Origin of the sequence: Bradyrhizobium sp. WSM3983, assembly GCF_000473045.1 — a bacterium.
Classification (GTDB): Bacteria; Pseudomonadota; Alphaproteobacteria; order Rhizobiales; family Xanthobacteraceae; genus Bradyrhizobium.
The window spans coordinates 286,115-328,034 of sequence record NZ_AXAY01000008.1 but is presented as its reverse complement, the minus strand read 5'-3'; the positions used below and the strand labels follow the sequence as shown (position 1 = coordinate 328,034).

42 protein-coding genes, 2 tRNA genes and 1 pseudogene (1 of these 45 only partly in view) are annotated in these 41,920 nt (G+C 63.6%); 25 read left to right on the top strand and 20 right to left on the bottom strand.

Annotated features, from left to right (window positions below; translation table 11 throughout):
• Window positions 1-168: 168 nt before the first annotated feature.
• From YUA_RS0116000 to YUA_RS0115990, 3 genes are all read right to left on the bottom strand, one after another.
• On the bottom strand, window positions 169-966 hold the full coding sequence (locus YUA_RS0116000; RefSeq protein WP_027531625.1) for an acyl-CoA thioesterase domain-containing protein: 798 nt from the start codon (window positions 964-966) through the stop codon (window positions 169-171).
• A 173-nt stretch (window positions 967-1,139) separates the two neighbouring features.
• Window positions 1,140-2,315, bottom strand: coding sequence for a tRNA epoxyqueuosine(34) reductase QueG (gene queG, locus YUA_RS0115995; RefSeq protein WP_027531624.1), 1,176 nt, complete (start codon window positions 2,313-2,315; stop codon window positions 1,140-1,142).
• Window positions 2,264-2,956: a glutathione S-transferase family protein gene (locus YUA_RS0115990; RefSeq protein ID WP_027531623.1), complete on the bottom strand. Its 693-nt coding sequence runs from the start codon at window positions 2,954-2,956 to the stop codon at window positions 2,264-2,266. The genes queG and YUA_RS0115990 overlap by 52 nt, the downstream gene beginning before the upstream one ends.
• Before the next feature lie 169 nt (window positions 2,957-3,125).
• On the opposite strand from YUA_RS0115990, the gene YUA_RS0115985 reads away from it, so the two are divergent.
• From YUA_RS0115985 to YUA_RS0115975, 3 genes are all read left to right on the top strand, one after another.
• Window positions 3,126-3,932, top strand: a complete 807-nt coding sequence (locus YUA_RS0115985) for an undecaprenyl-diphosphate phosphatase (RefSeq protein ID WP_027531622.1) — start codon at window positions 3,126-3,128, stop codon at window positions 3,930-3,932.
• 289 nt (window positions 3,933-4,221) lie between these two features.
• A complete protein-coding gene (locus YUA_RS0115980; protein ID WP_027531621.1) occupies window positions 4,222-5,553 on the top strand; it encodes an FAD-binding oxidoreductase in 1,332 nt (443 codons plus the stop codon).
• A gap of 3 nt (window positions 5,554-5,556) precedes the next feature.
• Window positions 5,557-6,297, top strand: coding sequence for an SDR family oxidoreductase (locus tag YUA_RS0115975; protein WP_027531620.1), 741 nt, complete (start codon window positions 5,557-5,559; stop codon window positions 6,295-6,297).
• 184 nt (window positions 6,298-6,481) lie between these two features.
• Here YUA_RS0115975 and YUA_RS0115970 read toward each other — a convergent pair whose 3' ends face one another.
• A complete protein-coding gene (locus YUA_RS0115970) occupies window positions 6,482-7,447 on the bottom strand; it encodes a complex I NDUFA9 subunit family protein (RefSeq protein WP_027531619.1) in 966 nt (321 codons plus the stop codon).
• Between the two features lie 152 nt (window positions 7,448-7,599).
• Here YUA_RS0115970 and YUA_RS0115965 point away from each other — a divergent pair.
• Window positions 7,600-7,686 (top strand) — tRNA-Leu (locus YUA_RS0115965).
• 118 nt (window positions 7,687-7,804) lie between these two features.
• Here the strand turns inward: YUA_RS0115965 and YUA_RS0115960 are convergent.
• A complete protein-coding gene (locus YUA_RS0115960; RefSeq protein ID WP_027531618.1) occupies window positions 7,805-9,076 on the bottom strand; it encodes an MFS transporter in 1,272 nt (423 codons plus the stop codon).
• Window positions 9,077-9,353: 277 nt separating this feature from the next.
• Here YUA_RS0115960 and YUA_RS0115955 point away from each other — a divergent pair, with 277 nt between their 5' ends.
• The 9 genes from YUA_RS0115955 (at window position 9,354) to ptsN (ending at window position 19,067) form a co-directional block, all read left to right on the top strand.
• Complete coding sequence (locus tag YUA_RS0115955; RefSeq protein ID WP_027531617.1) at window positions 9,354-10,679, top strand: UbiA family prenyltransferase; 1,326 nt, start codon at window positions 9,354-9,356, stop codon at window positions 10,677-10,679.
• Window positions 10,679-12,409 (top strand): DUF6798 domain-containing protein, encoded by a 1,731-nt coding sequence (locus YUA_RS44045; protein WP_051383192.1) that lies wholly within the window; start codon window positions 10,679-10,681, stop codon window positions 12,407-12,409. The genes YUA_RS0115955 and YUA_RS44045 overlap by 1 nt, the downstream gene beginning before the upstream one ends.
• A 122-nt stretch (window positions 12,410-12,531) precedes the next feature.
• Window positions 12,532-13,146, top strand: coding sequence for a ribonuclease D (locus YUA_RS0115945; RefSeq protein WP_027531616.1), 615 nt, complete (start codon window positions 12,532-12,534; stop codon window positions 13,144-13,146).
• 168 nt (window positions 13,147-13,314) lie between these two features.
• The gene (gene lptC / locus YUA_RS0115940) at window positions 13,315-14,040 is read left to right on the top strand and encodes an LPS export ABC transporter periplasmic protein LptC (RefSeq protein ID WP_027531615.1); all 726 of its coding nucleotides are present in this window, start codon (window positions 13,315-13,317) and stop codon (window positions 14,038-14,040) included.
• A 5-nt stretch (window positions 14,041-14,045) separates the two neighbouring features.
• Window positions 14,046-14,759: an LptA/OstA family protein gene (locus YUA_RS0115935; RefSeq protein WP_035971056.1), complete on the top strand. Its 714-nt coding sequence runs from the start codon at window positions 14,046-14,048 to the stop codon at window positions 14,757-14,759.
• A 234-nt stretch (window positions 14,760-14,993) separates the two neighbouring features.
• Window positions 14,994-15,995: an LPS export ABC transporter ATP-binding protein gene (lptB, locus tag YUA_RS0115930; RefSeq protein WP_027531613.1), complete on the top strand. Its 1,002-nt coding sequence runs from the start codon at window positions 14,994-14,996 to the stop codon at window positions 15,993-15,995.
• Between the two features lie 90 nt (window positions 15,996-16,085).
• On the top strand, window positions 16,086-17,714 hold the full coding sequence (gene rpoN / locus YUA_RS0115925) for an RNA polymerase factor sigma-54 (RefSeq protein ID WP_027531612.1): 1,629 nt from the start codon (window positions 16,086-16,088) through the stop codon (window positions 17,712-17,714).
• 82 nt (window positions 17,715-17,796) lie between these two features.
• Complete coding sequence (hpf, locus tag YUA_RS0115920) at window positions 17,797-18,396, top strand: ribosome hibernation-promoting factor, HPF/YfiA family (protein WP_027531611.1); 600 nt, start codon at window positions 17,797-17,799, stop codon at window positions 18,394-18,396.
• 209 nt (window positions 18,397-18,605) lie between these two features.
• Window positions 18,606-19,067, top strand: a complete 462-nt coding sequence (gene ptsN / locus YUA_RS0115915) for a PTS IIA-like nitrogen regulatory protein PtsN (RefSeq protein WP_027531610.1) — start codon at window positions 18,606-18,608, stop codon at window positions 19,065-19,067.
• A 458-nt stretch (window positions 19,068-19,525) separates the two neighbouring features.
• Here ptsN and YUA_RS44040 read toward each other — a convergent pair.
• The 12 genes and pseudogenes from YUA_RS44040 to YUA_RS0115850 form a co-directional block, all read right to left on the bottom strand.
• A pseudogene (locus tag YUA_RS44040) lies at window positions 19,526-19,921 on the bottom strand (heme-binding protein); the annotation flags it as partial.
• A gap of 126 nt (window positions 19,922-20,047) precedes the next feature.
• Window positions 20,048-20,542, bottom strand: a complete 495-nt coding sequence (locus YUA_RS0115900) for a type II toxin-antitoxin system VapC family toxin (protein ID WP_027531609.1) — start codon at window positions 20,540-20,542, stop codon at window positions 20,048-20,050.
• Window positions 20,539-20,832, bottom strand: coding sequence for a type II toxin-antitoxin system Phd/YefM family antitoxin (locus YUA_RS44035; RefSeq protein WP_035971054.1), 294 nt, complete (start codon window positions 20,830-20,832; stop codon window positions 20,539-20,541). Before YUA_RS44035 ends, YUA_RS0115900 begins: the two co-directional genes overlap by 4 nt.
• 125 nt (window positions 20,833-20,957) lie before the next feature.
• Complete coding sequence (locus YUA_RS0115890) at window positions 20,958-21,230, bottom strand: DUF1150 domain-containing protein (protein ID WP_027531608.1); 273 nt, start codon at window positions 21,228-21,230, stop codon at window positions 20,958-20,960.
• Window positions 21,231-21,281: 51 nt separating this feature from the next.
• A complete protein-coding gene (locus tag YUA_RS0115885; RefSeq protein WP_027531607.1) occupies window positions 21,282-21,707 on the bottom strand; it encodes an Hsp20 family protein in 426 nt (141 codons plus the stop codon).
• A gap of 549 nt (window positions 21,708-22,256) precedes the next feature.
• Window positions 22,257-23,303, bottom strand: coding sequence for a hypothetical protein (locus YUA_RS0115880; protein ID WP_156947133.1), 1,047 nt, complete (start codon window positions 23,301-23,303; stop codon window positions 22,257-22,259).
• A 196-nt stretch (window positions 23,304-23,499) separates the two neighbouring features.
• On the bottom strand, window positions 23,500-24,585 hold the full coding sequence (locus YUA_RS0115875; RefSeq protein ID WP_027531605.1) for a sn-glycerol-3-phosphate import ATP-binding protein UgpC: 1,086 nt from the start codon (window positions 24,583-24,585) through the stop codon (window positions 23,500-23,502).
• A gap of 6 nt (window positions 24,586-24,591) precedes the next feature.
• Window positions 24,592-25,440 carry a sn-glycerol-3-phosphate ABC transporter permease UgpE gene (gene ugpE, locus YUA_RS0115870; protein ID WP_027531604.1) on the bottom strand — a complete coding sequence of 283 codons (849 nt, stop codon included), beginning with the start codon at window positions 25,438-25,440 and terminating at the stop codon, window positions 24,592-24,594.
• Window positions 25,440-26,321, bottom strand: coding sequence for a sn-glycerol-3-phosphate ABC transporter permease UgpA (ugpA, locus tag YUA_RS0115865; RefSeq protein ID WP_027531603.1), 882 nt, complete (start codon window positions 26,319-26,321; stop codon window positions 25,440-25,442). Before ugpA ends, ugpE begins: the two co-directional genes overlap by 1 nt.
• 54 nt (window positions 26,322-26,375) lie before the next feature.
• The gene (gene ugpB / locus YUA_RS0115860) at window positions 26,376-27,692 is read right to left on the bottom strand and encodes a sn-glycerol-3-phosphate ABC transporter substrate-binding protein UgpB (protein WP_027531602.1); all 1,317 of its coding nucleotides are present in this window, start codon (window positions 27,690-27,692) and stop codon (window positions 26,376-26,378) included.
• A gap of 360 nt (window positions 27,693-28,052) precedes the next feature.
• Window positions 28,053-29,255, bottom strand: coding sequence for a CaiB/BaiF CoA-transferase family protein (locus tag YUA_RS0115855; RefSeq protein ID WP_027531601.1), 1,203 nt, complete (start codon window positions 29,253-29,255; stop codon window positions 28,053-28,055).
• A 175-nt stretch (window positions 29,256-29,430) separates the two neighbouring features.
• The gene (locus YUA_RS0115850; protein ID WP_027531600.1) at window positions 29,431-29,856 is read right to left on the bottom strand and encodes an organic hydroperoxide resistance protein; all 426 of its coding nucleotides are present in this window, start codon (window positions 29,854-29,856) and stop codon (window positions 29,431-29,433) included.
• Window positions 29,857-30,012: 156 nt separating this feature from the next.
• Between YUA_RS0115850 and YUA_RS0115845 the strand changes: the two genes are divergently transcribed.
• Window positions 30,013-30,471, top strand: coding sequence for a MarR family winged helix-turn-helix transcriptional regulator (locus YUA_RS0115845; RefSeq protein WP_027531599.1), 459 nt, complete (start codon window positions 30,013-30,015; stop codon window positions 30,469-30,471).
• Between the two features lie 115 nt (window positions 30,472-30,586).
• On the opposite strand, the gene YUA_RS0115840 is transcribed toward YUA_RS0115845, so the two are convergent.
• Both YUA_RS0115840 and YUA_RS0115835 read right to left on the bottom strand, forming a co-directional pair.
• Window positions 30,587-30,662 (bottom strand) — tRNA-Ala (locus YUA_RS0115840).
• 66 nt (window positions 30,663-30,728) lie between these two features.
• Window positions 30,729-31,139, bottom strand: a complete 411-nt coding sequence (locus tag YUA_RS0115835) for a TIGR02300 family protein (RefSeq protein ID WP_027531598.1) — start codon at window positions 31,137-31,139, stop codon at window positions 30,729-30,731.
• 111 nt (window positions 31,140-31,250) lie between these two features.
• On the opposite strand from YUA_RS0115835, the gene aroA reads away from it, so the two are divergent.
• The 9 genes from aroA to trpB all read left to right on the top strand — a co-directional run bounded on the left by aroA (window position 31,251) and on the right by trpB (window position 39,792).
• Entirely contained in the window at window positions 31,251-32,636 is a 1,386-nt protein-coding gene (aroA, locus tag YUA_RS0115830; protein ID WP_156947132.1) for a 3-phosphoshikimate 1-carboxyvinyltransferase, read from the top strand.
• A gap of 56 nt (window positions 32,637-32,692) precedes the next feature.
• The gene (locus YUA_RS0115825) at window positions 32,693-33,100 is read left to right on the top strand and encodes a hypothetical protein (protein ID WP_027531596.1); all 408 of its coding nucleotides are present in this window, start codon (window positions 32,693-32,695) and stop codon (window positions 33,098-33,100) included.
• A gap of 5 nt (window positions 33,101-33,105) precedes the next feature.
• Window positions 33,106-33,744 carry a (d)CMP kinase gene (gene cmk / locus YUA_RS0115820; protein ID WP_027531595.1) on the top strand — a complete coding sequence of 213 codons (639 nt, stop codon included), beginning with the start codon at window positions 33,106-33,108 and terminating at the stop codon, window positions 33,742-33,744.
• A gap of 267 nt (window positions 33,745-34,011) precedes the next feature.
• Window positions 34,012-35,718 (top strand): 30S ribosomal protein S1, encoded by a 1,707-nt coding sequence (rpsA, locus tag YUA_RS0115815; RefSeq protein ID WP_027531594.1) that lies wholly within the window; start codon window positions 34,012-34,014, stop codon window positions 35,716-35,718.
• A gap of 184 nt (window positions 35,719-35,902) precedes the next feature.
• The gene (gene sppA / locus YUA_RS0115810; RefSeq protein ID WP_027531593.1) at window positions 35,903-36,883 is read left to right on the top strand and encodes a signal peptide peptidase SppA; all 981 of its coding nucleotides are present in this window, start codon (window positions 35,903-35,905) and stop codon (window positions 36,881-36,883) included.
• A 182-nt stretch (window positions 36,884-37,065) separates the two neighbouring features.
• Window positions 37,066-37,371 carry an integration host factor subunit beta gene (locus YUA_RS0115805; protein WP_007598410.1) on the top strand — a complete coding sequence of 102 codons (306 nt, stop codon included), beginning with the start codon at window positions 37,066-37,068 and terminating at the stop codon, window positions 37,369-37,371.
• A gap of 76 nt (window positions 37,372-37,447) precedes the next feature.
• Window positions 37,448-37,840 (top strand): lipopolysaccharide assembly protein LapA domain-containing protein, encoded by a 393-nt coding sequence (locus YUA_RS0115800; RefSeq protein ID WP_027531592.1) that lies wholly within the window; start codon window positions 37,448-37,450, stop codon window positions 37,838-37,840.
• Between the two features lie 78 nt (window positions 37,841-37,918).
• Window positions 37,919-38,578, top strand: a complete 660-nt coding sequence (locus tag YUA_RS0115795) for a phosphoribosylanthranilate isomerase (RefSeq protein ID WP_027531591.1) — start codon at window positions 37,919-37,921, stop codon at window positions 38,576-38,578.
• The gene (gene trpB, locus YUA_RS0115790) at window positions 38,575-39,792 is read left to right on the top strand and encodes a tryptophan synthase subunit beta (protein WP_027531590.1); all 1,218 of its coding nucleotides are present in this window, start codon (window positions 38,575-38,577) and stop codon (window positions 39,790-39,792) included. The genes YUA_RS0115795 and trpB overlap by 4 nt, the downstream gene beginning before the upstream one ends.
• A gap of 79 nt (window positions 39,793-39,871) precedes the next feature.
• Here trpB and YUA_RS0115785 read toward each other — a convergent pair whose 3' ends face one another.
• The gene (locus tag YUA_RS0115785; RefSeq protein WP_027531589.1) at window positions 39,872-40,216 is read right to left on the bottom strand and encodes an endonuclease domain-containing protein; all 345 of its coding nucleotides are present in this window, start codon (window positions 40,214-40,216) and stop codon (window positions 39,872-39,874) included.
• Between the two features lie 72 nt (window positions 40,217-40,288).
• Here YUA_RS0115785 and trpA point away from each other — a divergent pair, with 72 nt between their 5' ends.
• Together trpA and accD are read left to right on the top strand one after the other, a co-directional pair.
• A complete protein-coding gene (trpA, locus tag YUA_RS0115780; protein WP_027531588.1) occupies window positions 40,289-41,125 on the top strand; it encodes a tryptophan synthase subunit alpha in 837 nt (278 codons plus the stop codon).
• A 110-nt stretch (window positions 41,126-41,235) separates the two neighbouring features.
• Window positions 41,236-41,920 carry the 5' portion of an acetyl-CoA carboxylase, carboxyltransferase subunit beta gene (accD, locus tag YUA_RS0115775; RefSeq protein WP_027531587.1) on the top strand. Its footprint extends 257 nt past the window's final position, so only the first 685 of its 942 coding nucleotides appear in the window; it begins with the start codon at window positions 41,236-41,238; the stop codon falls past the right edge of the window.

Here is a 41,920-nt window from a genome sequence, read left to right as displayed (position 1 = left end):
TTGAAACTGCTGCCGCATACTCCGCCCTCATCTGAGGAGCCCGCCCAAAGCGGGCGTCTCGAAGGATGGCCGCAGGGACAAGTTTTCATATGCGATTGCCCTGCCTGGAGGGGGTCCCTTGTGGGGGAGGGAGCGCAGCGGCGCAAGCCGCATGTCTGTAATTTCCAATTACGGCGGCGGTAGCTTCGCCATCGGCTTGCGCTGTGCCAATGCCGCAACCGTCGCGGTGCCGATCGGGCCCTGCTCGTCGTAGAGCCAGCATTCGCCGATCGCCACGCCGTCGGTGGCCTGATGGTTCACCACATCGAACCCGATCCAGTTCGTCACCGGCAGGCGGTGCAGATAGATCGTCACGTCGCTGTTGATGTAGCCGAGCCCCTTGTCGCCGGCGTTGGCGAACGGGCTGACGAAGTCGGCGCCAACGGCGACATGGACGAACGGCGTCATCGGTACGCCGGCAACGAGCTCGCGCACCTCGCTCATCCAGAGTTTTCTCGGACCGAGCGAGCCCATATGGCCGACGATCGGCCGCGTCGTCCATTTGCCGTTCATGCCGAGCCTGGGATCGGTGGGCTTTGGAATGTCATCCGGCTTCGGCACGTCCCAGTTCGGCGGCGACCAGACATTGCCGTCGGGATTTTGCGTCCGCCGCAGCAGCTGGCAGGAAGCGCGCGCCATGCTGACGCCGCCGGCGACGAACTCCGCCTCGATCACTCGGATGCGCAGTCCGTCGCGCACCAGCCGCGTCGTCACTTCGATGGGCTTGTCGATGGTCGGCAGCCGAAACATGTCGACAGTCAACCGCGCCGGCACGAATTCAGGGCCGGAATGGCGCTCCTCGATGGCGAAGCCGAGCAGCCCGATGATGACGCGTCCGTGCAGCGATTTCGGATCCCAGGGGCCGTTGGCCACTTCCGTCGGATGGAAGGTGTCGCCGTCGCGGGTGAAGAAAGGCATGTTTGTCATGACGCGCGACCTTGAAGGAACGGGTGGGGAAATCAAGGGTGGCGCGCTCCCCACACTCCGCTGTCATCGCCCGACTTGATCGGGCGATCCAGTATTCCAGAGACGACAATGATAGAATCGAGAAGCCGCGGCGTACTGGATGCCCCGGTCAAGCCGGGGCATGACACCGAAAATTAGGAGGCGAGCTCCCACTCCTCACGTACGCTCTCGTCGGACTCTCTGTCCATCGCCGCGATCTTCATCGCGACAAATTCGTCCCGCGACATCAACTGCCCCAGCGCCCACACCGCAGCCCCGCGCACCATCGGGTTCGCATCATCCAGCAATCGCCGCGCTTCCTCCGCCAACGTCACATCGCCGGAGTTACCGATCGCGATCAGCACATTGCGCAAGAAGCGGTCGCGGCCGATGCGCTTCACCGGCGACTTTGTGAACAGCGCGCGAAACGCGACGTCGTCGAGCCGTGAAAGTTCAGCAAGCTCCGGCGCACGCAGTTCGCCGCGCGCGGCGAGCTTGGCTTCACGTCCCTCCTGCGCAAACTTGTTCCAGGGACACGCCGCAAGACAGTCATCGCAGCCATAGATGCGGTTGCCGATGGCCTTGCGAAATTCGTGCGGGATCGGTCCCTTGTTCTCGATGGTGAGATACGAGATGCAGCGCCGCGCATCGAGCTTGTACGGCGCGGGAAACGCTGATGTCGGGCAGATGTCGAGGCAGGCCTGGCACGAGCCGCAATGATCGATCTCGGCATGGTCGCGCGGCAGCTCCAACGTGGTGTAGATCGCGCCGAGAAACAGCCACGAGCCGAATTCGCGCGAGACCAGATTGGTGTGCTTGCCCTGCCAGCCGAGATGCGCAGCCTGCGCGAGCGGCTTCTCCATCACCGCCGCGGTGTCGACGAACACCTTCACTTCGCTCGGCGCGGTCGCGACCAGCCAGCGCGCCAGCGCCTTCAGCCGCTTCTTGATGAGGTCGTGATAGTCGTCGCCCTGCGCATAGACCGAGATCGCCGCGCGCGTGCGCTGCCGCAGGATCGCGAGCGGATCCTGGTCGGGGCCGTAATTGACGCCGAGCATGATGACGCTGCGCACGTCCTGCCACAGCCCGCGCGGATCGACGCGGCGCTCCGGCTGGTTCGCGAGCCAGTCCATGTCACCATGGCCGCCCGAGGCGATGAATTCGAGGAAATGTTTTCCAGCGTTCTCGATCGTGCCCGGCTCAGTGATGCCGATGCAGTCGAAGCCGAGCGCGCGCGCCTCGCGCGCCAGCGCCGTCTTCAGTTCAGTCGGATCGGAGTTCAGAAATCCAGGTCCACGTAGGTCCGCGACGCCGGCACGCCGGCCAGCCATTCGCTCAGCAGCGGACGGAACGACGGGCGGGATTTCACCCGCGCGTACCACGCCTTTGCTGCGTCGTCCTCGCTCCATGGCACGTCGCCCAGATAGTCGATCGCCGAAAGATGCGCCGCGGCGGCGAGATCCGCGTAAGTGGGCCGGTCGCCGGCAAGGAAGTTACGCGTCTGCGCCAGCCAGCCGATATAGGCGAGATGATAGCGCACATTGGCCTTGGCGGCGCGCATCACGTCGGGCGACGGCGGTCCGCCGCCATTCTCCTCGCTCATGAAGCGCTTGTAGATGCGCTCGGTGACGAGCGGGTGGGAGACCTCCTCGAAGAATTTTTCGTTGAACCAGGCCATCAGCCGGCGTACCTCGACGCGCTCGGCGATCGTCTCCGGCATCAGGCGCTTGGGGCCCATCTCGGCGCCATAGGCCTCGTCGAGATACTCCGCGATGATGGCCGCGCCCGGGATCGGCGGCTGTTCGTCGTCCACCAGCACCGGCGTCGTGCCGGCCGCATTGAGCAGCAGAAATGCCTCGCGCCGCTCCCAGCTGCGCTCCTCGGACAGCTTCAGTTCGAGCCCGTATTCGCCCGCGATCAGGCGGATGAAGCGCGAATGCGGACAGAACGGATGATGAAACAGCGTAAACATGAAGCCTTTGACTATTTGATGGTGATTAAGAATCCATCAATGTTTGTGCGGCGCCACACTAGTCCTTCAAAACCGCGAGGCAAGGCCGCGATAGCGCATTTTGCGATTGCGAGCGAGGGACGAATAGGCGAGAAGAACCCCGCTTTTCCAGCGGAAATGGACCGTAAATATGTCAGATACAATACGGGCAGTGATCCTCGGCATCATCGAGGGTGTGACCGAGTTCCTTCCCGTTTCCTCGACCGGCCACCTGCTGCTTGCGGAGCGCTTCTTCGGCCTCGGCGAGGGCGCCTTCTGGGATTCGTTTACGGTTCTGATCCAGCTTGGCGCGATCCTCGCGATCGTCGTGCTGTACTTCAGGAAGCTCTGGGACGTCGCAATCGGCATGTTCGCGGGCGATGCCTATGCGCGCCGCTTCGTGATCGGCGTGCTGGTGGCGTTCCTGCCTGCTGTCATCGTCGGCCTCGTTGCCGGCAAATACATCAAGAGCATGCTGTTCAATCCGTGGGTGGTCTGCTTCTCGCTGATCGTCGGCGGTGCCATCCTGTTGTGGGTCGATCGGCTCGATCTCAAGGCGCGCGAGCATGACGCCACCAGGTTTCCGCTGCTGATGTATCTCTATATCGGCATCGCGCAGTGCATCGCGATGATCCCGGGCGTGTCGCGCTCCGGTGCCAGCATCGTCGCCGCGATGTTCCTGGGCGCCGACAAGCGGGCGGCGGCGGAGTTCTCGTTCTTCCTCGCCATCCCCACCATGATCGGCGCGTTCGCCTACGACTTCTACAAGAGCCGCTCCGAGATGACGATGGACCACATGGGCATCGTCGCGATCGGCTTCGTGGTGTCGTTCATCACCGCGATCATCGTGGTGAAGGCGTTCCTCGGATACGTCACCCGCCACGGCTTCGTGCTGTTCGCCTGGTGGCGCGTCATCGTCGGCACGCTCGGCCTGATCGCGCTGGCGCTCGGCCATTAACCTGACGAATGTCTGACTGACGTCGGTGCTAACAGGTGCGCTCTGACTCACCTCTCCCGTAGGGAGAGGTCGGGTCGCATCGTCAGATGCGATCCGGGTGAGGGGTTCTGGTGTCACTGGGTGCCGCGGCCCCTCACCCGGATTGCTGCGCAATCCGACCTCTCCCCGCTGGGGAGAGGTGGACGCCGGCAGTAACTGCAGCAAACTCGCTGACGCGCCTCAACGCAATATCAGCTTTTGACCGGTAGGCAGTGTCCGGAGCGGGATGGCCCGCAGGCGGAGCTGAACGATGACCCTCGTCAGCGGCTGGGGGCGCTTCCCGGTCGTCGATAGCGAAATGCTGCGGCCGCGGTCGTTCGAGGCCGTGGGTGCGGCTGTCGCCGATGTGACCGGCTCCGTGGCCCGGGGCAACGGCCGCGCCTATGGCGATGCCGCCATCGGCGCCGTCAGGACCATCGCCATGACCGGGTTCGACCGGGTCAGGTCGTTCGATCCGGCGACCGGGCGCATCCGGCTCGAAGCCGGCGTGCTGCTGTCCGATCTCATCGACACTTTTGGCCCGCGCGGCTTCCTGCCCTTCGTGGTGCCGGGCACGCGGTTCGTCTCGGTCGGCGGTGCGATCGCTGCCGATGTGCACGGCAAGAACCATCATGGCGAGGGTGGTTTTGGTCGCTATGTCGACAGCATTCTGCTGCGCGCAGGTCAGGGCGAGACGATCGAAGTCTCGCGCGAGCAAAATTCCGATGCCTTCTTCGCGACCGTCGGCGGCATGGGCCTCACCGGAATCATCCTCGAAGCCACGATGCGGCTGCGCGCCGTCGAGACCGGCTGGATCCGCGAGCGGGTGATCTCCGCATCCGATCTCGACGCTGCGATGCGCGCGCTCGAGGCGAGCTATGCCGCGACCTATTCGGTGGCGTGGATCGATTGCGTGGCGCGCGGCAGCGACCTCGGCCGCTCGCTGATCTATCTCGGTGAGCACGCAAGAGCCGATGAGATTGCCGAAGGCGCCGATCGATTTCCAATCAGCAAGAAGCCCGGGCTCGCCGTGCCCATCGATCTGCCGTCGATGACGCTCAATCGCTTCAGCATTCGCGCCTTCAACGAGCTCTATTACCGCATGGGCGCAAGGCGCGCCGGCGGCGACCATGTGGTCTCGCTCTATCCGTATTTCTTCCCGCTCGACAGCATTGCCGACTGGAATCGCATCTACGGACGGCGCGGCTTCCTCCAGCATCAATGCGTGATCCCGGAGCCAGGCGCGCGCGGCGTGCTGGGCGACATCCTCGATCGTGTCTCGAAGCGCGGCGATGCCTCCTTCCTTGCGGTGCTGAAGAAGCTCGGCCATGGCGACGGCCTGCTGTCATTTCCGCTGCCCGGCTACACGCTGGCGCTGGATTTCCCGGTGAAGGGAGACATCCTGAATTTCCTCGACGAGATCGATCGTCTCGTCGTCGCCGCCGGCGGACGGCTCTATCTCGCCAAGGATGCGCGCCAGTCGCGCGCGACGTTCGAGGCCGGCTATCCCGCGCTGTCGCGCTTCAACGCGATCCGCAAATCGCTCGATCCCGCCGGAAATATTCGCTCGAAACTTTCACAACGCCTGTTCGATGAGGTTTAAGCCGTGACGTCACGCAAGACCGTATTGGTGCTCGGTGGCTCCTCCGATATCGGCCGCGCCGCGGCGCGCGCCTTTGCCAAGGCCGGATACGATGTCGGCCTCGCAGGCCGCGATGCCGCTGCCCTGGAGCCCGACGCGGCGGATCTGCGCGCGCGCTACGCGATCGAAGCAAGCACGTGGACATTCGATGTGCTCGACACCGCCTCCTTCGATGGCTTTGTCGCCGGCCTTCCCGTCTTGCCCGATGTCGTCGTCTCGATCGTCGGCCTGCTGGGCGTCCAGCAAAATGCCGAGAGTGATGTCGCGCATGCCACGACGATCATGCGTTCGAATTACGAGGGACCGTCGCTGATCCTCGGTCTGTTCGCGGAAGAGTTCTTGGCGCGCGGCAATGGCACGATTGTCGGTGTGTCGTCGGTGGCGGGCGATCGGGGCCGCGCCTCGAACTATGTCTACGGCTCGGCGAAGGCCGGCTTCTCCGCGTTCCTCTCAGGCCTGCGCGCCCGCGCCAGTCGCGGCGGCGTGCATGTCGTCACCGTGAAACCCGGTTTCGTCCGCACCAGGATGACGGAAGGCATGAAGCTGATCGGCCCGCTCACCGTCGACGCGCCTGTCGTCGGCGATGCGATTCTGAATGCTGTCGAGAAGAAGACCGACGTCGTCTATGTCAGTGGCAAATGGCGTCTCGTGATGCTCATCATCAAGACGCTGCCGGAGGCGGTGTTCAAGAAGCTGAAGTTCTAGGCTTTGTAGGAGTGGCGCTGTAGCAGCGCTGACGGTGGGCTCCCTCGCCCGCTTGCGGGAGAGGGTCGGGGAGAGGGTATCTCCGCAGAAAGACTCCCGACGAGGAGAAAACCCTCACCCGCCGCTACGCGGCGACCTCTCCCGCAAGCGGGAGAGGTTAAGAGAGACCGCCGTCGACGCGCGACTACGCGCTCTTGCGCTGGAACTGGCCGGCCGCGCGGAAACGCCAGAGATATTGCGGGGCGATCGTCTCCAGCGAATCCGCGGCGATGCCGAGACCTTCAAGCGTGAGCCCTGCGGCCTTGGCCGCATCCGACACGACATTGTCGCGCTCGAGCAGCGTGACCTGGTCCGGCGTCAGCTTCAGCGCGCCCGGCGCGAATTGCAGGAAGGCGGCCTTGAGCCGGGCGAGGCCGAACGACAGCGGCACCAGCGTCGGCTTGCGGTCGGCGATCTCCACGATGGTCTTGATGATCTCGCGCATGGTCAGCACTTCCGGCCCGCCGAGCTCATAGGTGGCGCCCGCCTTGGCCTTGCCGTCGACGGCATCCGCGATCCCTGTGGCGACGTCGCCGACATAGACCGGCTGCATCTTCGTCTCGCCGCCGATCAGCGGCAGCACCGGCGACAGCCGCGCCAGCGCCGCGAAGCGGTTGGTGAACTGATCCTCGGGGCCGAACATCACGGAGGGACGGAAGATCGTGGCCGACGGCACCGCCGCCATGACAGCCGCCTCGCCGGCCGCCTTGGCCCTGGCATAGTGCGAGGGCGATTCGGTATCGGCGCCGATCGCCGAGACATGGATGAGCCTTGCGCCGACGGCGGCCGCCGCCTTGGCGACGGTCTCGGCGCCCTTGGCCTGGACGGCGTCAAAGGTCTGCCCGCCGCCCTCAGTGAGGATGCCGACCAGATTGATCACGACATCCGAATCACGCACCGCCGCCTCGACCGAGGCCGGATAGCGCAGATTGGCCTGGATGGTGTGGACCTGCCCGACCTTGCCCGAGGGCTGGAGGTATCCGGCCAGTTCCGGCCGCCGCACCGCGACCCGGATCCGGTAATCCCGCCGGCACAGCGCGCGGACGACATTCCGGCCCAAAAACCCCGATCCGCCGAAAACCGTGACGAGAGTTTCCAGATTCGATGCCATGGGAGCCATTCTCGGGGTCCGTTCCTGCGGGAAGAGTGCGTGTTATCAGGCTTGTATCGGCCCGGTTTGCAATGCGCAATCGGCAAGCCGAACCATGAATTGACAACGGCGTCACCGAACCGTAGTAACCGCCTCCGTGCCCCAAGCGGCATGCCCAGGTGGTGGAATTGGTAGACGCGCTGGCTTCAGGTGCCAGTGGCTTAACGGCCGTGAAGGTTCGAGTCCTTTCCTGGGCACCATTTTGCGGGATTTGGTCCCCAAATCGGGCTGCTTCCAATCAGTGGAGATAGCCGGGCGGCGATCCAGCGATTGCCCGCCGCGACGGTCCCCGGTCGGACAAATCGAGCCCGCCCGCCCTCAGACCGCGCTCCTCCCCGCCCTCTCCGCTACCTCCTTCTGCACAAAATACATCGCGACCAGCGTGATGATCGTCGTGGTGACGACGACATAGCCGATCCGCTCGAAATGCAGCAGCGAACCGTCCGCTTGTTGCGAGATGATCGCAGCCGCAAGCACCGAGCCGAGGCCCCCGGAGAATTGCTGCAGCGAGGCGCTGACCGCGCTGAACGAGCCGCGCTGGCTCTGATCGGGGATCGCCGATATCAGCGCCTGCGACGGGATCATGCGCGAGAAGATGCCGACGAACAGCAGCACGTTGACGGTGATCGCGGTGGCGAGCGAGACGTGGCCGAGATGGGTGTAGATCAACACCATGACGACGGTCATGGCGCAGCCGAACACGAAGGTCGGATACTTGCCGAAGGCGTCGCTGGCGCGGCCGACCAGCGGTCCCGTGACGATGCTGAACAGGCCGGAGACCAGATAGATCGTCGGCAGGTGCACGATGTCGATGCCGATATTGTTCACGGTGAAGGCGCTGGAATACGGCATCAGCATGTAGCCGCCCGTCGCCAGCAATGTCGTGACCGCGAAGGCCAGCGTGTAGCGCGGCTCTCCGATCGTCGCGATGAGATGGTGGAACGGGTTCCTGTCCTGCTTCAGTTTCAGATGCGCATCGACCGGCTCCATGGCGAAGGCGATGATGGCGATGGCCAGGATCGACAGGCCGATGATGGCAAAAAAGCAGACATGCCAGCTCCAGTGATTGGCGAGAAACAGTCCGGCCGGAACGCCCAGCACCTGGCTCGCGGCGAACGCGGTCTGCACGAATCCCATCACCCGGCCGCGCAGATGCAGCGCGAACAGATCGGTGACGATGGCCAGCACGATCGAGCCGATCACGCCGCCGAACAATCCGGTCACGATCCGGCCGAGCAGCAGCACTTGGTAGGTCTGCGCCAGCGCGCAGAGCAAGGTTCCGAGGGTGAAGCCGGCATAGAAGAACAGCAGCAGGCGCTTGCGGTCGAACCGGTCGGCAAAGCCGGCGGCGAGGATGCCGGAAAGTCCGGCGCTGAACGCGTAGGCCGAGACCGCGACGCCGAATTGCCCGGCGGTGATGTTGAGCGCGGGCATCAGGATGGCGCCGAGCGGCGACATGATGATGAAGTCGAGGATGATGGTGAACTGTGCGAACGCAAGCAGCGCCACGAGGAGTGACTGGTAGCGCGTAAAACCGCGCTGGTGTTGCTGTTGATCGTCGATCGGCGCGGCGAGCGTCTGGTCTGTCATGACACCTGCATGGTGAACGGGGCGCGGGGAGCCGGGCTCAGATAGGGTGGGCGCGGGCGATTGCCACGGGCGCGAGGCCGAGGTTCCGCTGGTATATCGCGCGCGCGCCGGATTGTGGGATCCCTGCAACAGCCTGGTGGCGGTCCCTCAGCCCGCGTTCGTCCGGCCGAATTAAGCCGCCCTTAGCGAATGCTCCCTAGGCTCGCGGGCGTTCATTTTCCTGCTCCCGGCCTCCCCAGCCCTTGGGCCGGGTCGCGGTCAGTCAGAGCGTTTTCGGATGGAGCAGCCCGTCAGGCAGTACGATCGGAGTGAGGCCGCGCCGGAGGCCATTTCTGCGCCGGTCCGCACCCTCGTGATCGATCTCGAAGGCGCGCTGCTGCGCTCGGAGCTGCTGATGGAGGCGCTGTTCTCTGCGCCTGCGCGCATGCTGGCCCGCTTCGGCGCCGGCGGACGCGCAGGGATGGCGGCGCTCACGGAAATTCTGGCCCGCGCCGAGCTCGACTACGCCCAGCTTCCCTATGATGCCGACGTGCTGAACCAGGCGCTGGCGGCGCGGGCGCGCGGCGCCAGGATTTATCTCGCCGCCGGCCGCTTCGCCAATCATGCAGCCGGCATCGCCGCGCATCTCGGTTTTGATGGCGTCGTTGCGCCGGCCGATCTTGCTGCCGGCGATCATCTGCCGTTCGATCGCACTTCGATCGAGCGCATCGAGGCGCGCGGCAGAAGCAGGGCGAGCCTGAAAACCTGGACCAAGGCGCTGCGGGTCTATCAATACGCCAAGAACACGCTGGTGTTCGTGCCTGTGATCACCGCGCATCAGCTGAATGTCGCCACGCTCGGCTCTACGCTGCTGGCGTTCCTGGCGTTCTCGGCCTGTGCGTCGGGCGCCTATCTGATGAACGATCTGCTCGACCTCGCCGCCGATCGTCAGCATCCGACCAAGCGCCATCGCGCGCTTGCGGCCGGCCAACTGCCGATCTCCTCGGCGCTATCAGCAATCCCTGCGCTGTGGCTGTTCGCGCTCGTCGCCAGCCTCTGCATCTCCGCCACGTTCCTTGGTGTGCTCGCCGCCTATCTCGCCACCACCATCGCCTATTCGCTCGTGCTCAAGCGCAAGATGCTGGTCGACGTCGTCACGCTCGCCGGCCTCTACTCCTTGCGCATCGGCGCCGGCGCGGTTGCTGCCGGTGTCGTGCTGTCGGAATGGCTGATGGTGTTCTCGCTGTTCGTGTTCACCTCGCTCGCGCTGATCAAGCGCTTCAGCGAGCTCAGCATGCGCCAGGGCGAAGGCCTCGCCGATCCCTCCAACCGCGACTACCGCATCAGCGATTTGCATATCATCGCTGCGATGGCGGCGGCGAGCGCCATGAACGCAGTGACGGTGTTCGCGCTGTACGTCTCGTCCTCCGCAGTGATGCCGCTCTACAGCCGTCCCTGGATGTTGTGGCTGCTCGCGCCCCTGCTGCTCTACTGGTTCGGCCGCGCCCTGATGATCGCGCATCGCCGCGAGATGCCCGACGATCCCATCATCTATGCCTTCCGGGACGGCGCCAGCCGCACCACCGTGGCGGCGATGATCTGCATCATGCTGGCGGCGATCTGATGTCGCTGGCGCATCCGAGCGCGGCGCTCAGCGATCGCAAGGGCGCGCTTGGCCTGTCCGCCGCGTTCGCCGAAACGCTGCTGATCGCGATCGTCGTCGCCGCGCTGTCGATGCTGCGCACCGGCTATGTCTTCGGCATCGAGAACAATCTGTTCCATCTGCCGATCGTCGCAGGCCTGCCGTCCGAGCCGCAATATCACGACGACGCCTTCATGCAGTCGCTGCGCTATTTCGCATCCGGCATCTGGGTGCTGCTTGACAACACGCAAAGATATGTCGGTGATACCGGCCTCGTGTTCCTTGTGCTCGACTGTCTCTCGCGGCTGCTCACCTTCATAGGCTTCCTTGCCTGTGCCTCGCTGCTCGGCGTCACGACCCGGCGCGACAAGATCGTCTTCAGCCTGATTCTCTGTTCGATCGGCTTCCTCGACGGCTACACCCAAGCCGGGACCGGCGGGCTGTTCGTGAACTATTTTACCCATTCGGAGATTGCCAACGGCACCTCGCTGTTCGCGATCTACTTCGCGGCGCGCGGACGGTTCACGGTAGCCGCGATCACGCTCGGCATCACCTTCTTCGTCAACGCCTTCGTCGCGGTCTGGATCGCGCCGCTGCTCGTCGCCATCGCGATCAGCCTTCTGCTCCAGGCCGAGACGAGCTTTGCAGCGATCTGCGCGCGCACGCTGCTCGGTCTCGCAATCTCGGCGCCGATCATCTATCCGGCGCTGCACGCCATCCTGGCCAATCCGGAATTGGGCAAGCCGCTCGGCTTCGACTATCTCGCATATCTGCACGAATACTTTGCCGGCCATTCCGTGATCGACGCGATCGCGCTCAAGAACATCGTCGGCGCGGCTGCCGTGGCCCTGCTCGGCGCCGTCGCGTTCTGGGGGTTCGGTGCTGACGCGCGCGAGCTGCGTTGGGCCTATCTCGCTGCGCTCGCGCTCTATCTCGTCGGCTTCGTCGCGCCTTATCTCTCAGGCTCGCCCTTCGTGCTCAACCTTCAGCTGCTGCGCGCTGGCACCATCTTCTATCTGCTGGCTGGCCTTGCGGTTGCGGCGCTCGCGACCAGCTGGCTGCGCGATGACCGCTCGGCGCTGTTCCTGCCGGGCTGTTTCGTAGTGCTGGCGCTTGGCATCGAGGGCACGGTGCTGCTGTTCGCCACGCCCGTCATCCTGCTGCTGCAATATCAGAGATCCGCGCCGGATGCCGTTCCGGACTCGCATCGCAGGATCGGTTACGCGGCGCTGTTCGTCGCTGCGTTGATTCTCTGGCCCGTGGGAGCCTGGGGCAATTTTCGGGTCAACCGGCTCTACGGCCAGGCCGTCGCCGAGTGGACCGATATCGGCCGTTGGGCGCGCAACACGACGCCGGTGGATGCGACGTTCATCGTTCCGCCGAAACCGGCGGAGGACGCGGCCGTCGAGCCGATCGTCATCGCGCTGTCGCGCGGCGCCGTGTTTGAATTCGTCTCGCATCGCCGCGTCTGGGTCGACTACAAGCGCGGTGCGGCGGCGATGTGGACGCCGTCCTACTATCCGGTCTGGCACGCCAGGATGATCGAGCTCGCAGCGCTCGACTCGCATGCGGCGCGCCTCGGCTACGCCGCGCGCAACGGCATCGGCTACATCGTTTCGCTCTGCGAGACCCTGCCCGCGCAGGACGATGTCGTCTTCCGTACCAGCCATCTCTGCGTCTCCGCCGTCAGGCAGCAGGCCGAAAGCCTCTGAAACGCCCGGTCCGCGCTTGCGCGACCCCCGCGCACCGGATACATCGCGGCCGGCTCTCGCCAGTTCCCGCCCCCGGCGCTAGCTTGGGCCAGCACACCGATTCGACCGAGGTTTGAAACGCCATGACCGTACGCCTGCATCGCGGCGACCTGCCTGACCTCACCCGCTACACCGGCGCGGTGGCGATCGACACCGAGACCATGGGGTTGAACCCGCACCGCGACCGCCTCTGCGTGGTCCAGCTTTCGCCCGGCGACGGCAGCGCCGACGTGGTGCAGATCCCCAAGGGCCACACTGACGCGCCGAACCTGAAGGCCCTGCTCGCCAATCCCGCCATCACGAAGATCTTCCATTTTGCGCGGTTCGATGTCGCGGTGCTGTACCAGACCTTTGGCGTCATGACCGGCCCGATCTACTGCACCAAGATCGCCTCCCGCCTCACCCGCACCTATACCGACCGCCATGGCCTCAAGGACCTCGTGCGCGAGGTGCTCAATGTCGATCTCTCCAAGCAGCAGCAGTCCAGCGACTGGGGTTCCGACAGCCTGACCGAGCCACAGCTGGCCTACGCCGCCTCCGACGTGCTGCATCTGCATGGCTTGCGCGAGCGGCTCGACGCCATGCTGGTCCGGGAGGGCCGCACCCAGCTGGCCAAGGCCTGTTTCGACTTCCTGCCGACCCGCGCCCTGCTCGACCTCCAGGGCTGGGCGGAAGAGGACATTTTCGCGCATTCCTGAGCCTTTGAGCGGCCGCCAGGATCAGGCTGCCGCCCCGTTTCGGACACTTTCGTAACGGCCTGTCCAAAGCTGATATGCGCAAGGCTGCATATTCCTGAGGTCGCGGGTACAATGGGGCGCCCTCGATTGGAGCCTTCTGACCAGGCAAGCGATGCCCCCGGAGCAGCGGTGAACTCGGCCCAGTTTTCCACCTACGACGCCGCGCTTGCGGCGAAGTTTGCCGGCGCGGCGCGCCACAGCCGCCTGGTGCGGATTCTGCGCATCGCGGTGCCGGTGACCGTTGTTCTGGCGATGGCCTCGATCGTCGCGGTCTCGACCTTTCTCAATCCCTTCAAGATCCCCGTGAAGCTCGACTCCGGAAACATGGTGGTGACCGGCACCAAGATCACGATGGAATCGCCGCACATGTCCGGCTTCACGCCGGATCAGCGACCCTACGAGCTCTGGGCCAAGACCGCGACGCAGGACATCACCGACCCTGACCATGTCGACCTCAATGACCTGCGCGCGAAGGTGCTGATGGAAGACAGATCGACCCTGCTGCTCGATGCCCGCACCGGCCGCTTCGACAACAAGCAGCAGCAGCTCGACTTGCACAAGGACATCTTCCTGCGCACCTCGACCGGCTACGAGGCGCGGTTGAACTCGGCTTTCGTCGACATGGCCAAGGGCACGGTCTCCTCCGATGATCATGTCGACGTCAAGCTGACCAACGGCACGCTGACCGCCGACAGACTGCGCATCACGGAAGGCGGCGACGTCATCCGCTTCGAGGGCAATGTGGTGATGCATCTGGACAAGATCAGCACGGATGACGTTCCTGCTGCGCCCGTCGACCAGCCCGCGCCGCCGCCGCCGGCGAAGTCCAAGAACAAATCTGCGAACTCAAAGTGATTTTCATGGCCCATTTTTTTCCGCGCAACGACAAGCGTCGCGCCATCGTCGCAGCGATCGCGCTTGGCGGCGCTGCGCTGATTGCGACCGGTGCGGCCGTCGCACAAAGCACGATGCAAGGCGTGCCCAATGCGATGCAGGGCTTTTCGCAGAACCGCGATCAGCCGATCCAGATCGAGGCTGTATCGCTCGAGATGCGCGACAAGAAGAAGGAGGCGACCTTCTCGGGCAATGTGAAGGTGGTGCAGGGCGACACCACGATGACTTCGAAGACGCTGGTGGTGTTCTACGAATCGAACAGCGACAAGCAGGCGGCGCCGCAAGCGGCTCCAGCCAAGGGCGCGAAAGCGGCGCCTATGCAATCGGCGACGCCTGGGCCGGGCGGCGCCTCCTCGATCAAACGGCTGGAAGCGCGCGGCAATGTTGTGGTCACCCAGAAGGACCAGGTGGTGACAGGCGAGACCGCGGTGTTCGACACCAAGACCAACCTCATCACCATGCTCGGCGGCGTGGTGCTGACGCAGTGCCAGAACGTGCTGCGCGGCGACCGCCTCATGGTCGACATGACCACCGGCGTCTCCCGGGTGGAATCCGACAGCGGCAAGGTGCAGGGCCTGTTCATCCAGTCCCAAGGCGGCTCGAATGGAAAGTGCGGAACGCCGGTAGCCCCGGGCGCGGGCTCGCCCCTGCAACTGCCCGGCGGAAGTAAACAAAAGTAAATTCCAAAAGTAAACTCAACGGCTTGGCGCTGATGCCGCCGATCCGAGGTTGAAGCTTGCCCGGCGAGACTGTATCTAGCCCGCAGGGCTTTCGAGGCGGGGTCCGCCGCTTTTCGGGCGTGTTTCTCTGGGCATGAGACATCCCTTTATCCATGCTGCGTCGGCGAAGCGAGAGGCCGGCGCGGCAGACCGCGCGAGCACCGCGCAGGATCCGTAGAAGGCTAGAAGGCGGGGATGGTCGATCTATTCAGCATGTTCCGTCGGCGCCCCGCCAAGCGCGGCCGGCCAGGATTTGCCCGTCAGGACATCACCGCGCTCGGTGACAGTGTCGGCGGCCTCGTGGCGAGCCCGGTGCGGGACACGCCCCCGATTGCCCGTGACCAGCCCATGCAGGCCGCTGACCCCTATGGCGTCGAAGCTCGGCCGCGGCCGCGGCCGGCGACGGCGCAACCTGCCAAGCCCAAAGCCAGTGCCAAGACGAACGGCGCGGGCGCACCGCAGCTGTTACGGCGGCCGGGCTTCCTGGCTGTGCATAGCGTGGAAAAGAGTTTCGGCAGCCGCCAGGTGGTGCGCGGCGTCAGCATCTACGTGCGGCGCGGCGAAGCCGTCGGTCTGCTCGGTCCGAACGGTGCCGGCAAGACCACCGTGTTCTACATGATTACCGGCCTGATCAAGGCCGATCGCGGCGCGATCGAGCTCGACGGCCACGACGTCACCAGGCTGCCGATGTATCAGCGCGCGCGGCTCGGCATCGGCTATCTGCCGCAGGAAGCCTCGATCTTCCGCGGCCTCACCGTCGAGCAGAACATCCGCGCCGTGCTCGAAGTGGTCGAGCCCTCGCGCAAGAAGCGCGAGCAGCAGCTCGACTCGCTGCTCGACGAATTCAACATCACGCGCCTGCGGAAATCGCCGTCGATCGCCCTGTCCGGCGGCGAGCGTCGCCGCGTCGAGATCGCGCGTGCGCTGGCGACGCGTCCGAACTACATGCTGCTCGACGAACCCTTCGCCGGCATCGATCCGATCGCGGTCGGCGACATTCAGGACCTCGTCCGCCATCTCACCAATCGCGGCATCGGCGTGCTCATCACCGACCACAATGTGCGCGAGACGCTCGGCCTCACCGATCGCGCCTATATCGTCTATGCCGGTGAAATCCTGACGGAGGGGAGCCCGGACGAGATCGTCGCGGATCCGGATGTCCGTCGCCTTTACCTTGGCGAGGAATTCCGCCTCTAGCCCTTTTTTCCATTTCGTCAAGGCGTGTACATCGGGCCAGGACTAAGATAAGCAAGAATCGGACCAATTTTTGGGAACGGTTCTTGTTAGATGGCGCTTTCGCAGAGATTAGAGTTCCGGCAATCGCAGTCGCTGGTCATGACGCCGCAGCTGATGCAGGCGATCAAGCTGCTGCAATTGTCCAATCTCGATCTCACGATCTTCGTGGAAGAGGAACTCGAGCGTAATCCCCTCCTGGAGCGGGCCAACGACGAGGCCCCCGGCGGCGAAGCCCCGGCCGAAACCGGCCAGTTCAGCGATCATGATGGCGACGATTCAGGCAGTCCGGGTGCCGATGATGGCTTTGGCGGCAGCGGCGACGCGTTCGAGCCTGGCCAGGAAGAATGGATGAGCAAGGATCTCGGCACCCGCGCCGAGATCGAGCAGACCCTGGACACGGGCCTGGACAACGTCTTCTCCGAGGAGCCCGCCGAGGCGGCTGCGCGCAACGCCCAGGACGCGGCGCCCACCACCTATACGGAATGGGGCGGCGGCGCCTCGGGTGACGAGGACTACAATCTCGAAGCCTTCGTCGCCGCGGAAACCACGCTTGGCGACCATCTTGCCGAGCAGCTCTCGGTCGCCTTCACCGGCGCGGCGCAGCGCATGATCGGGCAGTACCTGATCGACCTCGTCGACGAGGCCGGCTATCTGCCGCCCGATCTCGGCCAGGCTGCCGAGCGGCTTGGCGCAACGCAGGCCGACGTCGAGGGCGTTCTTGCCGTGCTGCAAAAATTCGATCCGCCCGGCGTCTGCGCGCGCAACTTAAGCGAATGCCTGGCGATCCAGCTTCGCGAGCTCGACCGTTACGATCCGGCGATGCAGGCACTGGTCGAGCATCTCGATCTCCTCGCCAAGCGCGACATCGCCGCCTTGCGCAAGCTTTGCGGCGTCGACGATGAGGATATCGGCGACATGATCGGCGAGATCCGCCGCCTCAATCCCAAGCCCGGCATGAAGTTCGGCTCGGCGCGGCTGCAGACCATGGTGCCCGACGTCTATGTCCGCCCGGGTCCGGACGGCGGCTGGCATGTCGAGCTCAACAGCGACACCTTGCCGCGCGTGCTTGTGAACCAGACCTACTATTCCGAGCTGTCGAAGAAAAAAGGCAAGGACGGCGACAAGTCGTATTTCACCGACGCGCTGCAGAATGCGACCTGGCTGGTGCGCGCGCTCGACCAGCGCGCCCGCACCATTCTGAAAGTTGCGACCGAGATCGTGCGCCAGCAGGACGGCTTCTTCACCCACGGTGTCGCGCATCTGCGGCCGCTGAATCTCAAAGCGGTGGCCGACGCCATCCAGATGCATGAATCCACGGTGTCGCGCGTGACCGCCAACAAATACATGGCGACGAATCGCGGCACATTCGAATTGAAATATTTCTTTACGGCCTCGATCGCCTCGGCCGACGGCGGCGAGGCGCACTCCGCCGAAGCCGTGCGCCATCACATCAAGCAGCTGATCGATTCGGAAGCGCCATCCGCGATCCTGTCGGATGATACCATCGTGGAACGCTTGCGCGCCTCGGGCATTGATATTGCCCGCCGCACGGTCGCGAAGTACCGCGAAGCCATGCGCATTCCGTCCTCGGTGCAACGCCGTCGTGACAAGCAGAGCGCTCTTGGTAACATCCTCTCCACCGCAATGTCCGATCGCTCCCGCAACACCGAACCGGCCTGATTGCGCTGGCGCGAAATCGCGCTACTCTCATCCCCCATCGCGACCGATCCAAGCTAGGCAGTCAAACCAAGCGAGGCATCACATGACTCTTCGGATTTCGGGCAAGAGCGTCAGCGTCGGTGAGGCCCTTCGCGGCCGCGTGACCGACCGGACCGAAGAGGTCCTCCGTAAATATTTCGACGGCAATTATTCCGGACACATCACGCTCTCCAAGGACGGCTTCGGTTTCCGCACCGACTGTGCGCTGCATCTTGATTCCGGCATTACGCTGGAAGCCGATTCGAACGCGCCGGACGCCTATGCCAGCGCTGACCTGGCGCTCGTGATGATCGAGAAGCGGCTCAAACGCTACAAGAGCCGGCTCAAGGACCGCTCCGCCCGCAAGGCCCATGTCGCCTCCGCGGCGCTGGCTTCGCTCGACGCGACTGCTTACGTGCTGGAGGCGCCGGGCGAGGACGGCGAAGCGGATGAGGTCACCGGCTACAACCCTGTAATCATCGCCGAGGCGACGACGTCGCTGAAGCAGATGTCGGTCAGCGAGGCCGTCATGGAACTCGACCTCAGCGGGGCACCCTGCCTGGTATTCCAGCACGGCTCCTCGGGCCGGGTGAACATCATCTACCGCCGGGCCGACGGCAATGTCGGCTGGATCGACCCGCCGGGCGCCAAATCGGGCGGCTAGGACCCCGTATCAACCACAGCCCTTAACAATGACCGGGGCAAAGCCGCACGCGGGAGTTGGCACCGGGATTGCGTTGGAGTAGAAGCGCCCCACATCACGATCGGGGCTAAGTCCGCCTCCTGCTTCACCTTCTTGACGCCGGCCGGGCTCGATCTGATCGAGCCGGCCAATTCGGAACCTGACGGTTTAATTCACCTCGGAACACTTCCATGCCGATTACCGATCTGGTCGCGCCCGAGGCGATTCTCCCGGCATTGAAGGTCAACAGCAAGAAGCAGGCGCTCCAGGAACTCGCGGCCAAGGCGGCCGAGCTGTCCGGCCAGAACGAGCGCGCGGTGTTCGAGGTGCTGCTCCAGCGTGAGAAGCTCGGCACCACCGCAGTCGGCTACGGCGTCGCCATTCCTCACGGCAAGCTGCCCAAGCTGGAAAAGATTTTTGGTCTGTTCGCCCGGCTCGATCGCCCGATCGATTTCGAGGCGATGGACGGCCAGCCGGTCGATCTGGTGTTCCTGCTGCTCGCGCCCGAAGGCGCCGGCGCCGATCATCTGAAGGCGCTCGCTCGCATCGCCCGCCTGCTGCGCGACCAGGACATCGCCAAAAAGCTCCGCGCCTCGCGCGATGCCCAGGCGATCTATTCGGTGCTGGCGCTGCCGCCGGCGACGGCGGCGTAATCTTCTCGTTATTGCGGACTGCGAGAGAGCAAGCGACGTAACGCGCTCTCGTGCCCCGGACCCAGCGCTTCTTCAGCGGTGCGCTGCAGAGCCGGGGCCCATGTCACCGCGACTTCCCGTGTTGCCGTCTCCTGGGTCCCGGCTCTGCGCTTCGCTTGTCCGGGACACGAGAGTTGGGCGCGCCGTCGCCTCAGACACCGTCATTGCGAGGAGCCCTTGCGACGAAGCAATCCAGAGTCCCGCCGCGGAAAGCTACGCTCGCAATGACGAGCCGGAGCTATCACCTCGCCAAATGAAAACGAGCACGCCTCCGTATGACGGCATGCCCGCTTGCAAATCAAATCGCGCATGGCGCGCGACGCTCGGTGCACGCTGACGGCGTTGGCGATCGCGGCTTCGCGGCTGTCGGTCAGCATGATCGGCGGGCCGCTTTGATCGATTCGTTCCGTCGCCATCAGCTATTTGAGATGCGCGCTGATCTTGTCGATGCCGGCTTTGGCGCAAGCCTCGTCGTCATCGATCCCGGGCCCGCCCGAGACGCCAATGCCGCCAACAACCTCATTGCCAACCTTGATGCGAAGACCGCCGACAATGAGCGAGACGCGCGGCAGCTTGCCCAGGCCGCCGGCATTGGCCAAGCCCCAGAAGGCAGTCGGATTTGCTCCCATCCGCTTCACCATGGCGCTGATGCTATCGTCGTTGTGGGTGGCGCCGATCGTGACCACGGTATACGCCTTGTCACTGGCCAGATCGAATGAGGCCGCGTGAGCCCCGTCACCACGCAACATGGCCTGCGTCAAGCCATCGACGTCAACGACGGCCGCGCTGACTCGGAAACCCTGCTTCGCGCAACTTGCGACCGCCTCGTCTTGTCCGGAAGCCCCTCAGGGCTTCTCGCCCGAACAAATCGACCGCGCGACCATCGCGGCGGCGTCGAGTGGATAGTCGCCCACGACCGCGACGTGAAGTGACCGCTTCGGCTATAGCTTGGAGATTGCTTCGAGCGTCACGGCTGGTCGCACGAGCGTCTCTTTGCCGTGATGGTAGAATTTGTGTGTCCAGGGATCAAATACCGGCACGCGAGCTTCGACGAATTCGTCGATATCGCGCGTAACCACCGCCAGATCCTGGAGCGCGGCGATAGCTGCGATGAATAAATCCGGTTGCCCGAAAGTGTGACGGCGCTTGCGACCCTCGACGATCATTACCTTCCACCGCACGATCACATCTTCGGTGATGGCAAGGACTCGACCCGCAAACAACGGTCGCAGCGTGTTGTCCGACCACGATCGAAGATCGGCGCGTCTGGCGGCATCGGACAATTGTTCGATGCCATAAGTGATCTCGGCGAAGGTGATGTCCGTGACATAGAGATCGTCGCCGCTTTGGCCGGCTACAAAACCTGTGACGTCAGGATTAGGCTTAGGCCTGCGTAGTTCCGAAACTACGTTGGTGTCGAGAAGCCACCCCCTCAAAGTTCGACGTCCCGAACCTTGGATTTGACAGTCAGGCGTTCAAATTCGACGTCCGCCAACGGGGACTTCGCGAGGGCCGTAACGATGTCGCGGCCGCTCACGGGCCGCTGGAGGCGGTCGAATTCCTCTGCCGCGATGATAACCGCAGCGTCTTTCCCGTGCAGCGTAACGCGCTGCGGTCCGATGCGCTGGGCCTCTCTGACAATCTGGCTCAGATGCGTCTTCGCATCCTGAAGACTCCATCGCCCGGATTGGGAGCCCTTCTTCGAAGAGGGGCGCTTTGCGGTCATGGCATGCTTTCTGGTCGGATCAACCAGAATTTAGAGTATCCGAATTTGATCGCAAAAGCAAAACGGGCACACCTTCGTCTGAAGGCATGCCCGCTTGAATCTCTATTCATGTGACGCGCGTGCGCTCAGTGCACGCTGACGGCTTGCAGCTCGTTGCTCCAGGCATTCGCGACCGCGGCTTCGTGGCTGTCGGTCAGCATGATCGGCGTGCCGTCGGCGGAGTGGAGCGCGAACAGCTTGAGGCCGGGCGCAATCTTCGGGGCCTCGGGAAACAGGCCGGGCACATCTTCGGAGCGAATCTGCTTCACATAGGCGATATGGCCTTCGCCGAGGGTTGCCAGTGTCTCGGGCGAGACGGCCTTGGCTTCGTATTCGAACGCAACGTGACCTTCACTCATGGTCTCGACTCCTTCACAGAAACTAAGCGGTCGAGTCCGCTACTCGTTCCATTATTCGTGCTCATTGATAGCGATTGTCTTAACGATCCGCTCCGGCTCAGGCCGGGCCAGGTCAACCGACAACAATCCGTTCTTCAGATCCGCACCCAGTACCAGCATCCCCTCCGCCAGCACGAAGGTGCGCTGGAAGTGGCGCGCGGCGATGCCGCGATGGATGTATTGCCGGGTCTTGTCGTCCTGCTGCCGCCCGCGGATCACGAGCTGGTTTTCCTCAATGGTTACATCGAGTTGGTCGCGGGTGAATCCGGCGACCGCCAGCGTGATGCGCAAGCGCTCGGGCTGGCCGTCCGCTCCGCCGCATCTCTCGATATTGTAGGGAGGGTAACCGTCGGCGCCTTTCACGACCCGATCGAGCACGCGCTCAATCTCGTCGAAGCCCAGAAGGAACGGACTGGAAAGCGTGGGAACACGAGACATAGTTTACAAAGTCCTCTCGAAGCGACTTTGGCATTTCAGGGCCCGGAACCGGCGCCCCTTGGTCAGTAATATGGGCATATCCCCGTGGGGGTTCAAGGACGTAGCAGGGGGCTGTGGACGAGAACAGCAACGGCGAGCCGGTCGAAAAAGAAAATCACTGCTGCTCAGATAAGGTCGTGTCTGCTCCCTCAACAGATCCAGGACCCAGCCGAACAGATCGTGGCTACCAGGCCGATTGAATACAGCTAGATCCCCATGCCGTAGGCGACCAGAGACGCAAATCGACAATCAGGTCGATTATCGCGACTGAGCTTTCGCGATATTAGTCTCAAATTTGAGACCGTCTCTGCCGATTTCGAGTCGGTAGTTCCACGCACCAGCCATGCCCGCGAGGATGAGCAGTGCAACGACGAGAATCAGCCGATTTGGATCAAGACGCATTGAACTTACCGTCCACGTTCAGCATCCAAGGGGGCCGTCGAATGAGTTTTCCTTCTCGCCTGACGGATACGGTCAGGAAGGGCGCTGGATGGAAAGCCAAATCCTGCACTATGCCATCCCCACTTCTTGAGCCGGAACGTCAGGGCTCCGGCTTTCGTTCGAAGCTTCTCCTAGGCTGCTATTCCCGTTCTTAACGTTCTCGGGCACGCCGACAGCGTTGGCGATCTTCCGCCAACGTCGCCTGAATTCGAACTGAGCCCAAGGTACGCCCGTGATTTCATTAACGATGATGGGGCCACGAGCCGGAAGCTTCCCGATCTTGGAAAGCTCTTCCATGACCATCGGCGATTTATTGAGATCAATCACGATATCGCGCTGATGCAGGCTCGATATATGGCGAAGGATCATCTTGGAGTCGATTTCCTCCCATCGTATGCCGCGAAGCCACTTGCCCTTGTTCTCGCTAACGATGTCCGAAACGCCAGGTTCAGACACTGGCACCCATTCTCCGATGACGTCAGTTTGCTTCAGACGGCACTCAAACTGGATCGCTTGCGCGAGGGCTACGGAAGGCAACTTCATTTCATGGGCTTTTGCGCGAATAAGCCTGACGTGCTCTTCCGTAAGGAGCACTGCGCCACCTCGTGGCTTGCGGACCCGCATCTTGTGCAGAACCGCACTAAGTCGCACACAAGCGTCATCGTTCAACACCGTGACGCCATAGGTGCAAAGCAATCGCAATTGTCTGATGAGGCTATGTCCCTGCGCCAATCTCCCGCCTTCTGACCAGCGCTCGTACGCCGCCTGCACTTTGGCAGCGTTAAGATCAGCAATAGGTTCAATACCTAAGACGACATCCTCGGCGATGCGCCGCATGATGTTAGTGTAGTTGCGACGAACCTTGTATCGCAGTTGATGATAGTTTGATCGTGGATCAGCACAGTAACGGTCAATCAGATCGGCGCAGGAGCCCACCTTTTCACCGCTCTTTGGTGGCGCGGGAGCCGCGCTTACGACCAGATTGTGCTTCGCCGCCAAAGCAGTGAGTCGTTGGATTTCTTCCAACTCCTGCAGCTCGCGCGCAATAGCAGCCGCTTGCTGCGCAAGGCGAGCTTTCTTCTGCTCAAGAGCTTCATTGATCGGTTGGTCAGTCATCGCGAGTTCCGCGTGGGTAACTCCACGGAACTTCATTACCTTGATTCACAAATCCTGACAACTCTGCCTATAGAGGAGTGAACAGGGGAGCGATAGAGGTGCTTAATTACCTCCTGCGCAGTGAGCCCTTACCTACCGGGTTACTTTGCATGGGGTTGTTTTCAACATTTCTGTCGGCAAGTCCCGAAAGCCCGTCTTAAGCCTCGATCCGGCTCCTGCCGTCGCCGCTGAACAGGTGCAGTTTTGACCTGATAGCGCCGACCCGGATCTTCTGGCCGATGGCGGGAGCCTCGGTTCCGGGGATGCGGACGATGACCTCGCCCGGCGGCAACTCGCCCGGAGTGGCCGCGACGCGCTGCTCATCCTGAGCGCGCGAGCCGTAGATAAAAGTCTCGGCGCCGACGCGCTCGATCGCTTCCACCGTCAGCGGCAGGGCAACGCCGCCGGCCGGTGTCTGGTCGGTGATGACAAAATCTTCCGGACGGATGCCGAGGATGCCGGCGTCGCCCGCACTGCCGCCGAGCTGCGACTTGATCTCCTCAGTGCGCGTCGACATCAGGTTCATTGGCGGGGCGCCGATGAAGGAGGCGACGAAGGTCGTCGCCGGCTTCTCGTAGATGGCGAGGGGATTGCCGATCTGCTCGACCTGGCCGCCATTCATCACGACGAGGATGTCAGCGAGCGTCATCGCCTCGAGCTGGTCGTGGGTGACGTAGATCGACGTCGTGTTGAGCCGGCGCTGCAGTTTGCGGATCTCGACGCGCATCGCGATGCGCAGCTTGGCGTCGAGGTTCGACAGCGGCTCGTCGAACAGAAACACTTTCGGCTGGCGCACGATGGCGCGGCCCATGGCGACGCGCTGGCGCTGGCCGCCGGAGAGCTGGCGCGGCTTGCGCTCCAGCATGGGCGCGAGCTCGAGCACGCGCGCGGCTTCCTCGACGCGGGTCTTGACCTCGGCTTCCTTCATGCCGCGATTGCGCAAGCCGTAGGCCATGTTGTTGAAGACGCTCATATGCGGATAGAGCGCGTAGTTCTGGAACACCATCGCGATGTCGCGATCGGCGGGCTCGACCTGGTTGACGACGCGGCCGCCGATATCGATCTCGCCGCCGGTCACGGTCTCGAGCCCCGCGACCATGCGGAGCAGCGTCGACTTGCCGCAGCCGGAGGGGCCGACCAGCACGCAGAACTGACCGTCGCCGACATCGACATTGACGCCTTTGATCGCCTCGAAGCCGCCGGTATAGGTCTTGCGGACGTTGCGCAGGGTGACGTTGGCCATAACTCTCTACTTCTCCGTCTCGACCAGGCCGCGCACGAACAATTTCTGCATGGCGACGACGACGAACACCGGCGGCAGCATGGCCAGCACGGCGGTCGCCATCACGACCGGCCATTCGGTGAGCGCGTCGGTGGTGGTGATCATCTTGCGGATGCCGACCTGGATGGTCTGCATGTCGTCGCGCGTGGTGATCAAGAGCGGCCAGAGATATTGATTCCAGCCGAGGATGAAGAGGATCACGAACAGCGCCGCCATGTTGGTGCGCGACAGCGGCAGCAGCGTATCCCAGAAGAAGCGCAAAGGGCCGGCGCCGTCGATGCGCGAGGCCTCCAGCAATTCATCCGGCACGGTCATGAAGAATTGCCGGAACAGCAGCGTCGCGGTGGCCGATGCGATCAGCGGCAGCGAGAGGCCGGCATAGCTGTCGAGCATGTGCAGATCGGCGACGATCTTGTAGGTCGGATAGATGCGCACCTCGACCGGCAGCATCAAGGTGATGAAGATGATCCAGAAGATCGGCATCCGGAACGGAAAGCGGAAATACACGATCCCATAGGCCGAGATGATCGAGATCGCGATCTTGCCGACCGCGATCAACAGCGCCATCACCAGCGAGTTCAGCATCATGTTGTAGACCGGCTCGCGGGTCGAGCCGCTCGTGCCCACGAAAATGGTCTGGTAGTAGACCTCGAAGAAATGGCCGCCCGGCAGCAGCGACATCTGCCCGTTGGCGATCAGCGCGTTGTCCTGGGTCGAGGCGACGATCGCGATGTAGACCGGGAACGCGACGATCGCGATCCCGACCCAGAGGATGAAATGGGCGACGTAGCGCTGGAAGCCCTCGTCTTCGACCATCAGTAGGTCACCTTGCGTTCGACGAAGCGGAACTGGATTCCCGTGAGCACGATCACCATGACCATTAGGATCACGGATTGCGCTGCCGAGCTGCCGAGATTGCCGCCGAGCAGGCCGTCGGAATAGACCTTGTAGACCAGCGTCACCGTCGACGTTCCCGGTCCGCCGCGCGTCATGGTGTCGATGATGCCGAACGTGTCGAAGAAGGCGTAGACGATATTGACGACCAGCAGGAAGAAGATGGTCGGCGACAGTAGCGGGAAGGTCACGGTCCAGAACCGCCGCATCGGGCGCGCGCCGTCGATCGCGGCGGCCTCGAACACGCTTTTCGGAATGGCTTGCAGGCCGGCGAGGAAGAACAGGAAATTATAGGAGATCTGCTTCCAGGCGGCCGCAAGGATGATCAGCGCAGCCGCCTGGTTGCCGTCGAGCAGCGGATTCCAGTCGATGCCGACCGCGCGCAGGTAACGCGCGAGCACGCCGAGCGAGGGATGCAGCATGAAGATCCAGAGCACGCCGACGACGGGCGGCGCCACGGCATAGGGCCAGATCAGCAGCGTGCGGTAGAGCATCGAGCCGCGCAGCGGCTTGTCGGCCATCACGGCGAGCAGCAGCGCGAAGGACAGCGACGACACCGCAATCGCGAACGAGAAGAAGAAGGTCCGGACGATCGCTTCGAAATAAGCGGGGTCCCTGAACAGCTCGACGTAGTTGTCGAGCCAGACGAAGTTCGACGAGAGACCGAAGGCGTCCTGCAGCAGGAAGGACTGGATCACCGCCTGCAAGGCCGGCCAATAGAAGAAAATCAGGACGATTGCAAGTTGCGGGGCAACCAGCGCGTAGGGCAATAGCTTTGATTGGAAAATGGCTTGCTTTTGCATGGTGGGGGTGGCGCCGGCAGGCCGCTCGTCGCGTGGCCTGCCGGCGCCTTCGCCTTATTTTACGGCGGTCTTTTCGAACTGACGCAGCATCGTGTTGCCGCGCTCGACGGAGGCATCCAGCGCCTGCTTGGCGGTCTTCTTGCCGGCCAGCGCCTGCTCGATCTCTTCCGCCCAGACGTCGCGCAGCTGAACCATGTTGCCAAGGCGCAGGCCGCGCGAGTTCTCGGTCGGCTCCTTGTTGGTCAGCTCGAGCAACGGGGTCTCGAGATAGGGCTGGTCCTTGTAGAAGCCCTCGGCCTTGGCCTTTTCATAGGCGGCCTTGGTGATCGGCAGATAGCCCGAGGCCTTGTGGATGTAGACCTGACGGTCGGTGTCCGAGAGGAAGGTCAGGAATTTCGCAACGCCCTTGTACTCGTCGGCCGACTTGCCGCCCATCACCCAGAGCGAAGCGCCGCCGATGATCGAGTTCTGCGGGGCACCCTTGACATCAGGATAATACGGCATCGGCACGGCGGTGAAGTTGAACTTGGCCTGCGCCTTGACGTTGCCGAAGAAGGCCGACGAGGTCAGGTAGATCGCGCACTCACCCGAGGTGAAGCGGCCTTCGCCGGTATTGGTGCGGCCTGCGTAATCGTAGGTCTTGTCCTTTTGCAGCTCGACCAGCTTTTCGAGATGCTTGACCTGGAGCGGTCCGTTGAACTCGAGCTTGGTGTCGAAGCCGTCGAGGCCGTTGGCCTTGCTGGCGAGCGGCACGTTGTGCCAGGCGGAGAGCTGCTCGAGATTGACCCAGGTGACCCAGGAGCCGGAGAAGCCGCAGGTCGGATGACCGTTGTCATGGAGCTTCTTGGCGGCCTCGAACGTCTCAGGCCAGGTCTTCGGGATCTCGACATTGGCCTTCTTCAGCTCATCGAGGTTCACCCACATCACTGTTGACGACGAGTTGAAGGGGAAGGACAGCATCTCGCCCTTCGAGGTCGAGTAGTAACCGGTGATCGCGGGAAGGTAGATCTTGGGATCGAATTTCTCGCCGGCCTCGGCCATCAGCTTGTAGACGGGCTTCACGGCGCCGGTCGCGGCCATCATGGTCGCGGTGCCGACTTCGAACACCTGCATGATGTGCGGGGCATTGCCGGCGCGGAAGGCCGCGATGCCGGCGTTCATCGTATCGGCATAGTTGCCCTTGTAGGTCGGGATGACCTTGTAGTCGCTCTGCGACGCATTGAAGTCGTTGGCGAGCTTGACGATGACGTCGTTGTTGGCGCCGGTCATCGCATGCCACCACTGGATTTCAGTCGCAGCCAGCGCCGGCGAAGCCGTCATGCCAACCGCGATTGCAACAGCGGCAGCCGCCCCAAAATGTCGAAGAGCCATCAAGTAAACCTCCCTTAGCCGTCCTTTGGCCGTCAAAAAGATCGCTTGCGCTAGCAGCGCCATATGACGTTCACATGACTGTGTAAGCGGCCGAAACGAAAGCGGCAAGCGCTGGAAAAGGGAAGCCATCAAATAGGCGAACGCGATGCGGGCAACCTGCTCGGTTCGCGGTGCACATGCGTGCCCGCGCCGCACTGCGGCATTTGATGCTGTGAGGCCGACGATCACGCCGCGGGTTCGAGAACCTCTCCCGCTTGCGGGAGAGGTCGGCGCGAAGCGCCGGGTGAGGGTTCTGTCCTCTAAGGGACTGTCCCGTTGTGGAGACACCCTCTCCCGCAAGCGGGAGAGGGAGCGCACCACCTACCGCTTGCGCTCGGGTCCGCAGACCACGCCGTTTTCGACCATCGCGTCGATCTCCGCCTTTGAGTAGCCGAACTCACCCAACACCTCCTGGGAGTGCTGGCTGAACTTCGGCGGCAGGCGGCGCAGGCTCGGCTTGCTGCGATCGAGCCGGATCGGCGAGGCCACGCCCTTGTACCAGTCCTTCTCGATGATATCGCCGCGGGCGATCGTGTGCGGATTGGTCAACGCCTGATCGATCTTCTGCACCGGGCCTGCGGGCAGGCCCGCGGCGAGCAGCCGATTGCACAACGGCTCGGCCTCGTGCTGGCTGAACACGGCGGCAAGCTCGGCGCGGAGCGCGTCGCGATTGGCGATGCGGTCCTTGTTGCGGGCAAAGCGCGGATCGGTGCCGAGCTCGGGCTTGCCGATCTCCTTGGCGAGCTTGCGGAAGGTTCCGTCATTGCCGACGCCGATGAAGATGTTGTCGGTCTTGGTCGGGAAGATCGCGTATGGCACGAGGTTCGGATGCTCGTTGCCGGTCAGGCCGGGCGGCTTGCCATGCATGAAATAATTCGCGGTGTGCGGATGCATGATGGCAAGGCCGGTCTCGTACAGCGTCGTCTCCAGGAACTGGCCAAGCCCTGAGCGCTGCCGCTCGGACAGCGCCATCAGGATGCCGATCGCGGCGTAAAGCCCGGTGGTGATGTCGACCAGCGGCACGCCGATCCGCATCGGCCCGCTCTCGGGCGAACCGGTTGCCGCGATCATGCCTGTCATGGCCTGGATGATCGCGTCATAGCCGGGATTGCCGCCGCGCGGGCCGTCGGCGCCGAAGCCGCAGATCCGGCAATGCACGAGGCGCGGATATTTCTGGCTGAGCACATCGTTGCCGATGCCCCATTTCTCCAGCGTGCCGGGCTTGAAATTCTCGATCAGGACGTCCGCCGTCTCCAGCATCTTGAGCAGCACGACACGGCCGCCCTCGGAGGCGAGGTCGAGGCCGATCGAGCGCTTGTTGCGATTGATGCCGACGAAATAAGCCGCGTCCTCCTCGTGGAAGGGAGGGCCCCAGTCGCGCACCTCGTCGCCCGCGGGCGGCTCGACCTTGATCACGTCGGCGCCATGGTCGGCGAGAATCTGGGTGCAGTAGGGACCGCCGAGCACGCGCGTGAGATCGATGACGCGCAGTCCGCTCATTGCGCCCAAAACGGCTTCAGTCATGCCTTCGCTTCCCCTGTGTCGATATTGATCACAGGCCTAGCGAGGTTCGTCCAAGCCAGCAATGGCCTGTCGCGTAGAGGGTCATGCAGCGCAGCCGGCAATCCCGCGGCATGGCAAAATCAGACGGAAGCGGCCGGCCCGAGCGGGATCCAGGGCCAGCCAATCCACCGTCAGATCAGACGACCGTCAGGCGGACGTCGACATTGCCGCGCGTCGCGTTGGAGTACGGGCACACCTGGTGCGCCTTCTCGACCAGCGCCTCGGCGTCCGCGCGGGACAGGCCCGGCAGTGAGACGGCGAGATCGATGTCGAGGCCGAAGCCGCCGGCCGAGCGCGGGCCGATGCCGACGGTCGAGGTGACGGAGGCGTCGGCGGGGACCTTCGGGCCGCCCTGCGAGGACACGAACTTCATCGCGCCGATGAAGCAGGCGGCATAGCCGGCCGCAAACAACTGCTCGGGATTGTTGCCGGCGCCGCCGCCACCGCCGAGTTCCTTCGGCGTGGTGAGCTTGACGTCGAGGGCGCCGTCGAGGGTCGCAGCATGGCCGTCACGGCCGCCTGTGGCTTTTGCGCTGGTCTTGTAGAGGACGTTCACGGACATTTTCGTCTCCTCAGGGTCTTCGGGTTGCGGTGGAATCTCTATCGCAAACAATTGGATTGTGCACAATTGAAATTTGCATGCCTCACATTTAATTGTTCGCAATTGAATGTCGGCCCGCCCGGTCCCACAATGCGGGTCAGTCTCGTGAGATTCTCTATGGCCCGGAAATTATCGACCCTGGATCCGCAACGTCTCGACAACCAGATCTGCTTCGCCGTCTATTCAGCCGCGCATGCCTTCAACCGCGTCTACAAGCCGCTTCTGGACCGGCTCAGCCTGACCTATCCGCAATATCTGGTGATGCTGGTGCTGTGGGAGCGGGACGACGTGCCGCTCAAGGACATCGGCGAAAGGCTCTTTCTCGATTCAGGCACGCTGACGCCGCTGCTCAAGCGGCTCGAAGCCGCGCACCTGGTCAAGCGCACGCGCTCCAGCGAGGACGAGCGCCAGGTCCTGATCGCGCTGACGCCGCAAGGGCACGCGCTGAAAGACAAGGCACGCAGCGTCCCGCAGTCGATTCTCGCCGCGTCGGATTGCTCGGTGTCGGAGCTGGTCGCGATGAAGGACGAGATCGTCGCGCTGCGCGATCGGTTGAATGCGGTGATTGGGGAGTAGGGGGATTCGTTAGAGCCCGTCTTCGGCCTTTGCTCTGGCGGAGCAGCCTTCGCTCATTTCGCTACGAGAGACTTCCCGGGCTTGCCGAGCCGTAGCTCGCGAAGCGAGCGAGGGTTGGTGGAGCCAGGCGGGATCGAACCGCCGACCTCTTGCATGCCATGCAAGCGCTCTCCCAGCTGAGCTATGGCCCCTTAACCGACCGACGCGCCGTGGGCAGCGCGCCGGGAAAGACCCAGAACCACAGTTCTGGAATTATCTCAAGTCTCTTCATCACCTCCGACATCACCAATGATGTCGGTCACGTCCTCATCGCCCTCTTCCTCGTCGGGAATAAAGGTCGAATCATCGTCATCGTCGTCGTCGAGGGTCTCGTCGACCTCGATATCGTCCTCGGATTCGGGGACGACGGCCTTGACCTTGCCGGTGTTCTCCTCGGCATCGGCCTCCTCCAGCGAGACCTCCTCGACCTCCGCCGGCTCCGGCGTGGTGTCGGCGGCTGCTGCAGCGTGGCGGGCTTCGGCGCCGCGCGGCACACGCGCCGGCGCCACGGGTGCGATCGGCACAACCTCGCCGGTATAGGGCGAGATCACCGGATTCTTGTTGAGGTCATAGAATTTCTTGCCCGTCGTCGGGCAAATACGTTTGGTTCCGAGTTCGGACTTGGCCACGGCAGAGGAATCCTGGGATGTCTGAAAAGCGGTGCTTCACTTGGCTAGTTGGCGGCCCGCTGTCAATAGCGCATTACGAGAGAAAGACATGCTCGTGACGGCGGGGAGACCATGTGGTACCTGCCCGCAGCTTCTCCGGGCGCATCGAAGGACACAATCTTGACCCATTCCGACAAGCCGACGCCGCTGAAGTCGCGCGCAAGCGGTCCCCTGACCGGAAAAGTACGGGTGCCCGGGGACAAGTCGATTTCCCACCGGGCCCTCATCCTGGGGGCGCTCGCTGTCGGCGAGACCCGGATTTCGGGCCTCCTTGAGGGCGAAGACGTCCTCAACACCGCCAAATCGATGCAGGCGCTCGGCGCCAAGGTCGAACGCACCGGCGATTTCGCCTGGAAGGTCCACGGCGTCGGCGTCGGCGGCTTTGCCCAGCCCAAGGCGGCGCTGGATTTCGGCAACTCCGGCACCGGCTGCCGATTGGTCATGGGCGCCGTCGCGGGCTGCCCTATCTCGGCGGTGTTTGACGGCGATGCCTCGTTGCGCAGCCGTCCCATGCGCCGGATCCTCGATCCGCTCGAAAAGATGGGGGCCAAGGTCGTGTCCGGGGGTGAGGGCGGTCGCCTGCCGCTGACCGTCCAGGGCGCGCGGGATCCGCTGCCGATTACGTACAAGACCCCGGTCGCCTCGGCCCAGATCAAGTCGGCGGTGCTGCTGGCGGGCCTGTCGGCGCCGGGCACCACAACCGTGATCGAGAGCGAGGCCAGCCGCGACCACACCGAGTTGATGCTGAAGCATTTTGGCGCCGACGTCACCTCGGTCGACGAGGGGGCTCACGGCCGCCGCATCACGCTGGTCGGCCAGCCCGAACTGCATGGTGCCACCGTCATCGTGCCCGCCGATCCGTCTTCGGCGGCCTTTCCGGTCGTCGCGGCGCTGATCGTTGAAGGCTCTGACGTCGTTCTGTCGGACGTGATGACCAATCCGCTGCGCACCGGCCTTTTTACCACGCTACGTGAGATGGGTGCGTCCATCGAGGAAAGCGATGCGCGCGGTGATGCCGGTGAGCCAATGGCGCGCTTGCGCGTGCGCGCATCAAAACTGCGCGGCGTCGAGGTTCCACCGGAGCGCGCACCGTCGATGATCGACGAATATCTGGTGCTGGCGGTCGCGGCTTCGTTCGCCGAAGGCACGACCATCATGCGCGGCCTGCAGGAGTTGCGCGTCAAGGAATCCGATCGGCTCGAGGCCACCGCGGACATGCTCCGCGTCAATGGCGTCAAGGTCGCTGTTTCCGGCGACGATCTGATCGTCGAGGGCCGCGGCCACGTCGCGGGCGGCGGCACTGTCGCCACGCATATGGACCACCGCATCGCGATGTCCGCGCTGGTGATGGGCTGCGCGTCCGATCAGCCGGTGACGGTCGACGACACCGCCTTCATCGCCACCAGTTTCCCGGACTTCATTCCGATGATGCGGGCGCTGGGGGCCGAGTTTTCATGAGGCCGCGGCCATGAGCCCGTCATGCAATTGTAAGCTGTATCGGGAGTAAGCTGCCAATGCGCCCGAAGACCCTTGCTGAAGCCGTCGATTGCATCTGCGCCGGTGCGCCGCAGGACGCCACTTTGGCTGAATTTCTAGATACGTTCGATTTGGCAGTGACGATTGATGCTCAATATCTGACTATCGAGGACGAACCGGCGCTGACGCAGAACGATCGGCTCGATGCGCTCGTTGGAGCCGTCGCGGAGTATCTGGCGAAGCAACGTCGCCTTGGCCGGGTACCTTCTTGGGTGTGTGATCCGGCGCGCCGGCTGGCCGAGCCTTGGTTCACCGCCGCGTGTCCGACTGACGGCATGCGCGAATATCTTACCTATGCGAGCCCAGCCGCATTCTCTTCTCGCAACATTTTTACCGAAGAGCAGCCGTTGCGGCGCGCCCGCGGACCCCACCCGGTCAAGGTTTGAGTGACATGATCATCGCCATCGATGGACCGGCGGCCTCGGGCAAGGGCACGCTCGGCAAGCGCCTCGCCCATCACTACGGCTATCGTCACCTCGATACCGGCGTGATCTATCGCGCGGTTGCCTACGCCCTGATGCAGTCCGGCCAGGATCTCCGGGACGAAGCGGCCGCGGTGCAGGCCGCGCTGGAACTCGATCCCGAAAAATTCGGCAATCCCGCCCTCAAGACCCAGACGGCCGGTGAAGGCGCCTCCATCGTCTCGGCGATCCCCAGGGTTCGCGAGGTCCTGCTCGATTTCCAGCGGCAATTCGCCGCCGGTCCGCCCGGCGCGGTGCTGGACGGCCGGGACATTGGAACCGTGATCTGCCCCGATGCCGACGTGAAGATATTCGTCATGGCTGACCCAAAAGTCCGCGCCCGCCGCCGCACCATGGAGGCGAGGGCGCGGGGTGAGGATGCGGATGAGGCGGCGGTGCTGGCCGACATCATCCAGCGCGACGAACGCGACAAGAACAGGCCGATTGCGCCTTTGAAACCGGCCGCGGATGCTTACTTGCTAGATAACTCCCAACTGGATATAGAAGGCGGCGTCCGGGCCGCCATCGACATTATCGAGGCTGTCCGAGCGGGCCGGTCGCGGGGTTAAGCCGCAGCCGTCATTGGAGGAAGTGCCCGCTCCCGCTCTTTGAGGTCGATACTCTCGGTCCCTGTTGGGGGCCGATGCGATCCAGGCTCCGGACAGCAGATTTTCAACGTATCGAACGTGCGGGCCTCAGCCGGCCCGCTTCCGCTGTTCTGGTCGCAGACCGGAGCAGCGAGCGGTCGCTCGAAGGTTTTGTGGACCTTCCGACACTGCACGCCCGATACGCCCAAAAACCCAACGGCCGGCAAGACATCCGCAACTGGAGAACAAATGGCTTCGATTTCCGCTGATACCTATAGCCCGTCGCGCGACGATTTCGCCGCGATGCTCGACGAGTCCTTCGCAGGTGGCAACCTGCAGGAGAGCTCGGTCGTCAAGGGCAAGGTGGTTGCAATTGAAAAGGACATGGCCGTCATCGACGTCGGCCTGAAGACCGAAGGCCGCGTTGCGCTGCGCGAATTTTCCGGCCCCGGCCGTGAGAGCGAGATCAAGGTTGGCGACGAGGTCGAAGTGTTCCTCGATCGCATCGAAAACGCCCTCGGCGAAGCCGTGCTGTCGCGCGACAAGGCGCGCCGCGAAGAGAGCTGGGGCAAGCTGGAGAAGGCGTTCCAGAACAACGAGAAGGTCACGGGCGTCATCTTCAACCAGGTCAAGGGCGGCTTCACCGTCGATCTCGACGGCGCCGTTGCCTTCCTGCCGCGTTCGCAGGTCGACATCCGTCCGATCCGCGACGTTGCGCCGCTGATGAACAACGCGCAGCCGTTCCAGATCCTCAAGATGGACCGCCGCCGCGGCAACATCGTCGTCTCCCGCCGCACGGTTCTCGAAGAGACCCGCGCCGAGCAGCGTCAGGAGCTGGTGCAGAACCTCGAAGAGGGTCAGGTCATCGACGGCGTGGTCAAGAACATCACCGATTACGGTGCGTTCGTTGATCTCGGCGGCATCGACGGCCTGCTGCACGTCACCGACATCGCGTGGCGCCGCGTCAACCACCCGACCGAAGTGCTCTCGATTGGCCAGACCGTGAAGGTCAAGATCATCAAGATCAACCACGAGACGCACCGCATCTCGCTGGGCATGAAGCAGCTGCTGGACGATCCGTGGCAGGGCATCGAAGCCAAGTACCCGCTGGGTGCCCGCTTCACCGGCCGCGTCACCAACATCACCGACTACGGCGCGTTCGTCGAGCTCGAGCCGGGCATCGAAGGCCTGATCCACGTCTCCGAGATGTCGTGGACCAAGAAGAACATGCACCCCGGCAAGATCGTCTCGACCTCGCAGGAAGTCGACGTGCAGGTGCTGGAAGTCGATTCGGTCAAGCGCCGCATTTCGCTCGGCCTCAAGCAGACCATGCGCAACCCGTGGGAGGTCTTCGTCGAAGGTCACCCGACCGGTTCGACGGTCGAGGGCGAAGTCAAGAACAAGACCGAGTTCGGCCTGTTCCTGGGCCTCGAGGGCGACGTCGACGGCATGGTCCATCTCTCCGACCTCGACTGGAAGCTTCCGGGCGAGCAGGTGATCGACAACTACAAGAAGGGCGACATGGTGAAGGCCGTGGTGCTCGATGTGGACGTCGAGAAGGAGCGTATCTCGCTCGGCATCAAGCAGCTCGAAGGCGACCCCTTCGCCGAGCCGGGCGATGTCAAGAAGGGCGCGGTCGTGACCTGCGAAGTGCTCGAAGTGAAGGAGAGCGGCATCGAGGTGAAGATTGCCGGTACCGACTTCACCACCTTCGTCAAGCGCTCGGAGCTCGCGCGTGACCGCAACGACCAGCGCGCCGAACGCTTTGCCGTCGGCGAGAAGGTCGATGCCCGCGTGATCCAGTTCGACAAGAAGGCCCGCAAGGTCCAGGTGTCGATCAAGGCGCTCGAAGTCGCCGAAGAGAAGGAAGCCATCGCGCAATACGGCTCCTCCGATTCGGGTGCGACGCTGGGCGACATCCTGGGCACCGCGCTCAAGAACCGCGACAGCAAGTAAGCGAAACGCAAATTTTGCTGACATCGAAGCCCCGGCGCGAGCCGGGGCTTTTTTGTTGGTGCTCCATCCGGGGTGCGCGGGGCCTTGTTTTCTTCAAATTGCGCCGCAATTGATGTATCCAGACAAGCCATTGGTCAGGTTGTGACGGCACAACGCCAGCGGCCTTTCATTTGGAGATATTCCGATGTCGCTCGATTCGGACATCATCGTCGATCGCCGCAGGATCCGCCGCAAGCTGACGTTCTGGCGTGTGATGGCCGCACTGATCGCGATCGCTGCGATCGCGGGCTTCGCGCTGATCGCGACACCGGGCGCGAGCGGCAGCTTTGCTACCGCAGGCTCCATCGCGCGCGTGCAGATCGATGGCCTGATCCGCAGCGATTCCGAGCGCACGCGGGCGCTGGAGCGGCTGGAGAATTCGCAGGCCGCCGCCGTGATCGTTCACGTCAATTCGCCGGGCGGCACCACCGCCGGCTCCGAGCAGCTCTACGATTCCTTGACGCGCCTGAAGGCGAAGAAGCCGCTGGTCGTCGTGGTCGAGGGCCTTGCGGCGTCCGGCGGTTACATCACCGCGATTGCGAGCGACCACATCATCGCCCAGCAGAGCTCGCTGGTCGGCTCGATCGGCGTGCTGTTCCAGTTTCCAAACGTCTCGGAACTCTTGAAGACCATCGGCGTCAGGGTCGAGGAAGTGAAGTCCACGCCGCTGAAGGCGGCGCCCAACGGCTTTGAGCCGACCAGCCCCGAGGCCCGGGCCGCGCTGGATGCGCTGGTGAAGGATTCCTATGCCTGGTTCAAGGATCTGGTGAAGCAACGCCGTGGCATGGATGACACGCAGCTCGAAAAAGTCGTCGATGGCCGCGTCTTTACCGGCCGCCAGGCAATCGATCTCAAGCTGATCGATCAGCTCGGCGACGAGAACACCGCCGTGACCTGGCTCGAGGAACAGAAGGGCGTCAAGAAGGGTCTCAGCGTGCGCGATTACAAGCTCGAGTCGCGCTTCGGCGACCTGCCGTTCCTCAAGACGGCTGCCGCCGTGACGCTGGAAGCGCTTGGATTCGGCTCGATTGCGCACCAAATCGCGCAAACCGGCGTCGTGCAGGCGGTCGATCGCGTCGGGTTGGATGGAATGCTGGCCCTGTGGCAACCGGCTGCGTCGAATTGAGCGGAAACAGCGGGAACCGCGCGAGCTTCAGACCTTTTTCCCGCCCGGCGGGTAGCCGTGCAGCCCGCTTTTTCGGCATTTGTCACGCATTTTCACGACGCTCAACCTTCATTTAGCGTCTTGACAGATCAAGGCATTTTCACGGAAATGGTCATCCGCACGCTTCCGGGTCCTATCTCTCGATGATCAAATCCGAACTTGTTCAGCGTATCGCCGAGCACAACCCGCATCTGTACCAGCGGGATGTCGAGAACATTGTGAATGCGATTCTCGAAGAGATCGTAGCGGCACTGGCGCGCGGCGACCGCGTCGAGCTGCGCGGCTTCGGCGCTTTCTCGGTGAAGCACCGCCCCGCGCGCGCCGGCCGCAATCCGCGCACCGGCGCCCATGTCCCCGTCGATCAGAAGAGCGTTCCGTTCTTCAAGACCGGCAAGGAAATGCGCGAGCGGCTGAACCGCGATCATCCGGATCCCGGCGCGCCGGACTAAGAAGCCGCTGTCGTCCGGGCATTACCGAACGGCCGCATGATGCGGCAGCAAGCTTGATTCAAGACGAGCGATCGCGATGCGAAAGTTCCTGACCGCGCTGATCGTGATTCCACTGGGCCTGATCCTGGTGGCCTTTGCCGTGGCCAACCGGCATTTCGTCACTGTCTCCTTCGATCCCTTCATGGCGGCCGATCCGGCGCTGTCGATCACGCTGCCGCTGTTCCTGCTGCTGATCCTGGTGGCTGCCGTGGGCGTCATCGCCGGCGGCTGCGCCGTCTGGTTCGGCCAGCGGCACTGGCGGCGCGCCGCACGCCGGAACGAGGCGGATGCACGGGCCGCCCGGGGCGAACTGGCTGATCTGCGGGCCCAGGCGGCCCCGGCCAAGCCCGAGTCCCAGCGCCTCCCGGTGCCATCAGGGGTGGGCCTTTACGGGGCCATCGGGCGAGACAAGCAGCGCGCGACGTTGTAGAAGCGGCCCCGACCGAAAAACCCGTTTCCCGGCCGCCGCTTGCGGCCTCCACCTGCTTTGAGACTGTATTCCGAGTCCATGTCCCTGCTTGTCAAAATCTGCGGCCTGTCCACGCCCGAGACGCTCGACGTAGCGCTCGAGGCGGGCGCCGACATGGTGGGGTTCGTGTTCTTCCCGCCGTCGCCGCGGCATGTGTCACTGGAGACAGGGCGTGATCTCGGCCACCAGGTCAAGCGGCGCGCGCTCAAGGTCGCGCTCACGGTCGATGCCGACGACGCCACGCTCGACAACATCATGGACGTGCTCTCGCCGGACATTTTTCAGCTCCATGGCAAGGAGAGCGTGGCGCGGCTGCGCGACATCAAGCAGAAGTACGGCCGTCCCGTGATGAAGGCGGTGCCGGTTGCAACCGCGGCCGATCTTGCGGTGCTGCCCGGCTACGCCGCGGTCGCCGATCGCATCCTGTTCGACGCGCGCGCGCCGAAAGACGCGACCCGGCCCGGTGGCCTCGGCGCGCCCTTCGACTGGCACCTGCTGGCAAATCTCGATCTGAAACTGCCCTACATGGTCTCGGGCGGGCTTCATGCCGACAATGTTGCCGAGGCCGTTCGCGTTACCATCACCGGCGGCGTCGATGTGTCCTCCGGTGTCGAGAGTGCTTCCGGCATCAAGGACCCCGAGCTGATCAAGGCCTTCATTCGCGCCGCGCGCGCCACTCAAGAGTTGAGCGTTCGATGAACATCGCCAAACCAAACTCCTATCGCAGCGGTCCCGACGAGCGCGGCCATTTCGGCATCTTCGGCGGACGCTTCGTCGCCGAAACCCTGATGCCGCTGATCCTCGATCTGGAGAAGGCCTACACTGCGGCCAAGGCCGATCCGGCCTTCCAGGCCGAGATGAACGGCTATCTCAAGAACTATGTCGGCCGGCCGTCGCCGCTCTATTTCGCCGAACGCCTCACCGAGCATCTCGGCGGCGCCAAGATCTATCTGAAGCGCGAAGAGCTCAACCACACCGGTTCGCACAAGGTGAACAATGTGCTCGGCCAGATCATGCTGGCGCGGCGCATGGGCAAGAAGCGCATCATCGCCGAGACCGGCGCCGGCCAGCACGGCGTCGCGACCGCAACACTGTGCGCGCGCTTCGGCCTCGAATGCGTGGTCTATATGGGCGCCGTCGATGTTGAGCGGCAGCAGCCCAACGTGATCCGCATGGAGATGCTGGGCGCCAAGGTGATGCCGGTGCAGTCGGGCACGCGCACGCTGAAGGACGCCATGAACGAGGCGCTGCGCGATTGGGTCACCAACGTGCATAACACCTTCTACTGCATCGGCACGGTGGCGGGCCCGCATCCCTATCCGACGCTGGTGCGCGACTTCCAGTCCATCATCGGCAACGAGACCAAGACGCAGATGCAGGAGGTCGAGGGACGCCTGCCGGATTCGCTGGTCGCCTGCATCGGCGGCGGCTCGAATGCGATGGGCCTGTTCCATCCGTTCCTCGATGATCCCTCCGTTGAAATCTTTGGGGTCGAGGCCGCGGGCCATGGACTGACGCAGCTGCATGCGGCCTCGATCGCGGGCGGCCGTCCCGGCGTGCTCCACGGCAACCGCACTTATCTCTTGATGGATGCCGACGGCCAGATCCAGGACGCGCATTCGATCTCGGCCGGCCTCGACTATCCCGGCATCGGCCCCGAGCATTCCTGGCTGCACGAGATTGGCCGCGTCAATTACCTCTCCGCGACCGATGACGAGGCGCTCGCCGCGTTCCAGCTGCTCTCGAAGCTCGAAGGCATCATTCCCGCGCTCGAGCCCGCGCACGCCATCGCCAAGGTGATGGAGCTCGCGCCGAAACGGCCTGGAGATCACCTGATGGTCGTCAATCTCTCCGGCCGCGGCGACAAGGACGTCCCGCAGGTCGGCGACATCCTGAAGGGCAAGACCAAGTGAGGAGCGTGTCGCGCTTACTTCACCTCTCCCCATCGGGGAGAGGTCGGCTGCGAAGCAGCCGGGTGAGGGGCCTTTCCACTCACTCGAACCTCAGCGATGTGCGGACGAGCTCAAGAACACCTTCAATATTTTCGTATACATCCGTGTTCGAGACACGAAGGACGAAGAATCCGCAGGCTTCAAGGACCTCAGTTCTTGCCTTGTCGCGCTCGATCTCGGTCGGGCTGGAATGCGTGACGCCGTCAACTTCAATGATCAGTTTTCCGTCCAGCGTCACGAAATCGACGACGTATCGGTCGACCGGGTGCTGGCGGCGAAACTTCCAGCGGGCGAGCTGCCTGTTGCGCAGCGCCTGCCAAAGTTTCGCTTCGGCACTCGTCTGCGACTCGCGGAGCCTTCGCGCTCTCGACTTGAACCTCTCCATCCCCCTCACCCGGCTGCTACGCAGCCGACCTCTCCCCGACGGGGAGAGGTATAGCACAGCGGCCGCGGAATCATGACCACCCGTATCGACACCCGTTTCGCCGAGCTGAAACAAGCCGGCCGCTCGGCCTTCGTCACTTTCGTGATGGCGGGCGATCCCGATCCGGCGACGTCGCTCGAGATCATCAAGGCGCTGCCGAAGTCCGGCGCCGATGTGATCGAGCTCGGCATGCCCTTCACCGATCCGATGGCCGACGGTCCGTCGATCCAGGCCGCGGGCTTGCGCGCGCTCAAGGTCGGCATGACCTTGAAGAAGACGCTCGATCTGGTGCGCGACTTCCGCAAGGACGACAACGCCACGCCGATCGTGCTGATGGGCTATTACAATCCGATCTACATCTACGGCGTCGACAAATTTCTGGTCGATGCGAAGGCCGCCGGCATCGACGGCCTCATCATCGTCGACCTGCCGCCGGAAGAGGACGACGAGCTTTGCCTGCCCACGATGAAGGCTGGCCTCAACTTCATTCGTCTGGCGACGCCGACGACCGACGACAAGCGCCTGCCCGCCGTGCTCGCCAACACCTCGGGCTTCGTCTACTACGTCGCCATCACCGGCATCACGGGTGCTGCGGCTGCGGACGCGACGGCCATAAGCGAGCCGGTCGCCCGTATCAAGCGCCACATCAAGCTGCCGGTCTGCGTCGGCTTCGGCATCCGGACGCCGGAAAACGCGCGCGACATCGCGTCCCATGCCGACGGCGCGGTGGTCGGCACCGCGTTGGTCGATGCGCTCAAGGATAGTCTCGACGCAGAAGGCCGGGCGACCGCCAAGACCGTTAACGCCGTGGCTGAGCTGACCGCAGCCCTGGCCCAGGGCGTCAAGGGCGCTCAACAGGCGGCCAAATAGGCCATAATTCCGCTTCTGGAGCGGGCGACACGGCGGCTTGCCGGGCAAGGGCCCGGCCGCCATATAGTCCTTCAGGCGATCCCCTGCGGGATCGCACATCGGAGCAAACCATGAACTGGCTTACCAATGTGGTCCGGCCGAAGATCCGCAACATGCTGCGGCGGGAGACGCCGGAGAATCTGTGGATCAAGTGCCCGGATTCCGGACAGCTCGTGTTCTACAAGGACGTCGAGGCCAACCAGTTCGTCATCCCCGGCTCGAACTACCACATGCGCATGGGCGCGGTGGCGCGGTTGAAGTCGATTTTCGACAACGAGACCTGGTTCGACGTCGCCTTGCCCGACGTCACGCCCGATCCGCTGAAGTTTCGCGACGAGAAGAAATATGTCGATCGCATCAAGGATGCGCGTGCGCGCACCAATCTGAACGACGCGATCAAGGTCGGCTACGGCAAGCTCGAAGGCGCCGGCGTCGTCGTCGCCGTGCAGGATTTCGATTTCATGGGCGGCTCGCTCGGCATGGCCGCGGGTGAGGCCATCGTGCGTGGGCTCGAGCTCGCGGTCGAGAAGAAGTCGCCCTTCATCGTGTTCGCCGCATCCGGCGGCGCGCGCATGCAGGAAGGCATCCTGTCGCTGATGCAGATGCCGCGCACGACTGTCGCGGTGCAGATGCTGCGCGAAGCAAAACAGCCCTACATCGTCGTGCTGACCAACCCGACCACCGGCGGCGTCACCGCATCCTATGCGATGCTGGGCGACGTGCAGATCGCCGAGCCCGGCGCGCTGATCGGCTTTG

Coding starts and splice junctions, on each gene's coding strand:
- YUA_RS0116000 (WP_027531625.1), bottom strand. CDS start 966: ATGACAAACATGCCTTTCTTCACCCGCGACGGCGACACCTTCCATCCG.
- queG (WP_027531624.1), bottom strand. CDS start 2,315: ATGGCTGGCCGGCGTGCCGGCGTCGCGGACCTACGTGGACCTGGATTT.
- YUA_RS0115990 (WP_027531623.1), bottom strand. CDS start 2,956: ATGTTTACGCTGTTTCATCATCCGTTCTGTCCGCATTCGCGCTTCATC.
- YUA_RS0115985 (WP_027531622.1), top strand. CDS start 3,126: ATGTCAGATACAATACGGGCAGTGATCCTCGGCATCATCGAGGGTGTG.
- YUA_RS0115980 (WP_027531621.1), top strand. CDS start 4,222: ATGACCCTCGTCAGCGGCTGGGGGCGCTTCCCGGTCGTCGATAGCGAA.
- YUA_RS0115970 (WP_027531619.1), bottom strand. CDS start 7,447: ATGGCATCGAATCTGGAAACTCTCGTCACGGTTTTCGGCGGATCGGGG.
- YUA_RS0115960 (WP_027531618.1), bottom strand. CDS start 9,076: ATGACAGACCAGACGCTCGCCGCGCCGATCGACGATCAACAGCAACAC.
- YUA_RS0115955 (WP_027531617.1), top strand. CDS start 9,354: ATGGAGCAGCCCGTCAGGCAGTACGATCGGAGTGAGGCCGCGCCGGAG.
- YUA_RS44045 (WP_051383192.1), top strand. CDS start 10,679: ATGTCGCTGGCGCATCCGAGCGCGGCGCTCAGCGATCGCAAGGGCGCG.
- YUA_RS0115945 (WP_027531616.1), top strand. CDS start 12,532: ATGACCGTACGCCTGCATCGCGGCGACCTGCCTGACCTCACCCGCTAC.
- YUA_RS0115935 (WP_035971056.1), top strand. CDS start 14,046: ATGGCCCATTTTTTTCCGCGCAACGACAAGCGTCGCGCCATCGTCGCA.
- lptB (WP_027531613.1), top strand. CDS start 14,994: ATGGTCGATCTATTCAGCATGTTCCGTCGGCGCCCCGCCAAGCGCGGC.
- rpoN (WP_027531612.1), top strand. CDS start 16,086: ATGGCGCTTTCGCAGAGATTAGAGTTCCGGCAATCGCAGTCGCTGGTC.
- hpf (WP_027531611.1), top strand. CDS start 17,797: ATGACTCTTCGGATTTCGGGCAAGAGCGTCAGCGTCGGTGAGGCCCTT.
- ptsN (WP_027531610.1), top strand. CDS start 18,606: ATGCCGATTACCGATCTGGTCGCGCCCGAGGCGATTCTCCCGGCATTG.
- YUA_RS44035 (WP_035971054.1), bottom strand. CDS start 20,832: ATGACCGCAAAGCGCCCCTCTTCGAAGAAGGGCTCCCAATCCGGGCGA.
- YUA_RS0115890 (WP_027531608.1), bottom strand. CDS start 21,230: ATGAGTGAAGGTCACGTTGCGTTCGAATACGAAGCCAAGGCCGTCTCG.
- YUA_RS0115885 (WP_027531607.1), bottom strand. CDS start 21,707: ATGTCTCGTGTTCCCACGCTTTCCAGTCCGTTCCTTCTGGGCTTCGAC.
- YUA_RS0115880 (WP_156947133.1), bottom strand. CDS start 23,303: ATGACTGACCAACCGATCAATGAAGCTCTTGAGCAGAAGAAAGCTCGC.
- YUA_RS0115875 (WP_027531605.1), bottom strand. CDS start 24,585: ATGGCCAACGTCACCCTGCGCAACGTCCGCAAGACCTATACCGGCGGC.
- ugpE (WP_027531604.1), bottom strand. CDS start 25,440: ATGGTCGAAGACGAGGGCTTCCAGCGCTACGTCGCCCATTTCATCCTC.
- ugpA (WP_027531603.1), bottom strand. CDS start 26,321: ATGCAAAAGCAAGCCATTTTCCAATCAAAGCTATTGCCCTACGCGCTG.
- ugpB (WP_027531602.1), bottom strand. CDS start 27,692: ATGGCTCTTCGACATTTTGGGGCGGCTGCCGCTGTTGCAATCGCGGTT.
- YUA_RS0115855 (WP_027531601.1), bottom strand. CDS start 29,255: ATGACTGAAGCCGTTTTGGGCGCAATGAGCGGACTGCGCGTCATCGAT.
- YUA_RS0115850 (WP_027531600.1), bottom strand. CDS start 29,856: ATGTCCGTGAACGTCCTCTACAAGACCAGCGCAAAAGCCACAGGCGGC.
- YUA_RS0115845 (WP_027531599.1), top strand. CDS start 30,013: ATGGCCCGGAAATTATCGACCCTGGATCCGCAACGTCTCGACAACCAG.
- aroA (WP_156947132.1), top strand. CDS start 31,251: ATGTGGTACCTGCCCGCAGCTTCTCCGGGCGCATCGAAGGACACAATC.
- YUA_RS0115825 (WP_027531596.1), top strand. CDS start 32,693: ATGCGCCCGAAGACCCTTGCTGAAGCCGTCGATTGCATCTGCGCCGGT.
- cmk (WP_027531595.1), top strand. CDS start 33,106: ATGATCATCGCCATCGATGGACCGGCGGCCTCGGGCAAGGGCACGCTC.
- rpsA (WP_027531594.1), top strand. CDS start 34,012: ATGGCTTCGATTTCCGCTGATACCTATAGCCCGTCGCGCGACGATTTC.
- sppA (WP_027531593.1), top strand. CDS start 35,903: ATGTCGCTCGATTCGGACATCATCGTCGATCGCCGCAGGATCCGCCGC.
- YUA_RS0115805 (WP_007598410.1), top strand. CDS start 37,066: ATGATCAAATCCGAACTTGTTCAGCGTATCGCCGAGCACAACCCGCAT.
- YUA_RS0115800 (WP_027531592.1), top strand. CDS start 37,448: ATGCGAAAGTTCCTGACCGCGCTGATCGTGATTCCACTGGGCCTGATC.
- YUA_RS0115795 (WP_027531591.1), top strand. CDS start 37,919: ATGTCCCTGCTTGTCAAAATCTGCGGCCTGTCCACGCCCGAGACGCTC.
- trpB (WP_027531590.1), top strand. CDS start 38,575: ATGAACATCGCCAAACCAAACTCCTATCGCAGCGGTCCCGACGAGCGC.
- YUA_RS0115785 (WP_027531589.1), bottom strand. CDS start 40,216: ATGGAGAGGTTCAAGTCGAGAGCGCGAAGGCTCCGCGAGTCGCAGACG.
- trpA (WP_027531588.1), top strand. CDS start 40,289: ATGACCACCCGTATCGACACCCGTTTCGCCGAGCTGAAACAAGCCGGC.